Annotated in this window: 61 protein-coding genes (1 of these 61 cut by a window edge); 22 read left to right on the top strand and 39 right to left on the bottom strand. The window is 51.2% G+C overall.

Going from position 1 to position 56,370, the window contains the following annotated elements; all coding sequences use genetic code 11:
* From AC0YOB_RS13020 to AC0YOB_RS12980, 9 genes are all read right to left on the bottom strand, one after another.
* Positions 1-95, bottom strand: the 5' portion of a protein-coding gene (locus AC0YOB_RS13020; RefSeq protein ID WP_475793173.1) for a SpoIIIAH-like family protein. It extends 595 nt beyond the left edge of the window; the window shows 95 of its 690 coding nt (coding positions 1-95); it begins with the start codon at positions 93-95; its stop codon lies beyond the left edge, outside the window.
* Between the two features lie 39 nt (positions 96-134).
* Positions 135-773, bottom strand: a complete 639-nt coding sequence (spoIIIAG, locus tag AC0YOB_RS13015; RefSeq protein WP_475793172.1) for a stage III sporulation protein AG — start codon at positions 771-773, stop codon at positions 135-137.
* A gap of 58 nt (positions 774-831) precedes the next feature.
* Positions 832-1,653: a stage III sporulation protein AF gene (spoIIIAF, locus tag AC0YOB_RS13010; RefSeq protein ID WP_475793171.1), complete on the bottom strand. Its 822-nt coding sequence runs from the start codon at positions 1,651-1,653 to the stop codon at positions 832-834.
* A gap of 60 nt (positions 1,654-1,713) precedes the next feature.
* Complete coding sequence (gene spoIIIAE / locus AC0YOB_RS13005) at positions 1,714-2,964, bottom strand: stage III sporulation protein AE (protein ID WP_475793170.1); 1,251 nt, start codon at positions 2,962-2,964, stop codon at positions 1,714-1,716.
* 3 nt (positions 2,965-2,967) lie between these two features.
* Complete coding sequence (gene spoIIIAD, locus AC0YOB_RS13000) at positions 2,968-3,363, bottom strand: stage III sporulation protein AD (RefSeq protein WP_475786450.1); 396 nt, start codon at positions 3,361-3,363, stop codon at positions 2,968-2,970.
* Between the two features lie 30 nt (positions 3,364-3,393).
* On the bottom strand, positions 3,394-3,597 hold the full coding sequence (gene spoIIIAC / locus AC0YOB_RS12995) for a stage III sporulation protein AC (RefSeq protein ID WP_210041931.1): 204 nt from the start codon (positions 3,595-3,597) through the stop codon (positions 3,394-3,396).
* 16 nt (positions 3,598-3,613) lie between these two features.
* On the bottom strand, positions 3,614-4,132 hold the full coding sequence (spoIIIAB, locus tag AC0YOB_RS12990) for a stage III sporulation protein SpoIIIAB (RefSeq protein ID WP_475793169.1): 519 nt from the start codon (positions 4,130-4,132) through the stop codon (positions 3,614-3,616).
* Complete coding sequence (gene spoIIIAA, locus AC0YOB_RS12985) at positions 4,125-5,135, bottom strand: stage III sporulation protein AA (protein ID WP_475793168.1); 1,011 nt, start codon at positions 5,133-5,135, stop codon at positions 4,125-4,127. The genes spoIIIAB and spoIIIAA overlap by 8 nt, the downstream gene beginning before the upstream one ends.
* 185 nt (positions 5,136-5,320) lie before the next feature.
* The gene (locus tag AC0YOB_RS12980; protein WP_475793557.1) at positions 5,321-5,587 is read right to left on the bottom strand and encodes a YqhV family protein; all 267 of its coding nucleotides are present in this window, start codon (positions 5,585-5,587) and stop codon (positions 5,321-5,323) included.
* Positions 5,588-5,789: 202 nt separating this feature from the next.
* On the opposite strand from AC0YOB_RS12980, the gene comA reads away from it, so the two are divergent.
* From comA to AC0YOB_RS12965, 3 genes are all read left to right on the top strand, one after another.
* On the top strand, positions 5,790-6,650 hold the full coding sequence (gene comA, locus AC0YOB_RS12975) for a phosphosulfolactate synthase (protein WP_210041955.1): 861 nt from the start codon (positions 5,790-5,792) through the stop codon (positions 6,648-6,650).
* 29 nt (positions 6,651-6,679) lie between these two features.
* Positions 6,680-7,390 (top strand): 2-phosphosulfolactate phosphatase, encoded by a 711-nt coding sequence (locus AC0YOB_RS12970; RefSeq protein ID WP_210041963.1) that lies wholly within the window; start codon positions 6,680-6,682, stop codon positions 7,388-7,390.
* A gap of 98 nt (positions 7,391-7,488) precedes the next feature.
* Complete coding sequence (locus tag AC0YOB_RS12965) at positions 7,489-7,950, top strand: DUF441 domain-containing protein (protein WP_210041965.1); 462 nt, start codon at positions 7,489-7,491, stop codon at positions 7,948-7,950.
* A gap of 55 nt (positions 7,951-8,005) precedes the next feature.
* Here AC0YOB_RS12965 and AC0YOB_RS12960 read toward each other — a convergent pair whose 3' ends face one another.
* From AC0YOB_RS12960 to AC0YOB_RS12935, 6 genes are all read right to left on the bottom strand, one after another.
* A complete protein-coding gene (locus AC0YOB_RS12960) occupies positions 8,006-8,500 on the bottom strand; it encodes a CcdC protein domain-containing protein (RefSeq protein WP_210041967.1) in 495 nt (164 codons plus the stop codon).
* Positions 8,501-8,915: 415 nt separating this feature from the next.
* Positions 8,916-10,169, bottom strand: a complete 1,254-nt coding sequence (locus AC0YOB_RS12955; protein WP_475793167.1) for an aspartate kinase — start codon at positions 10,167-10,169, stop codon at positions 8,916-8,918.
* 196 nt (positions 10,170-10,365) lie between these two features.
* On the bottom strand, positions 10,366-10,923 hold the full coding sequence (gene efp, locus AC0YOB_RS12950) for an elongation factor P (RefSeq protein ID WP_475786446.1): 558 nt from the start codon (positions 10,921-10,923) through the stop codon (positions 10,366-10,368).
* 261 nt (positions 10,924-11,184) lie between these two features.
* Complete coding sequence (locus AC0YOB_RS12945; protein WP_475793166.1) at positions 11,185-12,258, bottom strand: M24 family metallopeptidase; 1,074 nt, start codon at positions 12,256-12,258, stop codon at positions 11,185-11,187.
* Positions 12,259-12,337: 79 nt separating this feature from the next.
* Positions 12,338-12,781, bottom strand: coding sequence for a type II 3-dehydroquinate dehydratase (aroQ, locus tag AC0YOB_RS12940; protein ID WP_475793165.1), 444 nt, complete (start codon positions 12,779-12,781; stop codon positions 12,338-12,340).
* Positions 12,782-12,873: 92 nt separating this feature from the next.
* Positions 12,874-13,464, bottom strand: coding sequence for a YqhR family membrane protein (locus AC0YOB_RS12935; RefSeq protein ID WP_475793164.1), 591 nt, complete (start codon positions 13,462-13,464; stop codon positions 12,874-12,876).
* A gap of 210 nt (positions 13,465-13,674) precedes the next feature.
* Between AC0YOB_RS12935 and AC0YOB_RS12930 the strand changes: the two genes are divergently transcribed.
* The gene (locus tag AC0YOB_RS12930) at positions 13,675-14,640 is read left to right on the top strand and encodes a DUF1385 domain-containing protein (RefSeq protein WP_379114559.1); all 966 of its coding nucleotides are present in this window, start codon (positions 13,675-13,677) and stop codon (positions 14,638-14,640) included.
* A 54-nt stretch (positions 14,641-14,694) separates the two neighbouring features.
* Positions 14,695-14,985 carry a hypothetical protein gene (locus tag AC0YOB_RS12925; protein WP_475793163.1) on the top strand — a complete coding sequence of 97 codons (291 nt, stop codon included), beginning with the start codon at positions 14,695-14,697 and terminating at the stop codon, positions 14,983-14,985.
* A 10-nt stretch (positions 14,986-14,995) separates the two neighbouring features.
* Here AC0YOB_RS12925 and AC0YOB_RS12920 read toward each other — a convergent pair whose 3' ends face one another.
* Together AC0YOB_RS12920 and mntR are read right to left on the bottom strand one after the other, a co-directional pair.
* Positions 14,996-15,904, bottom strand: a complete 909-nt coding sequence (locus AC0YOB_RS12920; protein WP_475793162.1) for a patatin-like phospholipase family protein — start codon at positions 15,902-15,904, stop codon at positions 14,996-14,998.
* A 154-nt stretch (positions 15,905-16,058) separates the two neighbouring features.
* Positions 16,059-16,481, bottom strand: a complete 423-nt coding sequence (mntR, locus tag AC0YOB_RS12915; RefSeq protein WP_210041997.1) for a transcriptional regulator MntR — start codon at positions 16,479-16,481, stop codon at positions 16,059-16,061.
* A 185-nt stretch (positions 16,482-16,666) separates the two neighbouring features.
* Here mntR and splB point away from each other — a divergent pair, with 185 nt between their 5' ends.
* Positions 16,667-17,728 (top strand): spore photoproduct lyase, encoded by a 1,062-nt coding sequence (splB, locus tag AC0YOB_RS12910; RefSeq protein ID WP_475793161.1) that lies wholly within the window; start codon positions 16,667-16,669, stop codon positions 17,726-17,728.
* Here the strand turns inward: splB and AC0YOB_RS12905 are convergent.
* The 5 genes from AC0YOB_RS12905 to metG form a co-directional block, all read right to left on the bottom strand.
* Positions 17,725-18,438 (bottom strand): cytochrome c biogenesis CcdA family protein, encoded by a 714-nt coding sequence (locus AC0YOB_RS12905; RefSeq protein WP_210042015.1) that lies wholly within the window; start codon positions 18,436-18,438, stop codon positions 17,725-17,727. The genes splB and AC0YOB_RS12905 overlap by 4 nt on opposite strands.
* Positions 18,439-18,509: 71 nt before the next feature.
* Positions 18,510-19,316 (bottom strand): metal ABC transporter permease, encoded by an 807-nt coding sequence (locus AC0YOB_RS12900; RefSeq protein WP_475768413.1) that lies wholly within the window; start codon positions 19,314-19,316, stop codon positions 18,510-18,512.
* A gap of 4 nt (positions 19,317-19,320) precedes the next feature.
* On the bottom strand, positions 19,321-20,118 hold the full coding sequence (locus AC0YOB_RS12895) for a metal ABC transporter ATP-binding protein (RefSeq protein ID WP_475793160.1): 798 nt from the start codon (positions 20,116-20,118) through the stop codon (positions 19,321-19,323).
* Between the two features lie 84 nt (positions 20,119-20,202).
* On the bottom strand, positions 20,203-21,171 hold the full coding sequence (locus AC0YOB_RS12890) for a metal ABC transporter substrate-binding protein (protein WP_475793159.1): 969 nt from the start codon (positions 21,169-21,171) through the stop codon (positions 20,203-20,205).
* Positions 21,172-21,292: 121 nt separating this feature from the next.
* Positions 21,293-23,326 (bottom strand): methionine--tRNA ligase, encoded by a 2,034-nt coding sequence (gene metG, locus AC0YOB_RS12885; protein WP_475793158.1) that lies wholly within the window; start codon positions 23,324-23,326, stop codon positions 21,293-21,295.
* Between the two features lie 90 nt (positions 23,327-23,416).
* On the opposite strand from metG, the gene AC0YOB_RS12880 reads away from it, so the two are divergent.
* Complete coding sequence (locus AC0YOB_RS12880) at positions 23,417-23,701, top strand: hypothetical protein (RefSeq protein ID WP_475793157.1); 285 nt, start codon at positions 23,417-23,419, stop codon at positions 23,699-23,701.
* Positions 23,702-23,770: 69 nt separating this feature from the next.
* Here the strand turns inward: AC0YOB_RS12880 and yidD are convergent, their stop codons facing one another.
* Positions 23,771-24,049: a membrane protein insertion efficiency factor YidD gene (yidD, locus tag AC0YOB_RS12875; protein WP_475793156.1), complete on the bottom strand. Its 279-nt coding sequence runs from the start codon at positions 24,047-24,049 to the stop codon at positions 23,771-23,773.
* Positions 24,050-24,310: 261 nt separating this feature from the next.
* Between yidD and AC0YOB_RS12870 the strand changes: the two genes are divergently transcribed.
* From AC0YOB_RS12870 to AC0YOB_RS12860, 3 genes are read left to right on the top strand one after another with little or no spacing between them, the layout of a single operon-like run.
* The gene (locus tag AC0YOB_RS12870) at positions 24,311-25,303 is read left to right on the top strand and encodes a Gfo/Idh/MocA family protein (protein WP_475793155.1); all 993 of its coding nucleotides are present in this window, start codon (positions 24,311-24,313) and stop codon (positions 25,301-25,303) included.
* Between the two features lie 41 nt (positions 25,304-25,344).
* The gene (locus tag AC0YOB_RS12865) at positions 25,345-26,316 is read left to right on the top strand and encodes an AraC family transcriptional regulator (protein WP_475786434.1); all 972 of its coding nucleotides are present in this window, start codon (positions 25,345-25,347) and stop codon (positions 26,314-26,316) included.
* Complete coding sequence (locus AC0YOB_RS12860) at positions 26,313-27,395, top strand: Gfo/Idh/MocA family protein (protein WP_210042043.1); 1,083 nt, start codon at positions 26,313-26,315, stop codon at positions 27,393-27,395. Before AC0YOB_RS12865 ends, AC0YOB_RS12860 begins: the two co-directional genes overlap by 4 nt.
* 291 nt (positions 27,396-27,686) lie before the next feature.
* On the opposite strand, the gene AC0YOB_RS12855 is transcribed toward AC0YOB_RS12860, so the two are convergent.
* The 5 genes from AC0YOB_RS12855 to AC0YOB_RS12835 form a co-directional block, all read right to left on the bottom strand.
* Entirely contained in the window at positions 27,687-29,663 is a 1,977-nt protein-coding gene (locus AC0YOB_RS12855) for a stalk domain-containing protein (protein WP_475793154.1), read from the bottom strand.
* Positions 29,664-29,816: 153 nt separating this feature from the next.
* Entirely contained in the window at positions 29,817-30,038 is a 222-nt protein-coding gene (locus AC0YOB_RS12850; protein WP_210042047.1) for a hypothetical protein, read from the bottom strand.
* Between the two features lie 111 nt (positions 30,039-30,149).
* Positions 30,150-31,325: an ABC transporter permease gene (locus AC0YOB_RS12845; RefSeq protein ID WP_475793153.1), complete on the bottom strand. Its 1,176-nt coding sequence runs from the start codon at positions 31,323-31,325 to the stop codon at positions 30,150-30,152.
* Positions 31,318-32,487: an ABC transporter permease gene (locus AC0YOB_RS12840; protein WP_475793152.1), complete on the bottom strand. Its 1,170-nt coding sequence runs from the start codon at positions 32,485-32,487 to the stop codon at positions 31,318-31,320. Before AC0YOB_RS12840 ends, AC0YOB_RS12845 begins: the two co-directional genes overlap by 8 nt.
* 16 nt (positions 32,488-32,503) lie before the next feature.
* Positions 32,504-33,448 carry an ABC transporter ATP-binding protein gene (locus AC0YOB_RS12835; protein ID WP_210042060.1) on the bottom strand — a complete coding sequence of 315 codons (945 nt, stop codon included), beginning with the start codon at positions 33,446-33,448 and terminating at the stop codon, positions 32,504-32,506.
* Positions 33,449-33,628: 180 nt separating this feature from the next.
* Between AC0YOB_RS12835 and AC0YOB_RS12830 the strand changes: the two genes are divergently transcribed.
* From AC0YOB_RS12830 to AC0YOB_RS12820, 3 genes are all read left to right on the top strand, one after another.
* Complete coding sequence (locus AC0YOB_RS12830) at positions 33,629-34,795, top strand: sensor histidine kinase (protein ID WP_475793151.1); 1,167 nt, start codon at positions 33,629-33,631, stop codon at positions 34,793-34,795.
* Positions 34,792-35,457, top strand: a complete 666-nt coding sequence (locus AC0YOB_RS12825; protein ID WP_475793150.1) for a response regulator transcription factor — start codon at positions 34,792-34,794, stop codon at positions 35,455-35,457. Before AC0YOB_RS12830 ends, AC0YOB_RS12825 begins: the two co-directional genes overlap by 4 nt.
* Before the next feature lie 94 nt (positions 35,458-35,551).
* Positions 35,552-36,175 (top strand): YktB family protein, encoded by a 624-nt coding sequence (locus tag AC0YOB_RS12820; protein WP_475793556.1) that lies wholly within the window; start codon positions 35,552-35,554, stop codon positions 36,173-36,175.
* 97 nt (positions 36,176-36,272) lie between these two features.
* Here the strand turns inward: AC0YOB_RS12820 and AC0YOB_RS12815 are convergent, their stop codons facing one another.
* Complete coding sequence (locus tag AC0YOB_RS12815) at positions 36,273-39,278, bottom strand: efflux RND transporter permease subunit (RefSeq protein WP_475793149.1); 3,006 nt, start codon at positions 39,276-39,278, stop codon at positions 36,273-36,275.
* A 463-nt stretch (positions 39,279-39,741) separates the two neighbouring features.
* Here AC0YOB_RS12815 and AC0YOB_RS12810 point away from each other — a divergent pair, with 463 nt between their 5' ends.
* The 3 genes from AC0YOB_RS12810 to AC0YOB_RS12800 all read left to right on the top strand — a co-directional run bounded on the left by AC0YOB_RS12810 (position 39,742) and on the right by AC0YOB_RS12800 (position 42,266).
* Positions 39,742-40,497, top strand: coding sequence for an ABC transporter ATP-binding protein (locus AC0YOB_RS12810; RefSeq protein WP_475793148.1), 756 nt, complete (start codon positions 39,742-39,744; stop codon positions 40,495-40,497).
* Positions 40,494-41,513 carry an ABC transporter permease gene (locus tag AC0YOB_RS12805; protein ID WP_475793147.1) on the top strand — a complete coding sequence of 340 codons (1,020 nt, stop codon included), beginning with the start codon at positions 40,494-40,496 and terminating at the stop codon, positions 41,511-41,513. The genes AC0YOB_RS12810 and AC0YOB_RS12805 overlap by 4 nt, the downstream gene beginning before the upstream one ends.
* A gap of 87 nt (positions 41,514-41,600) precedes the next feature.
* Positions 41,601-42,266 carry a TetR/AcrR family transcriptional regulator gene (locus AC0YOB_RS12800; RefSeq protein ID WP_210042069.1) on the top strand — a complete coding sequence of 222 codons (666 nt, stop codon included), beginning with the start codon at positions 41,601-41,603 and terminating at the stop codon, positions 42,264-42,266.
* A gap of 20 nt (positions 42,267-42,286) precedes the next feature.
* Here the strand turns inward: AC0YOB_RS12800 and AC0YOB_RS12795 are convergent, their stop codons facing one another.
* Together AC0YOB_RS12795 and AC0YOB_RS12790 are read right to left on the bottom strand one after the other, a co-directional pair.
* Complete coding sequence (locus tag AC0YOB_RS12795; RefSeq protein WP_210042071.1) at positions 42,287-43,477, bottom strand: MFS transporter; 1,191 nt, start codon at positions 43,475-43,477, stop codon at positions 42,287-42,289.
* A 21-nt stretch (positions 43,478-43,498) separates the two neighbouring features.
* A complete protein-coding gene (locus tag AC0YOB_RS12790) occupies positions 43,499-44,764 on the bottom strand; it encodes an MFS transporter (RefSeq protein ID WP_475793146.1) in 1,266 nt (421 codons plus the stop codon).
* A gap of 135 nt (positions 44,765-44,899) precedes the next feature.
* On the opposite strand from AC0YOB_RS12790, the gene AC0YOB_RS12785 reads away from it, so the two are divergent.
* Entirely contained in the window at positions 44,900-46,369 is a 1,470-nt protein-coding gene (locus tag AC0YOB_RS12785) for an aminotransferase class I/II-fold pyridoxal phosphate-dependent enzyme (protein WP_475793145.1), read from the top strand.
* Positions 46,370-46,429: 60 nt separating this feature from the next.
* Here AC0YOB_RS12785 and AC0YOB_RS12780 read toward each other — a convergent pair whose 3' ends face one another.
* A complete protein-coding gene (locus AC0YOB_RS12780; protein WP_475793144.1) occupies positions 46,430-47,263 on the bottom strand; it encodes a dienelactone hydrolase family protein in 834 nt (277 codons plus the stop codon).
* A 117-nt stretch (positions 47,264-47,380) separates the two neighbouring features.
* Between AC0YOB_RS12780 and AC0YOB_RS12775 the strand changes: the two genes are divergently transcribed.
* A complete protein-coding gene (locus AC0YOB_RS12775; protein WP_475793143.1) occupies positions 47,381-47,800 on the top strand; it encodes a DUF1885 family protein in 420 nt (139 codons plus the stop codon).
* A gap of 106 nt (positions 47,801-47,906) precedes the next feature.
* On the opposite strand, the gene AC0YOB_RS12770 is transcribed toward AC0YOB_RS12775, so the two are convergent.
* From AC0YOB_RS12770 to AC0YOB_RS12760, 3 genes are all read right to left on the bottom strand, one after another.
* Positions 47,907-48,227 carry a DUF1292 domain-containing protein gene (locus AC0YOB_RS12770; RefSeq protein ID WP_210042088.1) on the bottom strand — a complete coding sequence of 107 codons (321 nt, stop codon included), beginning with the start codon at positions 48,225-48,227 and terminating at the stop codon, positions 47,907-47,909.
* A 111-nt stretch (positions 48,228-48,338) separates the two neighbouring features.
* Positions 48,339-48,911 carry a stalk domain-containing protein gene (locus AC0YOB_RS12765; protein ID WP_475786424.1) on the bottom strand — a complete coding sequence of 191 codons (573 nt, stop codon included), beginning with the start codon at positions 48,909-48,911 and terminating at the stop codon, positions 48,339-48,341.
* A 159-nt stretch (positions 48,912-49,070) separates the two neighbouring features.
* A complete protein-coding gene (locus AC0YOB_RS12760) occupies positions 49,071-49,271 on the bottom strand; it encodes a hypothetical protein (RefSeq protein ID WP_475793142.1) in 201 nt (66 codons plus the stop codon).
* A gap of 176 nt (positions 49,272-49,447) precedes the next feature.
* Between AC0YOB_RS12760 and AC0YOB_RS12755 the strand changes: the two genes are divergently transcribed.
* Positions 49,448-50,221, top strand: a complete 774-nt coding sequence (locus AC0YOB_RS12755) for an MBL fold metallo-hydrolase (RefSeq protein WP_475793141.1) — start codon at positions 49,448-49,450, stop codon at positions 50,219-50,221.
* Positions 50,222-50,230: 9 nt separating this feature from the next.
* Here the strand turns inward: AC0YOB_RS12755 and AC0YOB_RS12750 are convergent, their stop codons facing one another.
* The 3 genes from AC0YOB_RS12750 to AC0YOB_RS12740 all read right to left on the bottom strand — a co-directional run bounded on the left by AC0YOB_RS12750 (position 50,231) and on the right by AC0YOB_RS12740 (position 51,810).
* Positions 50,231-50,488, bottom strand: a complete 258-nt coding sequence (locus AC0YOB_RS12750; protein ID WP_475768097.1) for a DUF3892 domain-containing protein — start codon at positions 50,486-50,488, stop codon at positions 50,231-50,233.
* A gap of 412 nt (positions 50,489-50,900) precedes the next feature.
* The gene (locus AC0YOB_RS12745) at positions 50,901-51,068 is read right to left on the bottom strand and encodes a hypothetical protein (protein ID WP_475793140.1); all 168 of its coding nucleotides are present in this window, start codon (positions 51,066-51,068) and stop codon (positions 50,901-50,903) included.
* 106 nt (positions 51,069-51,174) lie between these two features.
* Complete coding sequence (locus tag AC0YOB_RS12740; protein WP_475793139.1) at positions 51,175-51,810, bottom strand: acyltransferase; 636 nt, start codon at positions 51,808-51,810, stop codon at positions 51,175-51,177.
* 131 nt (positions 51,811-51,941) lie between these two features.
* Between AC0YOB_RS12740 and AC0YOB_RS12735 the strand changes: the two genes are divergently transcribed.
* The 3 genes from AC0YOB_RS12735 to AC0YOB_RS12725 all read left to right on the top strand — a co-directional run bounded on the left by AC0YOB_RS12735 (position 51,942) and on the right by AC0YOB_RS12725 (position 55,025).
* Complete coding sequence (locus AC0YOB_RS12735) at positions 51,942-53,120, top strand: alpha/beta hydrolase family protein (protein ID WP_475793138.1); 1,179 nt, start codon at positions 51,942-51,944, stop codon at positions 53,118-53,120.
* Positions 53,121-53,831: 711 nt separating this feature from the next.
* On the top strand, positions 53,832-53,939 hold the full coding sequence (locus AC0YOB_RS12730; protein ID WP_379114547.1) for a YjcZ family sporulation protein: 108 nt from the start codon (positions 53,832-53,834) through the stop codon (positions 53,937-53,939).
* A 288-nt stretch (positions 53,940-54,227) separates the two neighbouring features.
* Complete coding sequence (locus AC0YOB_RS12725; protein WP_475793137.1) at positions 54,228-55,025, top strand: DUF2935 domain-containing protein; 798 nt, start codon at positions 54,228-54,230, stop codon at positions 55,023-55,025.
* An 807-nt stretch (positions 55,026-55,832) separates the two neighbouring features.
* Here the strand turns inward: AC0YOB_RS12725 and AC0YOB_RS12720 are convergent.
* Positions 55,833-56,009, bottom strand: coding sequence for a hypothetical protein (locus AC0YOB_RS12720; protein WP_210042122.1), 177 nt, complete (start codon positions 56,007-56,009; stop codon positions 55,833-55,835).
* Positions 56,010-56,370: the final 361 nt, after the last annotated feature.

The following is a 56,370-nucleotide window of genomic DNA, read 5'->3' as shown; positions in this document are numbered from 1 at the left end:
GTGTCTACGTCCTCGGTAAACAAGTAATAAGCGGATAAAATCACCATCAAGCTCAGCATTGACACAAGCCATACCGTTTGTCTTTTCGTGTTCATTTAAGAACAGCCTCCCTTAATCGATTGGTTGGAATTCCATTATTGATATTTTCTCGGCACAACCGAAATGCGGCTGACCGGGACGTTGAACCCTTTCTCAACGGCATCCAGGATAAGCCGGCGAACCGTTGCGTTCTCCGCTCCTTTAGCGACAATGAGAACACCCCGTATTTGCGGCTTGATGCGTTTGACTACGAATGGCGTTTGGCCGCCTTCAGCCTCATAAAGCACGACTTGTCCGTCTTTGGTGATGGAGGTCATATGCCGTTTGCCTCCATTCTTATCGCTCTCGTCGGTAATTTGCTGTGTTTCCTTCTCATTTTGCTTGACTACGATCTCTTCCGTCGAATCGATCGTAATCAGAACATCAATCGATCCGACCCCTACGATTTTCTCCAATATATCTTTAAGGCGGTTCTCCAGCGGTTCCTCGATTGATGCGAAGCTTGCCGGATCGCCGGAGCCTTTACCTGAAAATGCTGCCTGATCGGATGATGCCGTCTCATCGGGCACCTGCGTGGAGGGCTCGCTAGGCTGGAAGGACAGAAAGGAATTTACCAGCATCAGCGCGGCTCCGATCCCTCCAATAATGAGCAGCCAGCGCAATGTCCGTACCCGCTTCGGTCCCCCCGGCCCACCGCCAACCATACTCTCGATTCCCTCCAGCCATTTGGCCACTTCGGCTCTCTCCTTTCAAACTGCTTCCAGAACACTTCTGACCGCGTTGTTCCTGTCTCTACTCGTTCCCCCTTGGCAACTCCTGCTTCTGGCGAACCAGAATGGATTGCGAATCTACAGCCCATCCATTCCGAAGCAGCTGCTTGATCGCATCGGCAATGCCTCCGCTTAAAGCCTGATATCCGGCTTCGCCCGGCTGCCCCGGAGCAGCCTGCGAATCTGCCTTGTCCGAATCAAGCTGAACGATCACATCAACGGCAGGGATTTCATCCACCGGTCTCATGCCTTTTCCCGTTTCTGCCGGATTGTCCGGTTTCTGCTCGATAGAGTCGTCTGGTCCGCCAACATTGATTTCTCCTGTCTTCTCCACAGCCGTCGAGCTGTCGGGAATCTCCGAGGTTGATCCGGTTTGATCCGGGAGAGTGACGACAACGGATACAACCCGGGCATCCTGATTGCTTTTGCCAGTGCCGGCTTCCAGCTTCACCATCACTTCAGACGGCGTTATGCCCGTACTCCGGGTAATTTGGGCGCGCATCGCTTCAGCCAGCTGCTTCTCCGTCAATGTGGCGACGGAAGCCTGCTGTTTGATCCTGAGCGCATCTGCGTCACGCTCGATATCCTGAAGCGTCGGCATCCGCAGCTCTCCCTTGGCCGGCTCACTTTTGAACCAGTTCTGCATATTCTGATCCAGCCTTGTGCTGAAATCGCCCTGCAGCAGGTTCAGAATCGGCGTCAAAATCGTAAGCAGTATGATTAATCCGGCAACAAGCCTGACATAACGCTGCATGGTCTGGTTGGGGAGAAGCAGATCGATGAACCCCGCCAACAGCACGACCGCTATAATTTGCTGCAGCCAAGAAGCCAGCCAGGTCAGCATCGTGTTGCCCTCCTTTGCCGGGCGAAAGAGTATTTGTCCGCCTTGTGCCCCTGTGAGCCTCTACCTGATCATTACGGACGCATTGCCCGCGGTCAGAATGATCGTCACGGCGAGAAAAAACATCAGACTCACGGCGGCAAGCGCCGCGAATACATAAATCAGCGTCTTGCCGATGGTTTGCAGACATTCGACGATCGGACTGTCACCCAGGGGCTGCATAACTGCGGCAGACACATTATAGATGAGAGCGAGTGTCAATATTTTGATTGCCGGGAAAGCACAGAGGAAAATGAGAATGATAACCCCGGCAAGACCGATTGCATTTTTGACCAAAAGCGAAGCCGACATCACGGTATCCGCCGCATCGGAGAATGTCCGGCCAATGACGGGAACAAAATTCCCGGTAATAAATTTTGCCGTACGCATCGTAACGCCATCCGTTACCGAGCTGGTTGCCCCCTGTACGGAGATCACCCCCAGGAAGACGGTCAGCATGACGCCCATAAGACCTACACTGAAATTGCGCAGTACATTAGCCAGGTGGGTGACCTTGAATTTCTCCGTCATGGCACTTGCGATCTGCAGCACCGCCGAGAAGAAGAGCAGTGGAAAGACGATGGTATAGATGACAGACCCGACAGCGTGAATCATGAAAATAATGAGCGGATGCAGCACAGAAACGGTCACAATACTTCCCATGGTAGCCAGCAGAGTAAGCAGCAAGGGCACCATCGCCATCATGAATTGAATCATTCCGCCGATAGCGTCTTTGGCATACCCGATGGCCACCGTAAAGCTGTTAACCGCCAGCACGATCATAACCATGTAGGTAATGCTGTATGCCACTTTGCTGACTGTATTGCGTTCAAAGGCGGTTTGCATCGTCTGCAGCAGCATGCTGAATACGGTAAGGATCACGATGGTTACAAGCAGCTTGCCGTTATAAAGAACTTCATGAAACATATACCGCAGCAGACCCGAGAGCACGGTGGACAGCTTAAGGCCTTCCCCGCCCGGTGTGATCATATCCATGAAGCTTGGAACCTTGCGGTCTGGAAAAAAACCTCCATAATCGGTCATCAGCTGGTTCCAGTAATTCTCGACTGCCGACGCATCGATTCCCTGGAGCTGCTCGTCCGCCAGACTCTCATTGATGCCCGCGGCATCGTCATTTGACTGGATTGCCGGATCGGGCGCACCCTGATTATCGGGGACGGTTGCGGCGAGAGCTGCTGCCGGGATCAAGAAAAGCACAACGAGAAGGACAAGCAGGGCTGCGGCTGCCCAGCGGATCAAATGCTGCTTCATCATGCTTCAACTCCCTGCCGGCAGCAAGCCGAGCACCGTCTCAACGATGACGCTAATAATGGGAACGGCCATGACCAGTATCAGAATTTTGCCGGCAAATTCGATTTTTGATGCGACGCTTTCCTGGCCGGCATCCCGCACGATTTGTGCGCCGAACTCCGCAATATACGCGATACCGATAATTTTCAAAATGGTTTTCAGGTAAATGGAAGGGATGCCTGACCGGTCTGCCAGCTGCTCAAGAATTCCAATGACCGCTTCTATTTTGCCGATGACATACAGGAAGATAAACAAGCCGGTGAAGGCGGCGAGCAGGAAAGCAAACATCGGTTTCTGCTCACGAACAACTAAGATCAGCACGGTTGAAATCAGCCCTAGGCCGACGATCTGGATGATTTCCATTTCCGGTTCACCTGCCCTAAATCCCCTTCGTCATTGAAAAAGAAAGATCGTTTTGATTTCCTGAAACAACTCGTCGAGCATCCGGACTACCATAAAAAGCACAACCACAAATCCGATGAGCGTCACCCAATGCGCCATGTCTTCCTTCCCCATCTGTTTCAGCACGGTATGGATCATGGCGATAATAATGCCGATCCCCGCAATTTGAAATATGGCGCTAACATCCATGTTCATTGTTATTGGCACCCCACTAAACGATCAAAATGACGACAAGCGCTGCGATGAGGACGCCAAGGCTCTTCCACATCTTCTCGTAACGCGCCTGGTCATCCCGTGCCGCATCTTCTTCTGCCTTCAGCTGCTGAACGGCAAGACGCATATGCTTGATCTGGTCTTCACGGTCGCTGATGCCAAGCGCCGAACCCAGACGGATCAAAGCCGTCTTCTCGGGAATCCTCATTGCTGTGCCCGGCCAGTGATCGGCGAGCGAGAGCTCCCAACATTCCCGGAAGGTCAGCCCCTCAGGCTGATTGATCCGCTCCTTGACTCCCCGAAATATCGAGGCCCCCGGCTCCGGCAAATGGGCCGCACAGCGTTCGAAGGCATCCGGCAGCGGCGTATAACCGTATCCAATCTCCGTTTCCAGCCGCTGCACCGCCTGTATAAGCTGGCGGATTTGGCGCGGGCGGGCTGCATAGCGGGATGCCTGTATGAACCCGATCATCGTTCCTGCGAAGAGGATCAGCGCTGCGCCAATTAGCTTAACCAAAGGCATCACCTCCCGGAGTGAGGGTCGGTTCGCGGGCGGCCGGCGCTCTCCCGCCGGCCCTGACCGGTACAACCCTGCTCACAGGGGCATTGACGCCGCGGCGAAGCTCCACGCCGATCGCAAATGCTCCCTGCTCCAGCAGTCTGCGGAGTACCGGCCTCCCACGGGCATCCTCCATATCCTTTGCATGAGCGGTAGCAATCACGATCACGCCGGCATGGCTGGCATCGAGAATCGCATCCGCATCCTCCTCACGGCCGATTTCATCCACGATCATCACCTCCGGCGACATGGATCTGAGCATCATCATCATTCCTTCCGCTTTTGGACAAGCATCCATTACATCGGTTCTGGGACCGACGTTAAAGGTCGGCACTCCCCGGACGCAAGCGGCAATCTCCGACCGCTCGTCGATAATGCCAACCTTGCGGGCCGGCCAGCCGGAAGCCAGGGGATGTCCCCAGCCACCGCTGCTTATGGCTCTTGCCAGATCCCGCACAACCGTTGTTTTCCCCTGCTGCGGCGGGGCAATAATGAGAGCCGGGTGAACGGTGCGCCGATTTATATCCAGCATCTTGGGCAGCAGCGACGCGGCTGCGCCAATGACTTCGCGTGCGATTCTGAAATTGAATGCCGATACATCCCGGATGCCCCGTACCGCCCCGCCCTCCAGAATCGTCCGGCCGGCAATGCCGATCCGGTGGCCGCCGGCGACTGTAATATAGCCCCGGCGGAGCTCCTCCTCCATCGCATACAGCGAATGATTCGTTACACGCTCCAGCAGCTTGCGGCACAGCTCCGGAGATGGCTTGTACGCCATCTCAGGCTTGGCAAGCAGCTGGCCGTCTTCGCCGACAAACCAAAACCCTTCCCCTGTACCGATTTCAAGCGGTCGGCCTTCCCGTATCCGCAATTCTTCTATGACGGTTCTCACATGAATCGGAATCCGCTCAAGCACGGCAATCAGTTCCAAGGGCAGCAAATGTGTTACACGATCCAGCATGCAGGCATTCCTCCTCTGGTAATGATTATCGTTTAGCCGCGGCGGTAGTTTCATAGAGCCGTAGTCAGCGTAAGTGACCGAGGTTATTTATATTGACGTGATCAGTGTTAGGTACTAGTTTCAATCTATTCGGACAAGCTGAGTATTATGACTGCCCGCTTGTCCGATTGATGCCGGGAATTCAGCTATTTTTTGAGAATCCCGGTCAGGAGGCAGGCAACGCCTGCCACGATCCAGACGATTTTGCCAAACGAGAGCTTATCCGACATACCAACCAGGCCAACCGTCGTGGTTGTAATTAATATAATCGGCCCTACCAGTGCCAGCGAAGCATTGACTGCCAATGCCTTGTCGATCTGGTTCAAACGAAGCATCCATATGGCTGCGCATATTTCCAGCGTTCCGGACAATACTCTCAGCGATGCCATAGTTAAAACGATTTTATTGAAAATGGGATCTTCACCTCCCGCCTGAAGACTATTGCTTGTTCTAGTAAAGCTTATGCAGGCTTGTCTGCCGTTCATACCGATAATGTAAACTCCTTTGGATGATACTTCCAGCGGGCACACGCCCTTCCCGTACTGCATATATTGCTTTGGTAATGGGCGTTAAGACTATTTTTATTACCTATTTAAAAGTGAGGAGATTTCAGGTATGAGATCAAATTCCCGTCCAGCATGGCCTGCAAGGCTGCAGAATCCCGGCGGCCAGCGCATCACACCCCTTGAGCCGGAAAATAAGCACGACGCGGACCGGACCGTCGGACGCGGGCAAACCATGGTCATTGATAAAGGTCTGGGCCAAAACGGTTTCTCGGATCTATTGGAGACAGCCGGAGCCTATATTACCTGTGTGAAGATCGGTTTTGGAACAGCCCCCCTCTATCCCACCGAACTGCTCCTTGGCAAGATCGAGCTGGCCAAACGGCACGGAATCCTTATTATGCCAGGCGGTACGCTGCTGGAAGCAGCCGTCAGCCAGGAGCTGGTACCGGCGTTCTTCGAAACGATATGCCGCCTCGGCTTTAATGGAGTGGAAGTATCGGATGGAACGATAGAGCTCTCCAGAAGCAGACGTTCGGAATTGATACGCGAGGGTCTGAACCACGGCCTGCAGGTTGTAACCGAGTACGGCAAGAAGCTGAATGGCTCTACGGTCGATATAGCGGAGCTGCAGGCAACAGCCGATGCGGACTGGTACGCAGGCGCTGAGCTCATAACGATTGAAGCGCGGGAGTCCGGTGTGGGAGTAGGCTTATTTGACGAGAATGGCGATTGCAAGGAAGAGGTGCTGCTGGCTGTGGAACGGTCATTCGGAGGCATCAGCCGGATCATGTGGGAAACGCCGCTTAAACAGCAGCAAGCGCTGCTGCTTCGCACATTCGGTCCCGAGGCGCATCTGGGCAATATTCCTCCGCAGGATGCATTGTCACTGGAGACCATGCGCCGGGGATTGCGCTCGGATACTTTCAGCTTCGGCTTGAAAAATGAATTACCGATTCATTATATGATTTAGCCTGACAAGGCAAGGAGGCCGGTACCAGTATGCATGTCCAGGTGATTTCAAGCGTTAATGAAGCGCAGGCGGACCGCTTCACGCATCGAACGGCCATTGTAATCGACGTATTGAGAGCGGCCAGCACCATTGTTGCCGCTCTTCAGGCAGGCGCCTCAGGCATTTATTCCGTGGAAACCGTGCTGGAAGCAAGGGCGCTGCAGCGCCCTTCCGACCTGCTGGCAGGAGAACGCTTTTGCCGTAAAATACCCGGATTTGATCTGGGCAATTCACCGGATGAATTCACATCTGAAGCGGTTATGGGCCGCCGGATTATTTTGACTACAACCAACGGGACGAGAGCGCTGCATAAAGCGGCAAGAGCCGACCATCTATTGGCCGGGTCTCTCCTTAATGCAGCAGCCTGTTCGCGGGCCGCACTGGAGCTTCGGCGCGATATTGTGCTGTTATGCTCCGGGAGCCATGATGAATTCGCGCTTGAGGACGGGTTATGCGCCGGAGCTATCGTAGCGAATCTACAGGCAGGAAGTCCATCCGGTTTGGAAATGGATGATTTCGCAGCCGCCATGCTGAGTCTCTATAACAATGCTTCCGGACGAATTTATGAGACCCTGGCTGCAAGCGCCACCGGAAAGCGGTTGATCAAATTGGGCATGTCGCGCGATGTAAGGCACTGCGCCCAGTTGGACAGCAGTGAAATTATCCCCCGGATGCAAGGTGACATGATTGTAAGAGGTTGAAATAACATAATGGAGGGGCTTGTTCCATACAATGGGAGTATGGACGCCGCGGCCGATGCTTGCGGCGATGCTAACAGGTTAAAGGAGAGCATGCAGGCATGGGCGGGGAAATTATACTGGTTGTCCTGATCATTATCGGATTGATTGGCCGATCTCCAATTATTTCGACGGCAGCGTGCATACTGCTGATTGTAAAGCTCACACATTTCGAGCGGTACCTGCCTACCATCGAGCGGCGGGGTATGGAGCTGGGGCTGCTGTTTCTGACCTTCAGTGTCCTGGTTCCCTTCGCTTCCGAGCGGATTCAATCGAAAGATATTATGGGTGCATTATTATCCTGGCCGGGCATACTTGCGCTGATTGGCGGCGCGGCCGCTACTTATGTCAATGGAAAAGGGCTGGAGATGCTTAAATTCGATCCCCAGCTTATCGTTGGTCTTGTTGTGGGATCCATTATCGGCATTATTTTCATGCGCGGCATACCTGTGGGCCCTCTCATGGCGGCTGGCATAACGGCAATTTTGTTCAAGATCTTCCAATTGATCGCAAACCGCTTTTAAACAAAACGTTTGATTTCTTTGTTCACAGCAGCCCATGAATAAAAGCTTGCTTGCTTTAATTGCCGGAGTAGATGCGGCGGAACTTGATAAAGCTTCCGATGCGCCAAACGCAGACATACACATAAGCCAATACCATTGTCAGAATCGTAAATTCCGTGTAATCAAGACCCTTGAAATATTGAGACAACGCGATACGTATGACTATGACCGCGATAATCACATATTTAAAGTTTTTGTTGCGCCTGGAATAAACGAGTCCATCCTCGCGTTTCTCATAACCCGTGTGGTACAGCATGATGCTGCCAAGCCCCACTCCCAGAAGTCCAGCAAGCAGCAGCTCCCACAGCGCGGGCATCCGGAAGGGATGATCAGGTATATGAGTTAAGGATTGGATCGTGAAGCCGAATACAATGAGCAGCAGAAGAACCGGAAACAGCATGCCGATTCCTCTGTTGCGGATTGGGCGGCCCGTCCCCCGGCTTCGCAGCCAGATCACCAGCAAAATAATAACAGCAGCGAATGCATATCCCGTTAATTCTTGCGTATTCATGAGCAACCCCCTGGTAGTCGTTATTGTGTGAAATGCCAAGCATCCTTATTCCATCACAAAAAACTAACCCACTAACATGAAAAAGGCCGCCAATCGTTCCTTGGCGGCCTTCTTCATGTTTCAAATAAACCGCCAGAGAATAACATCCTGACGGATCCAGCTAAAGTAAACTCCCCTATGAATACCACGTCCCGCGTGTTCTGCAGCGCCCACGTTATTCAGGGACAAAATCCACCAGGCACCCCGGGAGTGCAGGATGGAAGTGTGTCCCGAATGGGACGTAAACGCTCCTCGCACAAAAGACACTAGCACGCGGTTCTCTGTAACGCCAACGTTATCCCATCCGGGTGTCCAGAGGGCCGGCGGCCCTTGGGGTCCCTCCTCAGGAGGGATTTAGGGAGGGATTCAGGGGGCATTAGCGCCTGTCTTGCGGTCCCCCGACAAAAGCCTGTTCCGCTGTGTCCAGTCCATAAGCGGTGTGCAGCGCCCGCACAACATCGTGGACCGGCTCGGCTGCAATGATGCAGGACAAGCGGATTTCCGAGGTGCTGACCAATTTGATGCTGACGCCAAGTTTATAGATCGCCTCGAACATTTTGGCTGCAACGCCGGGATTACTGACCATGCCTGCGCCGACAATCGAGACTTTAACCAGATTCTCCTCCGTTTCGAGCTCGCGGAAAGGCACTTCACCGCGAATGCCCTCTACTACAGCGGTTGCCCGGTCCTTATCGCCCAATCCGACTGTAAAGGAAAAGTCGGCTTTTCCATCCTGGACGCCGCTTTGCACAATAATATCGACATCGATGCCGCTTGAAGCGAGCGCGCCGAATACTTTGGCGAGCACGCCTGGCGTGTCCTCAACGCCTAAAATACTGATTCTGGCTACGTTTTTGTCATATGCGATGCCGCGAACGACAATCCCCTGCTCCATGACCGCTTCTCCTTTCACGCTCGTTCCTTCGTTTTGGGTAAAGCTTGAACGAACAACCAAGCGCACATTATAATTTTTGGCGTATTCCACAGCACGCGGATGCAGGACAGCAGCGCCCAGATTCGCGAGCTCAAGCATTTCATCATACGAAATTTCATCCAGTTTGCGGGCACATTTCACAATCCGCGGGTCCGTTGAGTAAATGCCGTCCACATCGGTAAAAATTTCACAAACATCAGCATTGATCGCAGCTGCCAATGCTACAGCAGTTGTATCAGAGCCGCCGCGTCCGAGAGTTGTAATTTCACCGTCATCGGTCATTCCCTGAAAACCGGCTACAATAACCGCGTTGCCCTGCTCCAGTGCCCTGAACAGCCGGTCAGGCTGGATATCCGTAATACGGGCTTTGCCATGAACGGACTCTGTACGGAAGCCGGCTTGCCAGCCTGTAAAAGACTTTGCGCTGTGACCGAGCTTATGAATCGCCATCGACAAAAGCGCGACGGAAATCTGCTCTCCGGTGGAAAGCAGCATATCCATCTCCCGCGCCGGGGGGCTCTCATTAAGTTTTGTTGCCTGATCTATCAAATCATCCGTCGTATCCCCCATGGCGGAGACTACGACGACCACCTTATGGCCTGCTTCCTTGTAATCGGCAATTCGCCGTGCAACACGCTGCATCCGTTCTGTGGAACCGACGGAGCTGCCGCCGAACTTCATAACTATCAACGACAACGCTTATTCACTCCCAACGTTTTTCTTATCAGCATAATAGCGATGCCTGGGCTTGAAAAACGTTTCCCATCCCGCCAGGCACTAAGAATTATACAAATTAAAATTATATCATAACGAAGCCTTCTTGGGTACAGAAAAACCGCCCCAACCGAAGCGGGACGGCCTTTTTTTTGCATTACATCAGGGGATAAGAGGCTTAAGCGCGGGAAACATACTTTCCTTCGCGCGTATCAATCAGCAGCACATCGCCTTCGTTAATGAACAAGGGAACCTGAAGCGTAAGGCCGGTCTCGACAGTTGCGTTCTTCGTAGCGCCCTGTGCCGTATTGCCCTTGATGCCTGGCTCTGTTTCCACGACCTTCAGATCCACGCTGTTCGGCAGTTGGATGCCAAGGATCTCACCTTGATAGCTGGTGATGTTAACGGTCATGTTTTCCTTGAGGAAATTGATTTCCCATTCGAGCTGCTTCTTCTGAAGCTCAAATTGATCGTACGTTTCGTTATCCATAAAGGAGTATTCATTACCGGAATTATACAAATATTGTACGGCACGATTCTCGATTATAGCGCGGCCGATCGTTTCGCCTGCACGGAAGGTTCTCTCCACGGTATTGCCGTTGCGGAGATTTTTCAATTTGGAGCGGACAAAGGCAGCGCCTTTGCCTGGCTTAACGTGTTGAAAATCAATAACTGTAAAAATATCGCCTTCCACTTCAACGGTAAGACCCGTCTTAAAATCATTAACAGAAATCACTTTTGTTTCCTCCTACGAGTTTTTAGCGTTAACTTCTTGGAATCATCGCTCATTAGAGCTGAAAACTCACTTCGGAAGCATACACTTTGAGTTTTTAGCGTTAACTTCTTGGAATCATCGCTCATTAGAGCCGAAAACTCACTTCGGAAGCATACACTTTGAGTTTTTAGCGTTAACTTCTTGGAATCATCGCTCATTAGAGCTGAAAACTCACTTTTTGAAGCATACACTTTTTGAGTTTATAGCGTTTATGTAAAGCACTCATTCCAAAATCGTAAGCTCCTTCGGAGATGAGGTCAATAACGAATTCCCGGTTTCGGTGATGACAATGTCATCTTCAATCCGAACTCCGCCAAATCCCGGAAGATAGATCCCAGGCTCAACGGTAACCGTCATACCCGGCTGCAGCACGACATTTCCCGTCTTTGACAGCCTTGGCGCTTCATGAATTTCCATTCCCAGCCCATGGCCCGTTCCATGTCCGAAAAAGTCCCCATAACCATATCTGGTTATGACCTCGCGCGCCAGCAAGTCGGCCTCCCGGCCGGTCATGCCCGGTTTGATGCCGGCAAGCGCAGTCAACTGGGCTTCCAGAACAATCGCATAAATCTCCTTATGCTTATCCGTCGGAGTACCGATGACCACAGTTCTGGTCAAATCAGAGCAGTAACCTTTATAATACGCTCCAAAATCAAGCTTGACAAATTCATCCCGTCCAATGATTCGCTCGCTTGCGACGCCGTGCGGAAGTGCCGAACGCTCGCCTGAAGCAACGATGGTGTCAAAGGAAGAAGAAGTCGCCCCTTTGCTTCTCATGAACATTTCCATCTCAAGGGCGATGGAGCGCTCGCTTACACCGGTTTTGATAAAACTCAGGATATGCTTGTACGTATCATCAGCCAATGCAGCCGCCTCAATCATAACGGTGAGCTCAGCCTCATCCTTGATGAGCCGCAAGGCTTCCACTGCTCCTTCGGCCGGAATGAGCTCAATGCTGCCAAGCTGCTGCTTCCAGGACGCATACTCTTTGTAAACGACATGATCTTCCTCAAAGGCAAGATTTCGGATTCCGGCCGATGCGGCAAGTTCCTTGACGGTGTCCAGCATATTCAGCCCATGCTCAACAACTGTGAATGCGGCTGCTTGAAGCGGTGCCTGCGTCATATAACGAAAATCAGTAATCAGCCAGCTGTGCGCCTCTGTTATCAGGAGAACGCCCGCAGAGCCGGTAAACCCGCTCAGATAGCGCCGGTTAGCTGCGCTTGTAATGAGAATACCGTCTGCCTTAAGCCCGGAGAGCTTGCCTCTGATGCCTGCCAATCGATTGTTCGTCATCCATACCACCCTTTCAGATACCGCATGTAAAAATATAACCAGGCCATATTCCGCGTGGTGCTTACCGTGCCTGAACCAGTCAAGCCTGCTGGGTCAAATGATGCACGAGTGCATTTAAGCCCAGAACATAGCTCTGTGAGCCGAATCCGGCGATTTGACCCAGCGCGACAGGCGCAGTGACAGAAACGTGGCGGAACGGCTCGCGTTTGTGAATATTCGACAGGTGAACCTCAACAACAGGAAGTCCAACGGTGCTCAAGGCATCCCTGAGCGCATAGCTGTAATGGGTCAGCGCGCCAGGATTAATAAGGATACCGTCCTCTTGGCCGTATGCTTCGTGAATACGGTCAATCAACGCACCCTCATGATTCGACTGGAAGAACGAGATACCAACACCAAGCGATGCAGCCAATCCTGCAACCATCGATTCGATTTCTGCCAATGTCGTCGTACCGTATACAGCTGGCTCGCGAACGCCGAGCATATTCAGGTTGGGTCCGTTAAGTACTAGAATAGTTGCCATGTTGTTCCTCCCGGCGCATAGATCAATTGCCATTTTACCACAAAGACCCTTGCTTTGAGAAGAGACAGCCCCTCTGCTTTACGATTGTCCTGTCAGGAACCCATTTTCGACAATTTGCCGGTTGCGTTGCTTGGCTCCCGCGAGGCTTCGTCGGTGAATTCAAACGCAATTGTATAGCCTATGAACAAGCCCCAGAGCAGGAATACCGACAGTTCGCTGACCATGCTGTCAACGCCCAGCTTCATGAAGGGAGGCGTCACAAGCAGCCACGGGCCAGCCCAGGCAAACAAGATGCCCCACCACAGCAAGCCGTAGCATAATCCGGCCCATGGCCCTCTTATACGGCCAAGAATGAGCTTGTAAAGCATCGCCGCCGCCATCGAGAATACGATAAAGCAGCCCAGTCCTACGAGCTGACCCCAGCCTGTTTTGAGAAAAGACTGCAGGAAAAAGGGATCCGCCATAAAAGCAGGATTGACTTTGGTAAAATGAAACAAATGTAACATCCATCTGGTCAGTCCCCAAAAAAGTCCGGCGAAAAAACCAAGCATCATACAATACAAAAAGGCATTGGTCCGGTGTTCTCCGTTGTAGTCTCCAGTTCGCTTGCCGTCTTTGTTCCTCTTCTGTGCATCCTCGTTTTTCACTTTGTTTTCCCCGCTGCTTGAATTTTGGTCCGGCATGGTACATCACTCCAGTCTCTCGTTGATCGATGCGGCTTCCAAATGGTAGTATGCGCCGGTTCCAGCTCTGGTAAACGATTGGCATTAATGGGATTTATGGCTGATGTGTGCCACTCGCAATCACAGCCGGAATCAAGTACAATAAGAGCTATAAAGCTCTTCATGAGAAACGGCTAAAACGCCGAAACAAAAAAGGATGGTGATTCGCCCTTGTCGCAAAATTCGCGCAATATATATGGCGGACAAGCCGTTATTGAAGGGGTCATGTTTGCCGGCAGACATGCGAACGTTACGGCAGTGCGCCGTAAGAACAATGAAATTATCTTTTATGAAGTGCCGCGGACCACAAAAACATGGATTCAGAAGCTGAAGAAGATCCCGCTGCTGCGAGGCGTCGTCGCTATTTTGGAATCAAGCGCGAAAGGCTCACAGCATTTGAATTTCTCCATGGAATCCTATGCCGAGGATGAATTGCCTGCTGAGAAAGAGGAGGACAAGGCGCAGAAGGAAGCCAAATCCGAGGAAAAAAGCGGCTGGAGCCTGAGCATGATCGTCGGCGTAGCCGTCGCCGGTATTATTTCCTTCATCGTGGGAAAACTTGTATTCACAGTCGTTCCTGCCGCAGTCGAAGAGTTGATCTTTGGACGTGCGTTCTCGAATATAATAGTACACAACCTGATTGAAGGCGGAATCAAGATCCTGTTCCTGCTCTGTTATCTGTATATTATCTCACTGACTCCCCTTATCAAGCGTTTGTTCCAATATCACGGCGCCGAGCATAAAGTGATAAGCGCTTACGAAGCCGGTGTCGAATTGACTGTGGCCAATGTGCAAAAGTTCACCCGTCTTCATTATCGCTGCGGAAGCAGCTTCATGGTGTTCTCCGTCCTGGTCGGCGTCATCGTGTATTCCTTCTTTCATTGGGATTCCATGTGGGAGCGGATTTATATCAGGGTCCTGCTTCTGCCCGTTGTGCTCGGCTTCTCTTATGAGGCGCTTCGCGTCACCAATTCCATGCGTGAGCTTCCGGTGCTCCGGTACTTGGGTTATCCGGGATTATGGCTGCAAAAGCTGACGACCAAAGAACCCAACGATGATCAGGTAGCGGTTTCCATCGCATCCTTCAACCGGATGCTTGAACTGGACCGTCAAGGCAGTCAGCCTCAGCCTTTATAAGAGGACGCTAAAGAGGTTGTAAAAAAAGTCTCTAGGAAAGAAAGGGTGAAGGTCATGTCCCGAAAAATGAGTCCAATGCTTATCATTATCCTGGCATTAGTCGTTATCGGATTGGTCTCCCAGTCATTCACAAGTCCCATCCAGCTGATTATTCCGATCGCTGTGTTCGGCGTTATTTTCCTGCTTTATAAATTCCCCCCGGGCGGAGCAAGAGCAGCGAAACCGCGGTCCAGAGCCATCCCGCGTCGGGATCAGCAGCAAGGCAAGCCCAGAGCGAAAAAAGCCATGCCGTTCCGCGTTATTGAAGGCGGCAAAGACGATGATAATTTACCGAAGTATCATTAAGCGGACTGCCCTACAAGGCAGCCTGCCTGAAGAAATCGGAAGCCGCATCATAGCCTGAGTTAAACAAGGTGTCGCTTTGCTGCTTCGACAAATGAAATTGCGTTGTGCGAATGCCAAGTGTCGGAATTTTGACGGTGCGCTCAATATTGCTTTTCTTGATATAACGCTCGTCATGCGCCTGCAGCATCGTCTCGAATATGGCTTGAAACATGGAGACCGGACCCCGAATGCGATGGGGTTCGGTTTCATTTTTACCTACCATCTGAAATCCCACGGTCGGAACCGGCTTCTCCTCCCCCCTCTGCTCCGTATCAAAAATCCATAACGGAAAATTACTGAGAAGCCCGCCATCGACGATATAAGCCCATGACGACAAAGAGTTTTCACGCTCCCTCGTTCTGATCCGGATAGGATCGAAGAAATAAGGGATGCCGGTGCTCATCCGTACTGCATCCGCAATGCTCAGCTTCATCGGCTCCTGTCCATAAAATACAATATCCTCAGGCAGTACCAGCAAACGGCCGTTGGAAATATCAGAAGCGACAATGCGCAGCTTGCAGTGCGGCAAATCTCCGAATGTACGGATTCCCTTATTCGCCAGCAGCTCCTCCATCCATCGGGTCAAACCAGCCCCGCTGTAAAATCCGCGATGAATCAGCAGCCGGAGCGTTGGTCCGATTACGCCAATATTATAGAAAAATCCACGCTTCAGAAAAGACCGGAAAGGCGTCTCCTCAAGCAAATCCTTAATCTCTCTGCATGTATAGCCGGCGGCAAGCAGCGACGCAATAATCGCTCCCGATGATGTTCCGGCCAGCCGGTTGAAGCTGATTCCCTGATCGACCGCAGCACAAATCGCGCCGGCCAGCGAAATGCCTTTTACCCCTCCGCCTTCAAAAACGGCATTAATGAGTTTCATAGCTTGCATGCCCCTTCCCATATATGCCTGTTTGCCCCCGAGTCTTTCGAAAAACTGTTGGCTTTTGGAACATATATATGCGGGAAAGGCAAGTCTTAAGGCGCGGCATGCAAAAAGCCGCTCCCTCTGCAGGAAGCGGCTTCATGTTTCTTGGTTACTCGTTGTCCAGATCATTGCGTATTCCGTTAAGTTCTTCCAGCCGGTTGGCATCGCGCTTGAAATATTCCACCAGGGTTTCAATGCAGGTAATGGAATCCCAGCTGAGATGATGCTCGATTCCTTCCACATCCTTGTAAATATTCTCTTCCTGTACTCCGATAATCGTCAAAAAAGATTCCAGCAGCTGATGGCGGTCCATCAGCCGCTTGCCCATTTTCTTCCCTTTGTTGGTCAGAACTAGTCCGCGATATTTCTCATATATGAGATAATTATCTTTATCGAGCTTTTGAATCATTTTTGTAACCGAGGAAGGATGCACTTCCAGTCCTTCCGCTATGTCCGAGACACGGGCATACCCTTTTTCATCGATAAGCTTGTAAATACGCTCCAAATAATCCTCCATACTGGGAGTCGGCATCAAAAAGAACCTCCATTCACCATCGTCCCGTACAGACAACGGCTGCCTGTCCGTTACTCTTAGTATCATACACCGCTCAGCCTGCCTGCCGCAACCTGTAACGGTGAACTTTCCATGTTTGTTGTCAGTCAAGCATGTGCAAACTAGGCTTGTTCATTCCCGTCCAAAGGAGGTTTATAAATCCTGTGCCTGTATCAACGACTGATCGTCCGGACAGCCTTCATTCTTCATTTGTGCCCGAGCTGGTTTATTTTGAGCCCTCCGCGCTGGACTACCCCAAGGGCAAACGCATTATGGAGTGGGTAGAGGCAGCCGGAATTCCCTACCGCATGACGACCTCGCATAACCGGATAACCAATCTGCCCGGCGAAAGCGAGCTGGAGCAGTATAAAATTGCTAAAAGAACCTTGGTCGTAGGCATCCGAAAAACGCTTAAATTCGACCAGTCCAAGCCTTCAGCCGAGTATGCCATACCGATTGCCACCGGCTGCATGGGACACTGCCACTACTGTTATTTGCAGACAACGCTCGGGTCCAAGCCCTATATTCGCGTGTACGTGAATATGGATGAAATTATGCAGGCGGCAAAAGGATATATTGATGAGCGCGCCCCGGAGAACACCCGCTTCGAGGCTGCCTGCACTTCCGATCCTGTGGGGCTTGAACCGATCACCGGAAGCCTTCGGGAGCTGATCGAGTTCATGGCTGATGAAGAATACGGCCGGCTGCGCTTCGTAACAAAGTTCCATTATGTCGACTCCCTGCTTGACGCCCGCCACAACGGCCATACACGGATCCGGTTCAGCGTGAACAGCAAATATGTCATCAAGCATTTTGAACCCGCGACATCGCGTTTTGAACAGCGTATAGAGGCCGCAGGCAAGATAGCACGGGCGGGATATCCGCTGGGCTTCATAATCGCCCCCATTATCTGGTATGAAGGCTGGCAGGAAGGATATGCGGAACTGCTGAGCTCGCTTGCGGCAGCTCTGCCCAAGGATGCTTCTGCGGGACTTACCTTTGAGATGATTCAGCACCGTTTCACCAAGACAGCCAAAAATGTGATTGAGCGGCGTTATCCCAAAACCAAGCTGGAAATGGATATCGACAAGCGCAAATATAAATGGGGCCGCTGGGGTCAAGGCAAATATGTTTACCCCGATGAACAGGCAAATGCGCTCCGCATGTTTATCTCGGAGCGCATTTTTGAACATTTTCCCGATGCCACTATTGATTATTTCACCTAGAACTTGAGCCAGTCCGGCGTTATGCCGTTCAGATAGATGGTAATTTTGGTCATCTGGTCGGTAAACAGCAGCAGTCCCATCAACAGCATGACCGATCCGCCAATCTTCATCATAATGCCGGAATAACGGACAATGATGCGTGTAGAGCCGATGAAAAAAGCCAGAACGAAGAATGGAATCGCAAAACCCAGGGCGTAAGCGGTCGTTAATTCAAACCAGGTGCCGGGCTCGGACGCGGCAAGCAGCAAAATGCTTGCCAGGATCGGGCCTGTGCAGGGCGACCAGCCTGCCGAAAAGCCGATTCCGAATATAAAAGAGGCCAAATAATTGGATTTGCCCAGCTTCATATTCATCTTCCGTTCCTTCAGGAGCACCTTCGGCTGAATAATGCCAATCAGGAACAAGCCCATAAGTATAATAAGCACTGCCGATAATTGACGGATCAGCGTCTGGTATTCGGAGAACAAATCGGCAAATGCATTCGTGCCATAGCCAAGCGTGTAGTAAACGACCGAAAAACCCAGTATAAAAAACAGCGTGTGGGTCATCGTCCGGATGCGCACTTCCCTGCCGGGACGCTCGCTGCGCAAATCGCTTACCGATACACCCGTTATGTAAGACAAGTAGGAAGGATAGAGCGGCAGGCAGCAGGGGGAGATGAACGATGCAATACCTGCGCCGAATGCGGCCCACATGGTAACTTCAGACATGAAATTAGCCCTCTCTTAAATAAAAATGTGTGTATGCCCAAGGCTTTTACAGTGTCAGTATCTTATTTAAGTTATGCTGCAGTAGACCTGCCTTTGAACGTTAAAAGCAGCAGCAGCACCGCAATCAGCAGCAGCACGATAGTGCCTCCAGGCGCCAAATTCCAGACTCCCGCGATCAGCAGCCCGCCAATGACAGCCAGCTCCGCAATTACCACAACAGCGATGACCGACTGCCTGAAGCTGCGGGCTATAACAAGACTACAGGCCGCGGGAATGGTAAGCAGCGCCGACACCAGCAGTGCGCCGACAATTTTAATCGAAACGCTGATCACCAGCGCCGTCAGTATGCTGATCATAAAGTTAAAATATCGGGTTGGCAGACCGCTGACCGCTGCGGCATCCTCATCGAAGGTTAGCAGAAACAGCTCCTTGAAATGAATGCGGACAGCCACAAGTACGATAACTGTAACGACTCCAATTAACACCAGATCAATCGTATCGAGGGTGTAAATGCTTCCGAACAAGTATCCGCTGACACTGACATTGAAGCCTTTGCCCAGCGTAAACAGCAAGGATGCCAGCGCCACGCCGCCCGACATAATAATCGCTATGGACAGCTCCGCATAGGTTTTATACGCCTTGCGCAGCTTCTCGATGGCGAAGGTTGCTGCCAGCGCGAAGACAAGGCCGACGCCAATCGGATAAACGCCTATCAGAAAACCAAGCGCCACACCGGCAATCGATACATGGGCCAATGTATCGCCAATCATGGCCAGACGTCGAAGCACAAGGAACAGTCCCATCAGAGGCGCCGTGACTCCAATCAGTACGCCTCCGACCAATGCCCGCATAAAAAACTCGCTTGTTACAATATCCAACAACCTAAACGCCCACTTTCCCTCTCTCCATCGAATCACGCAGGCCCTTTAAGCTGTGGGTCAAATTCGTTTCCCCGCAATTTTCCAGCTCATGGGAATGCTTCACATAGAATTTCAACTTTCCGCACTCGCCCTTGGGCTCCTGACCCAGATAAGACCGTATCATCTCCATATCATGTGAAACCATCAGGAAAGTAATGTTATGATGCTGATGCATATGCTTGATCAGATGAAAAAAATCCTGCTGCGTCTCGGAGTCGATGCCCACCGTAGGCTCGTCCAGAATGAGCAGCGCCGGATTATTGATCAGAGCTCTTGCCAGAAATGCCCGCTGCTGCTGGCCGCCTGACAGCTGACCGATCCGTTTGGCCGCTAAATCCTCTATATTCATGGCGTGCAGCGCTTCATCGCATTTGATTTGATCGGCTTTGCTTACCTTGCGGAACAGTCTGCTGCCGCTGTAAAGGCCCGATAACACCACTTCACGGACCGTCGCCGGAAAAAGCGGGTTAAAGGAATTTTTCTGCGGCACATAGCCTACCCGGCTCCAGTCCTTGAACTCCTTGACCGGTTGCCCAAACAGCTTGATAGAGCCGCTGCCCGGCTTCAGCAGTCCGACTATCATCCGCAGCAGCGTTGTCTTGCCCGCCCCATTGGAGCCGATCAGGCCTACAAAATCCCGCTCCTGGACGCCAAAGCTTACATCCTCCAGCACAGGCTTGTTCTCATAGGAAAACGAGATATTCGACAGTTCAATCACATTCTGATGGCAAAAGTTCGGTTTACCCTGTTCCAATTGCATTTTAATCACTCCCCAATACCGCCTAATGCCGCCTTCCGATCCGGAAAATATCCAGTCATCCCGCTGCGGGGTAAGCTCCTTCTACTATTGTAATGCTTGCAGAAGATTTTGCAAATTAAGCTCCATTAGCGAGAAATAGTCATCGCCCTTCTTCTCCTGCTCCGGCGTAAGGCCCTCCAACGGGTTCAGCACCATCGTTTCGGCATCCGCTTCTCTCGCCAGCGTCCGGGCAAGCTCATCGGAAACAAGCTCTTCAAAGAAGATATATTTGATCCCGTGCTCCTTGACAAATTTCGAAATTCTCAGCAAATCCTGCGCTTTGGGCTCCGCATCCGGCGACAGGCCCATAACGGCCACCTGATTCAGACCATAATCGCGCGCCAGATACCCGAATGCCTGATGAGAAACCACGATATCCTTGTTTGCCGCGGCAGCCAGCTTCTCTGCATATTCATGGTCAAGCGCCGAGAGTTTATCCGTAAGGGACGCATAATTTCCCTCGTACTTCTGAGCATGGCTCGGGTCCGCTTCCACGAGGTGATCGCGAACGGTTCCCGCCATCAGGATCATCGATTTGGGACTAACCCATGTATGAGGATCGAATCCGCCTTCATGGTCGTCATGGGCTTCTTCCTCTCCCGCATGCTGACCATCCGCTGCTGTCTCCGCCGGTATCAGCTTAATGTCCCGGCTCGCAGCCACCGTAACCAGCTTGCTGTCTTTGGACAGCCCTTTGAGAAAATCATCCACCCAGCCTTCAAGTCCCGCTCCGTTATAAAAGAACAGCTGCGCTTTGGATACCGTATCCAGATCCCGGCTCTTCGGGCTCCACTCATGCGGTTCGACACCGGCAGGGATCATATTAATGACATTGGCTTCTTCGCCGCCGATCTCCTTGGCCAGAAAATAAAGCGGATAAAAGCTGGTGACAATATTGACCTTATCTGCCACCAGCTTGCTTCCCGATCCGGTGCAGCCCGTTAATAAGAAGACGATTGCCGCGGTCAACAGCAAAATATGGCTTCTATAATAGTATGATCCTATCCGTATCATTTCCAGACACCCCAAGCCTAATATTCGTAAACATTACTGATAGATTATATAGACGAAGATACAGGGCTGTCAATGACAAACCGCCTGGCGCGAGCTGCACCAGGCGGTTTGCTGTTCATCGTTATTTCACAATTGAGCCATTCTTCATATTGTCCGGCACAGTCGCAAGCGTCAGCTCGTCGCCGTGCGAAGCGGCCAGGATCATGCCCTGCGACATTTCGCCGCGCAGCTTGACCGGCTTCAAATTGGTGACGCAAATCACTTTGCGGCCAACCATCTGCTCCGGCGTATAAAATTTCGCAATGCCCGAGACGACCTGCCGCTGCTCATACCCGAGATCCAGCTGCAGCTTCAGCAGCTTGTCGGCATTCTTCACCGGCTCTGCCGCGATGACCTCCGCCACGCGCAGCTCCACTCTGGCGAACTCGTCAATGGCAATTTCCTCCTTGGGCTCAGGAGCCTCCGGCTGCTCTGGCGCACCTGCCGCTGACGATTGGCTGCCGCCGCTGCCCGCCTGCGCCGGGGCATCCGGCCCCTGCGACGCTGCTTCAACTGCAGCCGGGGCTGTCCCGCCGTTCATCGCCGCAGCGATGAACGCCGTTTCTTCTGCCGCATCCAGGCGCGGGAAGATCGGTCCCGCCTTCCGGACTCTCGTCCCCCCTGGCAGCAGTCCAAACTGTCTTGTGCTGTCCCATTCCGTGAGCATTCCGTCCTCTATGCCCAGTTGGCGGCGAATCTCGATCGGCGCGTTCGTCAGAAACGGCTGCAGCAGGATGGAGATGATGCGCAGCGATTCCGCAAGATGATGCATAACCGAGGCGAGCTCGCTGCGTTTATCCGGGTTCTTGGCCAGGGCCCACGGCTGGGTTTCATCAATATATTTGTTCGTCCGGCTGACAAACTGCCAGATAGACGAGAGCGCCACGGAGAACTCCATCCGCTCAATGGTTGCTTCCACCTGATCGACGGTCGCAGCCGCCAGGTCTGATAATGAAGCGTCATAATCGGTGACATTCCCTTCATAGCCGGGGATTTCACCGTCAAAATATTTCTCGATCATCGCTACAGTCCGGTTCAGCAGATTCCCAAGGTCATTGGCCAGATCAAAATTGATCCGTTCCACAAATCCTTCCGGCGTAAAGGTCCCATCAGCGCCAAACGGCACTTCGCGAAGCAGGTAATAACGAAGCGCATCAAGACCGTAACGGTCGATCAGCGTGACGGGATCCACGACGTTGCCTTTGGATTTGGACATTTTGCCATCCTTCATGAGCAGCCAGCCGTGGGCAAATACCTTCTTGGGCAGCGGGAGATCCAGCGCCATCAGAATAATCGGCCAATAGATCGTATGGAAGCGTACGATCTCCTTGCTCATCAGATGCACATCTGCCGGCCAATATTTCTCGAATTTGCTGGAATCCGGTGTCAGGTAGCCCAGAGCGGTAACATAATTGAGCAAAGCGTCAATCCAGACATAAATGACATGCTTGGGATTTCCTTTGACCTTGATGCCCCAATCATAGGTTGTACGGGATACGGCCAGATCCTCAAGACCCGGCTTGATAAAGTTATTGATCATCTCGTTCTTGCGCGATTCCGGCTGAATGAAATCCGGATTTGCTTCATAATACGCAAGCAGTCTGTCCACATAATTGCTCATTTTGAAGAAATAGCTCTCTTCCTTGACCAGCTCCACCGGCCTGCCGCAGTCCGGACATTTGCCGTCAACCAGCTGGCGCTCCAAAAAGAAGGATTCGCATGGGGTACAGTACCAGCCTTCATACATGCCCTTGTAGATATCCCCCTGCTTCAGAAGCTTGTCGAAGACTTCTTCCACTACCACTTTATGCCGCTCATCCGTGGTCCGGATGAAATCGTCATTGGAGATGTCGAGCTTCTTCCACAAATCCTTGATCGTCACCACAATGTCGTCAACAAACTGCTGCGGGCTCTTGCCCTTCTCCTGCGCTTTGCGCTCAATCTTCTGTCCGTGCTCATCCGTTCCGGTCAAGTACCATACATCATACCCGCGCAGCCTTTTGTAACGGGCTATTGCATCGCCTGCTACTGTGGTGTAGGCATGGCCGATATGGAGCTTGTCGCTCGGATAATAAATCGGCGTTGTGATATAAAACGTTTTGTTTGCTTCGCTCATCTGAATGACCTCCTTGTAAATCTGCTTCATCTCTTACCGCACTGCCGATGAATCTGTAGCCTGAAAAACACAAAAAAAGCCTCATCCTCTATGGGACGAAAGCTTGTCGCTCACGCGGTACCACCCAAATTCCTTTCCCCGAAGCAGACCGGGAAAAGCTTCATTAGCGCCGTCCATTCATGGACAGGCGTCTTCGGGCCGATAACGCTGCCGATGCGCCGCCCCCTTGCCGCAGCTGACTTTAAGCTGGCGGTTCGAAAGCAGATTCTCCCGGACCATTTTCTGCAGGATGCGCCTTGCCGGCTTCCACCTGTTCCGGCTCTCTGTGAAGGGCATGCACTGCGTACTTATCCGTTCATTGAATATCTGATTTGATGGCTGTTGAACAAGTTGATTTTTTGAACCATGAATTCATTCATATACAGCAATTTCTCTTGAATCAAACTATACCGAATCCGGCTTGCGGATGTCAATAGCGCCGGGTACGCGCAGGGCTTCAAGCTCTTCTCTCGTTGGCGGAACATGGTCAATGCCGCCTGGATGAAACGGATGGCAGCGGCAAATGCGCTTGGCCGCAAGCCAGCTGCCGCGCAAGGGACCGTGCTTCTCGATCGCCTGAAGCGCATATTCCGAGCAGGTCGGGTAAAATCGGCAGGTGGGCGGCTTTAGCGGAGAAATAAACTTGCGGTAGGCTACGATCGGTGCTTTTATGACTCTGCGCATAGGCTTGCTCCTCCTTATTTTATCCCAACGTTATTCTTCCATAATGACGGAAAAAGGGCTTTGCGTCAATTCAGACAGAGCCTTCCGGTGATGATTATGATCAAATGTCGTAATTTTGCAGTCCAATTGTCACCTAAACACATTTTAGACCGTTTTCATTTGTGTTAGTGTAGCGTTGTGTCGCATAATTAGAGGATGAAAAACTAAGAATAGACGACACAGCATCTGGAATCAGATGCATATATGAGGAGGAATTAGACGATGATCCGCGTTGCTATGCTCAGCTATTGGCATGTACATGCCTGGGATTACACCAAACAAGTGCAAGAAAATCCGGGTACCGAAATCGTTGCAGTCTGGGACGAGATTCCAAGCCGCGGCCAGGAGAACGCCGACAAGCTCGGTGTTCCATTTGTCGCTGATTTGGATGAGATATTGGCAAGAGCCGATGTTGATGCGGTTGTTGTCGATACACCGACGAACATCCATCGTGACGTAATGGTGAAAGCGGCCCGTGCCGGCAAACATATTTTCACCGAGAAGGTCATTGCTCCTACATTAAAGGAAGTAAACGAAATCATCGCAGCGGTTAAAGAAGCCGGCGTGAAGTTGACCGTGTCCCTGCCGCGCCTGAATGACGGCTACACATTGGCCGCACAAGAGGTTCTTGCCAAAGGACTGCTCGGCGAACTGACCCAGGCCCGTGTCCGCCTATCCCATAACGGCGCTACCGCCGATTGGCTTCCACAGCACTTCTACAACCTTGAGCAATGCGGCGGCGGCGCTCTGATCGACCTTGGCTGCCACCCGATGTACCTTGTCCGCCTGTTCCTTGGGCTGCCGCAGAGCGTAAACGCAACGTTCGGTTATGTTTCCGGCAAAGAAGTAGAAGACAATGCAGTGGCAACGCTGCGTTACGAGAACGGGGCAGTCGGCATCGTCGAAGCCGGCTTCGTCAACAGCCATTCGCCTTTCTCCGTGGAAATTCACGGAACTGAAGGCACCCTGCTTTATGGGTCGCCGGATGAAGTTGTCCGTGTCCGCAGCAACAAGCTTAACAGGGACGAATGGGTGACCATCGAAATGCCAGCTAGACGTACGGCTGCATTTGACCAATGGGTGGAGCATATTCAAAATGATACGATCGCCGAAGAAAACATCGGTCTGGCTATCGATCTTACCAAATTGATGGAAGCTGCCAACCTCTCGGAAGCCCAGAAGCGTCAAGTAAAGCTCTCCGAACTGGCTAACTGATTGATCCGCGTTTGAAGTTCAGGGAAAGGACTGGTGATGGAATGGCAAAGCCGTTTGCTTACGCGCTGATGGCCGAGAAAATGGATGCGATCGACCGGCTGGATATTCAGTTCCGCTGGGGCGGATACGGCTTTCGCGTCCATCGCTGTCATTTGACCTCCTTTCCGGCAGGCAAAATCATCCGCTTCCACAAGCATTCGGAATATGAATTTCACTTCATACCCCGCGGAAAAGGGACGGTTGTTCTGGAAGACGGCTCCTTTCCCGTACATGAAGGCCAATTCTATCTCACAGGTCCGAATGTGATGCATCAGCAGGAGGCCGACCAAAGAGAAGCGATGGATGAGCTGTGCCTGCATATCGACATCGTGCCTCTTGAAGACGGAGAAGACGCGCAGTGGGGCGAACGGTGGGAGCGGCATGAGGCCCGGATGTGCATTCACGCTCTGGACGCCCTGCCTCTGGCTCCCCTGACCGATCAATACAATGCCATGGCATGGTTTCTGACCGCCTACAGAGCCTGGCATGAAGGGCAGCCCGGCGCTTACTCCACCATCAAGCAGGCGGTTATCCAGATCCTGCTGCGCGCTTCCCGCCTGTCATCAGAACCTACGGTGACCTTCGAGCCGCCCAGCCGCAATATGAATGAGCACCGGTTCAAGATTGCCACGCAGTTTATTCATGACAATTACGCCTCCCCTCTTACGCTGCAGGAGGTCGCGGAACGCATCCCCATCAGCGGCCGCCAGCTGCAGCGGATTTTTCGGGAGCAAGGCGCGGAATCGTTCAGCGCTTATCTGGAGAACTACAGGCTGAACCAGATCTGTTCGGCAATTATGGAGGGTGCAAGCCCTATCGACCAAATTGCCTTGGAGCATGGCTTTGCCAGCGGCAATTATCTCTACTATGTGTTCAAGAAAAGATTCGGAATGACACCCAAGCAGTTCAGGACCCATCAAGCGGCTGTCGATGCGTCGAGGCCGGAAAACAAAGGAGATCGGAACCACTTATGATTAAAACCGTTCGAATCGGCATTATCGGCAGCGGCGGCATCGCTCACGCCCACGTCAGTCAATACAAGAAGCTGCCCGATGTGGAAATTGTCGCGGTTGCAGATGTTGTGCCAGGCAAAGCGCAGCAATTCATCGATTCGCTTTCCCTCGAGAATGCGCAGCCTTTTGAAGACCACCGCAAGCTGCTTGAATTGGACCTGGACGGCGTCAGCATCTGTACACCTAACGTCTCGCATCATCTGACAACTGTGGATGCACTGCGCGCCGGCAAGCAGGTGCTGCTGGAGAAACCAATGTCTGTTACCTTGAGTGAAGCTGTGGATATGGTCCAGGCTGCGCGGGAATCCGGCAGCATGCTGACCATCGGCTTCCAGCCGCGCTATGACCCCAATATGAAGCTGGTTCAGGATATTGTGCAATCCGGCAAGCTTGGAAAAGTCTATTATGTGGAAACCGGCGGCGGACGCCGCAGAGGAATGCCAGGCGGAACGTTCATCCGCAAGGATCTGGCAGGAGCCGGGGCGATGGCCGATATCGGGTGTTATTCGCTGGATATGGCTCTGAATGCGATGGGCTATCCGCGTCCATTGACGGTATCCGCTTATACATCCAATCATTTCGGCACCAATCCTCTGTATCATAAGGAGGCTGACCGCTTCCAGGTTGAGGATTTTGGCGTTGCCATGGTCCGCTTCGAGAACGATCTGGTGCTGCAGTTCAAGATTTCCTGGGCGATGCATATGGACTCGCTGGGTTCGACTCTGTTTCTGGGGACGGACGCCGGCCTGAAGGTCGAGCCCTTCGGAACCGGAAACTGGTCCGGTGTATGGGACGGCAAGGTTGGCAGCATGACGATGTTCCATGATTTCATGGGTCAGCAGACCTCCACTCCCGTACCGGTGATCGAGCATTCCAAAGAGCTGTTCTTCGAGAAAGTACGCGATTTCGTCGATGCGGTCCGCGAAGGTCTGCCCGCCCCGATTCCCGGCGAACAGATCCTGATCCAGCAGGCTATTATTGACGGCGTGCTCCGCTCTGCCGAGTTGAAGCGCGAAGTGTCCATTGAGCTTCCTTACTGATCACTTAGCTTGATACATGTGAATACGTGAAATAACAAGGCCTGCCCCCCTTGCAGATTCATTCTGCTTGCGGGAGCAGGCTTTGTTTGCGGGAGCAGGCCTTGTTTGCGGGAGCAGGCCTTGTTTGCGGGAGCAGGCCTTGTTTGCGGGAGCAGGCCTTGTTTGCGGGAGCAGGCCTTGTTTGCGGGAGCAGGCCTTGCTTGCGGGAGCAGGCCTTGTTTGCTATAAAGAAGGAGGCGCCCATCTCGGGCGCCTCCTTCTTTTGCAGCTATTTAATACTTTCTCAATTATCTAAAAGCGCTTGGCAGGCAGTGGCAGAAACAGCATGGCGATAGGCAGATTGCTTCCTGCCGCAATTGTGAATACAATTTCAACCGATTCGGCGGAATCGCCTGTTCGGTACAGCACAGCTGCGTCTCCGTTGCCCCTTAGAGCGCCGGTGTTCGTTGCCTGAACGACCTGACCATTGACAATGAAGGCGCCGGTATACATGCCGCCCCGGGGGTTAAGCGCGATCAGGGTATGAGGAGCCACATGCTGCAGCCTCATTTTGTACAGAACGCCGAAGTTCCCGGTATTGAGCTCGAGCTGTCCCGTAACCTCGTCAATTCCATCCGTATAGGAGTCCATCGTACGGTCGCCGAGCATAATGCGCTCCGGCACCTCGCCCAATGTATCGGACATTTCAATAGCCCGGTTTGCTTTGTTGAAGGTACCGCGGACATGAACATCGTTGCGCTCCATAATACTCAGGTTTGGCATCTCTTGAATCGGGTCTTTGCCGGAAGCCACGACCACTACGCGGTAGGTCAGCTCTTTGTCCGCATACAAGTCCGCGTAAGCAGTAAAGACATCGCTTTGCTTCAAGGCGACCTTGGATATTTCCGGAAGCAGAGTAACGGATTGACCCGGCTTGATCGTGGTAGTCGTCGGCGCCGGGTTGGCGACCAATGAATTCATATAACGCAGAACCGCCATCTTCCCGGACCGATCCACGTGCGGATCCGGCCCGCCAATACCAACCGACCCTGTATTTACGGTAACCGATGAGTTGTTATTATTGGTCGCCACAAGATAAATCTTGACTGGATGTCCGATACTGTTCACATTATGGAACATGAAGCGAACCTGCCCCGTCAATTGCGATACATAGGCAATACCTTCATTCAGAAGAATTTCGGGACTGTTGCTTCTTACAAACTGGGATCCCTCATCCTGAATTTTGTAAGGCAGTGCAGGAAAATTCAGCACCGAGCTGCCGTCAATGGGAATCATATCGCCAACTTTTTTGAACAGCTTATTATATTCATCCTGCGTATAAAGCACTTCACTCGTGACGTTGACCGTTTGCGTGATGGAATTGGTCAGTCCTTTGGAGTCTTCCACTTCCAGTGTGACGGTCTTTGGTCCCGCCTCGAAAAACACTTCACTGTTGCCGGTCCAGGTTCTACGGACGATATCATTGTTATCATCTGTGCTCAGGTCCGTATAATTAACCTTCTCGCCGATCCGGTACTCCGGCTTCTCCGTTGTGAAGTTTGCGACCGGAGGCATATTCTGCGGTTTAACCTCAATCGTGACCGAGTAAGGATCACTCCACAAGCCGTTCACATCCTGAACCTGCCTTGTAATTGTGTAGGAACCGGCAGTTGGGAAAACATCCATTCTTCCGGTGTAATAGTCCTGCACGTAGGGCTGGCCGCTCGGGTTGGTAGATTTGTCGATATAGTTCACTGTCGTCTCCCCGGCGATGATTTCGCCCGGCTCGACGGCAAAATCCGCCGTAGGCTGCTTGAGCACATTCCAGGAAAGCGTAATTTGCTTGCCGCTTAAGACCAATGTGCTCTCAGCAAGATTCGACCATGTCCGGACCGGAACCATCAGGGAACCGTTCAGGATATAGGGAGCAATCGCAATCTTGACAGGCAGGCCGTCACCATAGACAATGGTGCTGCCGATTTTGAAGATAAGATCATGGTAATCGTTAGCGGCCGTAATTTCTTTGGTAGCCGCGTTATAAGAGACCTTGTAACCGTAAAGCGCGGAGATGGAGCTCAGCGCGATGAATGTTGTACCATTTTGCAAAGTAACCGGCTGCACCGAGTTCATGGTGACGCCATTATGGACCATTACCTTGCTGTTCATTTGCAGAATGAGCTGATCAGACATTTCTCCTGCAGCCGACACGGTTGAATTGGAAACGTTCGCAAACGGCATGATCAGGAAAGATAAAATTAACAGCCATTTTAATGATTTAAACGATTTCATTCTCTATCTCCTTCAATTCTCTGAATTATGTCAGCCCCTTCGCCAGATTCACCCCAAGCAAAAGGCCACCAGCAAGCTTTCATGACATGTTTAACGCTACGTGTCAGGTAAAAGTTGCGTGAGAATTGTAAACAGACAAGAATTGGACACAATCTAGCCATTCACTTTCATGTTCATTACAAAGCTGAAGGCCATCCCGATAAACGCCAGCACCGTTAGTACAGCCCATATGGAACGGTTGCGCAGAGCTCCGCGAATGCGCTGCTCGGCCTTCTCCTGGCGCGCCAGGGTAACGGAACGGTGACTGAATAAAAGCAGGATCAAAAAAGCCACAAATAACATATTGACCACAAACCAAATCTGCTGCCACATCATAACGCATATCTCTCCCTTTTCAACACACGTTTCGAATGTAACGTATTCACAGCGGGAAAGCAACCGGGAGGAGCGGTGAAATAATGGCTATTCCGGGAATTTGGGATCTTTTCAGGCAGCACTCCGGCTGGGCTGCAGAATATAGGCGCCGAAAGCGAGCAGCACAGCAGCGAACAGCAGCATAATGCCAAGCGGAAGCAGCGTATCTGTAAGTGTACTGCCGAACGCCATACGGCTAAGCGCCTCCATCGCCCATTTCTGCGGTATGAAATTGGCCAGCTTCTGCATGAAGTCCGGCATTATGCTGATCGGCCAGAAGCATCCTCCCAGCATGCAGGTTGGCGTAACGACAAGATTGTTAAGCTGCGAGAGCTGATCCGTGTTCCGCACAAGACCGGCGACGGCGGTTGCGAGTCCTACAGTGGCAAGCAGAAAACATTCCAGGATGATGAGATGAGGAAAGAACCCGATTCCGTAATCGTATCCGATTATAAACCGACTGGCTGCCAGTACGATAACAAGCTGAATCGTACCGACAAGCATGCTGCCGATGAAATTGCCGAGCGCGATTTCGTAGCCGCGCAGAGGAGCTGCAAACATGCGCGCCATCGTTCTTTTCTCGCGGTCCTCCATAACGACCTGTACGGATTGGTTGATCGCGAGCATCATAAACATGAGCATAATGCCATTAATAAGCACATTAAAGGGCACGCTGTGCTTCCCTTCGGCTGATTTCAACGGTTCTATCCCGATATGATGATTGTCCCGTTCGCCCAGCAGGCGCTCCAGCACCGGTGCTTTCGATCCTTCCCCGGCCAATGCGGCCGCTTGTGTGAATGCTGCTAGTTGTGCTGCCTCTGCGGACAGCTTCTGCTCAATGGCGGCATTCCATGGCTGGACCTCTTTGCGCAGCAGCCTCACCTGCGGCCGTCCGCCTTCTTGAAGCTTCGAGGAAAAATCAGCGGGAATATATATGCCCAGGTCCGCTTTCCCCTCCTTGACAGCATTGTTAAGCTCATTCTCGCTTTTCCATTCGCCGGAGATCACGTTGAGCGATTGTTCACTTTCTGCAGATGAGCTGCGGGCAGCTTGAACGAGAACATCGCCAAGCGGACCGCTGTCGGCATTCCAAACCGCAACTGCATGCTCGCTATCCTGATGGGAAGACCCGAAGATACCGACAATTCCGGAAAGAACTACCGCCGGAAGCAATACAAGAGAGATAAAGCCTTTGCGGTGACCGATCGTTCTGCGAATCATCGAACCGGCAATAATCAGACTATGCATCCAAGCTCACCACTTTCTTCATTCGTAATAAGGCAATCGTCATCAGAACTGCGGCAATAGCCGCAAGAATCCCGACACCCTTCCAGACGAGCATCCCCGCTTCGCCGTCCATTAACCGGCCTATGGTGACAACAGCCCAATGATTAATCGTGAAGCTGCCGATTCTCTTAATCCCCTCACCCAGGTCCGCAATCATTCCTCCGCTCAGGAAGGTCATCAGTACCGCCAGAGTTGAAAATATCGATTGGGTCGCCCTCTTGGTCTTTACAATGGAAGCGATAATGAGACTGAGTCCGACTGCGCAGGCCGAGGTAAGCAGACAGACAACCGCCAATTGACCGAGCCGGCCCCCCCAGTCGACACCGTACACCACCCAGGAGAACAAAATAATAATGGCCGCTTGAATGGCCGCAAATATTATAATTGAAGTCAACCTGCCCGCAAGGATCAGCCCCCAGCGCTGAGGCAACGAATACAGGCGGCCAAGCGTCCCGCTTTCCTTCTCATCCAGCAGAGAAAGGGCGGCGGACATTCCGGAGTACAGCAAAAACATGATCAGATAGGTGCCCGCATAATATTGAATCGCTGATACTTTACCATATTCAGAGCCACCGCCTCCCACCAGCTCGGCCGTTACAACCGATTGATCGTGACGGAAAGATTCTGCGGCGGCATGATTCTTTGAAGCCCCGCCATACCCGGTCATAACAATGCCAATGGTTTGAGCGGTTTGGATCGAACCCAGAAAACGGTTCAGAATGGATTCTGCCACCTGATTTTCCAAATCATCGGGCCCAGGGTAGCTCTTCCACTGCGCGTTCCCTCCGGACTGCACAAGCCCGGAGAAATTGGCCGGAATCTCGATCCCGTAATCGGCCCCGCCACCCCTTACCCGATTGAGGAGATCTTCTTCCGAATCCGCAGAGTCGAAGATGGCGTATCCGGAGAGCGCCGGGTCCCCGGTAAAGGTTTGCAGCGCGGCGTTCATTTCACCTTTATCCGTATTGTATATCACAATTTTGACAGGTTTCATTTCACCGCTTAAAGCACTTCCCAGCAGGAAGATAAGCAGCAAGGGCAAAACAAGCATGATAACGACAACGGATTTGTTCCGGATATAACGCAGGAAACCGTAGTATGCGGTATGGAACCAGATTTTCATTTCCTTCCCTCCCTTCTTATGAGCGGTCCCGGAGCGAACGGCCTGTGAGCTGCAGAAACAGCGTCTCCAGATCCGGCTCAATCCGGGTCAATTTACTCAGTCCAATCCCATGCTTATGCAAAATAAACAGCAGATCCTGCAGCGCCGTCGCGGACTCCTCAAGCACAACCTGGAGTGTACGCGGCTGGGTTTCCTCGGCTGATTTGATGCGGGGATGCCGGGCGATTTCTGCCATGGCTTCCTCTGTTATCCGGTCCACTTCCAGAATCAGCTGTTCGTCCTGGCCCATCTGCCTGCGCAGCTCTTCCTTTGTTCCCGATACGATAAGCCGGCCCCGGTCCATAATGCCGACTCTTGTGCTGATGGCTTCGACCTCTTCCATGTAATGGCTCGTATAAATAATGGTAGAACCCAGTTTATTGAGGGTACGGACCGACTCCAGAATATGATTGCGGGACTGGGGATCGATCCCCACTGTCGGCTCATCCATAATAATCAGCTTCGGACGGTGCATAATGGCGCAGGCGATATTGAGTCTTCGCTTCATCCCGCCCGAGAATGTGCCCGGCTTGGCTTTGGCCTTATCCTGAAGCCCGACAAACTCAAGAGCTTCGGCTACCCTCTCCCGCAGCAGCTTGCCTCCCAGACCGTACAATCTGGCAAAAAAGGTTACATTCTCGGCAGCTGTCAGAGAATCGTAGATCGCCAGATCCTGCGGTACAAGTCCGATCCGCCGTTTGACTTCCAGCGGGGCCTTCCGGACAGAGTAGCCTTCAACCGTAATATCTCCGCCGTCAACGGACAGAAGTCCCGACAGCATATGGATCGACGTACTTTTGCCGGCGCCGTTGGGGCCAAGCAGCCCGAAGATTTCACCTTCATGAATGGCAAGCGACAAATGGTTGACAGAAAGCGTCGTATCATATTTCTTAACGACTTCCTTAAAATGGACTAAGCTCATCGTGTATCCCCTCTCCATTATTCCTCATAGCTTTATTGTAAAGGCTGCTGGCTCAAGGCGCAGGTCAATAAAGTCATGAAACCAAGATGACGAAAGTCATTTTCTTCCGTTCGCCCTGCCTGATTGTGGCAAACCTTATGCTATAATGAAAGAACTGAATACGCCGGAGGCGCTTGTCGAATGTCGCAGCTGCTGCAATGGTTAAGATATTTGTTGCTCTTTGTTCCCGCAATCGTAACCTTGTTGACCGTGCAGGTCGAATCCCCGAGCTGGTTCACCCTATATGTGCTGCTGGGCCTCTTGATTCTGAGAGTCGGGGAGCTCTACCCTGAGGCCGCTAAATGGATGATGGCTGCCGAGCTCATCGGGTTCAGCTTGCTTGCATACGAGACGCAGGGTCTTATGTTCATGCTTCTGTACTCCAGCTTAATCGCTGTTTTTGTCAAATTCCGCTCGCCTCAGGCAATGTCCTTTGCCGTTGTGCTTGGTGCGGCGCTGCTCGGTATATGCATGCAGCACCGGCCGCTCGAACTTATCTGGACGGCATTGATATTGTGGTTTGCAATAGCTGCCGTTCTCCATACCGCCAGCAGAATGGCCGATAAGCGGCAGTATGTGGAATCGCTTTATAACGAGCTCAACCGCAGTCACGAGGAGCTGGAGCAGGCGCGCAGACGCCTGGAGGAATATGGCGCCCAAATCGGACAATATGCGCAGTCCGAGGAACGCAGCCGGATCGCTACGGATATCCACGATGATCTGGGACATCGCCTGATCCGTCAGAAAATGATGATGGAGGCGGCCTTGCAAGTATATGAAAAGCAGCCGGAACGGGCGTATACGCTGTTTGGGCAAATCCGCGATCAGATGGAAGACAGCATGGAGCGGATGCGGCGGACCGTCCGCCGCCTGTCTCCCGCTGATTCCCGGGATACACGGCAATACGCACTGGATCAGCTAATCGCCGATGCGGGCAGAGAGCTGGGAATAACCGTGACCTTTACCGTAGAGGGTCAGCCGCAGCCGATGTATCCCAGCATGGAATATGTACTTTTCCGCAACGCCCAGGAGGCCATAACGAATGCTGTGCGGCATGGCGCGGCGAGAACCGTGAATGTCAATCTGGATTACAGGCGGCATGAGATCGCATTGACGGTTGCTAATGACGGCTTCCTGCCTGAGGAACCGATCACGCAGGGGCTTGGTTTTAGGGGTATGAAGGAGCGTATCGTGATGCTTGGCGGCAGCCTCGACATCTCGACAGCTCCTGCTTTTGCCATAACGACCATACTCCCTCTCTCAGGCGCCGTTCGTCAAACCCTAACAACACGGAGGGATTATCCTTGATAAAAGTGTTAATCGTCGATGACGATCCATTTATCCGCGAAAGCCTGCAGGTGATTCTTGATCTTGATCCCGAGCTCACTGTTGCCGGTACCTGTCCGGATGGCCATGCTGCCTTCCAGTATGCAGGCGAACATCCCGTTGACGTTGTGTTGATGGACATCCGGATGCCCGTCTGCGACGGCGTGGAGGGGACGCGCAAGCTGAAATCGCTGCCGCTTCCTCCCGCGGTGCTTATCCTGACCACCTTTGACGATGATCAATATATTATTGAGGCGCTGCGAAGCGGCGCCAATGGGTATTTGCTGAAAAATGTGCCGCCAAGCCGGATCGTTTCCAGCATCAAGACCGTTCATGAAGGCTCCCTGCTGGTGCATCCCGACATCGCCCGCAAGCTTGCCGGTCTTGTCGGCACCGGATCGCTGCCCTCCCCGCAAGCTTCGGAAGAAGCGGAGGCTCTCCGCCAGAAGCAGCTCGCAGACATGGGTCTGACACCAGCTGAGCGGCATGTCGTGCAGCTCATCGCGGAGGGAAAATCCAACAAGGAAATAGCGGCCGTATTGTTTTTTAGCGAGGGTACCGTCAAAAATTATATTTCCGTTATTCTCGGCAAGCTGGAGCTGCGCGATCGCACGCAGATTGCAATATTTTACTTGAAGATGTAACGTGGTAGGGGCAGCAGGTTAAGCCGTGGCCCGTCTTACGGTTACAGTTGAAGCATAAAGAAAGGGACGATGAATCGTGACAGAGCAGCAGATTATGACCTTTGACGGCTTTACAGCCGAAGATTTTGACGTATTCGAAATTCCGGGACTGGAAGCCCGCATGGAGGCGCTAATCGAGCATGTCAGGCCCAAGCTCCATCAGCTCGGCGAACGCCTCTCCCCCGTATTAAGCGGGCTGTGCGGCGAGACGATCTACCCTCATGTGGCCAAGCATGCCAGACGAACCATTAACCCGCCCATTGATACATGGGTCGCTTTTGCAGCGAACAAGCGCGGCTACAAGGCCCATCCCCATTTTCAAATCGGCCTGTTCAACTCCCATATGTTCGTGCAGTTTGCGATTATTTATGAATCCGACAATAAATCGGTTTTTGCGGAACATGCGCTCAAGCAGCTCGACGATATTATGAAGCATATCCCCGCCGAGTATGTCTGGTCGGGCGATCATATGATTCCCGGAGGCGACAAGCAGGGAGAGCTCGGACGGGACGGCCTGATCAAGCTGCTGGAGCGGGTGCGGACGGTTAAAGCATCCGAGGCGCTGTGCGGCATTATCATCGATCGTGAAGATCCTTTGCTGAGGGATGGCGAAGCCTTCATCGAAAAAACCATTGAGACCTTCAAGACCGTCCTGCCGCTGTACAAAATGGCGCTTTAACTTGAGCGTATCGCCATAGAACAATGACAAAACCCCCAAATCACGTTTAGCTGTGATTTGGGGGTTCGTGCTTGTGCCCGTTTTATAGACGTATTGATTATGCTGCCTGCCGGGCCTCTGCGCCAACACGCTGGCGCTTCGATTTGCGGAAGAAAAACAATTCATAAATGCACGGAACAATGATGAGCGTCAGCAGCGTCGCAGCCGCCAAGCCGCCGATAACCACGATCGCGAGACTCTGGGAGACGATGCTTCCGCTCTCCGATGAGCCGAATACGAGCGGCAGCATCGCGGAAATCGTTGCGATTGCGGTCATGATGATCGGGCGCATCCGCGTAGCCGCCGCTTCGATAAGCGCCTCGCGAATGGTCATCCGCTCTTCATTCTGCTTCACGCGGTCAATCAGTACGATGGCATTGGTAACGACAATGCCGATCAGCATCAGCACTCCGAACATGGCTGTGAAATCCGGCGTCACATTGGCGACCAGCAGCCCGACGACCGCTCCGATTGCCGCCAGAGGCAGCGAGCACATGATGGCGAGCGGCGCACGCAGGGTTTTGAACGTTATGACCATGATCAGATAAACAATTCCGATGGCAATCATCATAATAATGCCCAGATCCACGAAGTCGTCGGATTGATCCGCGGATGCGCCGCCGACCGTGAACTTCACGTTATCCGGCGCTTTCAGCGCATTCAACTTATCGGTGATCGTTTTACCGACGACAGACAGCTGAGCCGGTTCAACATCAGCCGTCACCCGGATGTACAGCTTGCCGTCCTTATGGTAGAACACGCTGGACTGCTCGCTCTTCGTCAGCTCCGCTACCGACGACACCGCAGCAGGTCCTTGAGCGGTCATGATCGTCAGCTTGCTCAAATCCGTTTGTGATTTGGGATCGACCGCCGGCTGCAGGATCACATTGGTTTGGCGGTTTTCGATCATCACTGTCCCGAGCGGTATCGGATTGAGCAGCCCTTGAAGCTGCGAAGCGATCTCCTGTCCTTTGGCTTTGGCCGGATCAAGCTTGAAGGTATAAACCGATTTCTTCTCTTCTTCATTGGACTTGACTTTAACGACGTCTTTGACCGGTTTAATCGCCGCCATAACCTGCCCGGCCCCTTCGGCAATCAATGCCGGATCTTCGCCGGTAATGTCCACCAGAATCTGCGTGGAGCTTCCGCCGCTCATAAAGTCGGAAGCACCCGCGGTCATTTCCGCTCCCTTATACTCGGGCCGCAAGCTCTTGAGATCCTCAATCAGCTTCTCGGCATCTGCGCCTTCCTTCATATCGACCAGATAAGTGACCAGCGTCGGCGAGGAAACACTGCCGTATTGGGCATTCTCCGCGCTGTTTCCGTTGGACATCATGACCCAGTCAATGTCGCTGCGGTCATTCATATAGGCTTCCAGCTTGCGGCCAGCCGTAATGACTTGATCATGCGGCGTTTCGCTTGGATATTCCAGCGTTACATTAACGTTCGCCGCGTTCGAGGAATCGATGGCTCCCTTGGGCATCGACATATAGGCGGCCACTGAGCCGACCAGGAGCACGACCGCGATGAGCAGCGGCACCCATTTATGCTGCAGATTCCAGGCCAGGAAGCCGGAGAATCGCTCCGAGCCCTCATGCTCCTTCATCTTCGTGCCGCGCAGAAGCACGGCGCTAAGCAGCGGCACTACCGTCAAGGCCACGAGAAGCGAAGCCAGGAGCGAGTACGCTACCGTGAGTGCAAACGGCAGCAGGAAGCTTTGAAGCGACCCGCGCAGTAATCCCATCGGCAGGAAAACGGCTACCGTGACGAGGGTGGAGGATGTAATGGCCGTTGCGACTTCCTTGGTGGCATCGGTAATCAAGCTAACCGAGAAATTTTCTTTTTGTATGCGCCTGTATATATTCTCGATGACTACAATACTGTCATCCACCAGGCGTCCCACAGCCACGGCCACGCCGCCAAGGGTAATAATATTAAGGGTTACGCCCGACAGGCTGAGCAAATACAGCGTGATGCCGAGCGACAGCGGGATCGATACGATCGTCACGAGGGTAGCGCGAAAATTCCTCATGAACAGCAGAATCACAATTGTAGCGAATAATGCTCCGAGCAGCACCTCGCGCATCATCGAGTTGACCGAGTGGACGACCTGCTCTGAGGTGCTTAGCAGCACTTTTGCATCAATCCCCTGCATCTCGTTGTTCAGGCGCTCGGTTGTGGCTGCGATCTCATCACCGACCTTAACCGCATTGGCATTGGCTGTTTTGGAGATGGTGAGCGTCAGCACATCTTTGCCGTCGACGCTTGTGATGCTGTCCTGCTGATTCGCCATTTTCACCTCGGCCACATCGCCAAGGGTGACGCCTTCCGCTACAGGAAGCTTGCGCAAGGTTTCCAGATCATTGATGCTGGCTTCAACATTAATATTGCCGGATGCGCCGTCAATCGTTTTCTCTCCGACCGACGAAGCAGCGCCACGTCCTTCAAGAACGCCCATCAGAGCTTGAAACGGAATGCCTTTCTCCGTCAGCTTCGCATTGACCGGCACAATGGACACGCTTGGTGTGGATTTGCCCCCAAGCGATACCTGGCCGGCGCCATCGATCTTCTTGTATTCATTGATAATATCCTTCTCCGCCTGATCCCGCCGGGCATCAGTCATGGCGCCATCGAAGCCGATTGTCACCCAGGATATGGGGATCATCGAGGTGTTGAACTGAACCACGAACGGCCTGCCTACCCGCTCCGGAAGCTGAACAGCGGCAACTGCCTGCTCTACCTCGGTTTTGGATTCCTTCATATCCGTCTTGGAATCAAAGGACAAATCGATTTTTGAATACCCGTTTCCGGATGAGGAGGTCATACCGCTTTTTCCCTTGATGAACTGCAAGGCATCCTCAAGCTTTCCGGTAACCTGCGTTTCCATTGATTTGGCGTCGTAACCCGGCCCGATCGCCGCGATCGATACCATGGGATTGTCCGCCTCCGGCAGAAATTCCATCGGCAGCCGATAATAGCTCACCACCCCCATCACTAGAGCCATAAGCACGACAAGCTTCATCGCCGCTTTGTTGTTAAACGCCCATTTCGTTATCCACTGCATCCTTCCTAAACCCCTCTCAAAGTTACGGTTCACTTTTCATAAACTCCTTGCTAAAGCTTACTGGATGAAGGCTTAGCCCAAAAACGTCTAAAGGCCAGTTTTTTCCCCCGCCTGAAGGCTGAACTGCTGTACGGCCCAAGGTGGATCATAGCCCCTAAAAATTTACATGATTCATACACAGATTTAATAGAGCGCTGATGTTGACGGTCTACAATAAATAAAGTCATAAGCAAGGAGGTGAATAATAGATGTATTATGAAGAGGATCGTGTACCGTTCGATGAGCCGGATCAAGTGACCGAGGAGAAAACGAAAGAAAATAAGGACGACAAAGAAGCCATTGTCTAACGGACAGTGCTTTTTTTATTTCTTTCAATAAGAGTGATTACTCACTTTACAAAATCATCAAACGAGAGGTATGATGAATGTGAGTAATCACTCATTTCATTGAAGGAGAGTGTCTTATGACAGTTGAATCCTCTTCCCTTTCCGGCGGCGTGCCTGCAGTGGAGCTGAGCCATGTTTTTCGCCGCTTCGGCAAAAGAACTGTGCTTGACGGCATTACAATGACCGTTGAACCCGGCGAGCTGTTCGGCCTGCTCGGCCCGTCAGGCTCCGGCAAGACGACCCTTGTGAAGCTCATTACCGGCATTGACAAAGCAGACGAAGGCTCCGTAAGGATGCTCGGGCAGCCGATGCCCCGGCTGTCCATGCTGCAGCGCTTCGGCTACATGGCGCAGTCCGATGCGCTTTATAATGAGCTGACCGCCAGGGAAAATCTCGTCTTCTTCGCGTCGCTGTATGGCCTTCGCGGCACTCACAGGAACAACCGCATTCGGGAAGCGATGACAATCGTCAATCTTCTCGATGATTTGAACAAACCGGTTGCCGCCTATTCCGGCGGGATGAAGCGGCGTTTGTCGCTCGCGATTTCGCTGCTTCACGAGCCTGAGCTGCTCGTTCTCGATGAACCGACTGTCGGCATCGATCCCGTGCTGCGGCAGTCCATTTGGCGGGAGCTTACCGCTATGCGGGGGCGCGGGACCACGATTATTCTGACCACCCATGTCATGGATGAAGCCGAGAAATGCGACCGTCTCGCTCTTATCCGTGACGGGAAGCTGACTGCAGTGGATACGCCTGAAGCCATCAAAGGCAGAACGGGAAGCCAAACTATTGAGCAGGCCTTCATAGCTCTTGGCGGAGGTGCGAAGCCATGAAGATACGCGCACTTGCCATTCGGATTATCCGCCAATTTCTGCGGGATAAACGCACGCTGGCCCTGCTGTTCGTTGCGCCGCTGCTTATTCTGGTGCTGATGAAGCTGGTCTTTAACGGCCAGACTGTCCAGCCCCAGCTCGGAACGCTGCATATCCCCCAGCAGCTTGCTGCACAGCTTGCGGCTGCGGATGCCCATGTAACCGTTTATGAGGATATGGCATCCGCCGAGTCAGCGCTGGAAGATGGCGAGCTCGATGCCATTCTGGATTGGCAGGAAGGCAAGCCTTCCCTGCGCCTGGAGGGAAGCGATCCTTCCGAGAGCCGGACGGTGCTTTTCCTGCTGCAGCAAGCGGTCCAGACTGCGGACCCTTCACTGCAACCGGCAGTTTCCTATCTGCATGGCAGATCTGATATGTCCTCCTTCGATTCTTTCGGACCCGTGCTGATCGGCTTCTTCTCCTTCTTCTTTGTTTTTCTGCTGGCCGGTGTATCCTTCCTGCGGGAGAGAACAAGCGGCACCCTGGAAAGGCTGCTTGCCACGCCGATCCGCCGTTCCGAAATTGTCATCGGCTATTTGGCCGGATTCGGATTATTCACTTTGCTCCAAGCGGCCCTCATCGCCTGGTTCGCCATCGATGTGCTGGGACTGTATATGGACGGTTCCATCTGGCTTGTGCTGCTGATGAATCTGCTGCTGTCGCTGACGGCCCTGACACTCGGCATCCTGTTATCCTCCTTTGCCGGGAGCGAGTTCCAGATTATTCAGTTTATACCGCTCGTTATTGTGCCGCAGGTGTTCTTCTCCGGCCTGTTCAATCTGGATGCCATGGCTCCCTGGCTGCAAAAGCTGAGCTATATCATGCCGCTCTATTACGGTGCGGACGCGATGCGCGGAATTATGATCCGCGGTGCAGGCTGGTCCGATATTCAGCTTGATGTGTACGTGCTGCTTGGCTTCTCCATTTTGTTTGTCCTGCTGAACGTTCAGGCGCTGCGCAAGCACCGGGCCATTTAACAAACCTGTCCTGCTGTGATATGATCGGACTTGATCATGGAACAGCTGTTCCGACTTCATTTCTGGCTTTGAGGAGTTGTCCGTACGATGAAAGAGACGATGGAGCAATGGTTTGCGGAGCTGGAGAAAAGCGAGGCTGAAGCGGTAAAAATGACCGAGAAGCAGTCCAAAATCCTGCAGGCAGCCATTGAGGTTTTTGCCGAGAAAGGCTTCGCGGCGGCTTCCACGAATGAGATTGCGCAGCGTGCCGGTGTTGCAGAGGGTACGATTTTTCGCCATTACAAGACCAAAAAGGATCTGCTTCTGTCCATTGTCGCTCCGGTTATGACGAAGCTCATCGCCCCTTTTGTGCTGCGCGACTTCAATAAGGTGCTCGATGTGGATTATGACCGGTATGAGCTATTCCTGCGCGCAGTGATCGCCAACCGGATCGAGTTTCTGCGCAACCATATGAATGTGTTCAAAATATTGATTCAGGAAATTCCGTTCCACCCCGAGCTTCAAGAGCAATTCCGCAAAAATATATTGAGCAAGGTACTCGAGCGGATGAATCTGATCGTGGACAAATTCAAATCCAGGGGGCAACTGATGGAAATCCCCAACTTAACGGTGATTCGTCTGACGATGTCCGCGATTATCGGGTACGTCATCACGAGGGCTTATAATGAAAACCGTGAGGATGCGGGCTGGGACGACGAGTTTGAGCGCGAAGAAACCATTTCGTTTATCATTCGGGGATTGAGCATAAAATAAAACAAAGACGCTCCTCCGGCCTATACCGGGGGAGCGTCTTTTGCTGGAACATTCTTGGGCTGGGCCATCCGGAACCGCAGCAGAAGCAGCAGTGCCGCGAGAGACAGGAGTCCTCCTGCCAAATAAGGCAGCTTCAGATCAACCGTGAACAGGAAAGCGCCGAATAATGGCCCGATAATCCGGCCCAGGCTGTCCATGGAGGAGCTAAGCCCTGACGCGACACCTTGTCCGACTGTTGTCTTCTGTGTAATCAGCGAGGTTACGCAGGGGCGGATCAACGCGTTGCCGATGCCGAAGATGGCCAGATAGACCGTTGCCGACACCAGGGAATGCGACGTGATCAGCAGCAGAAAGCCGACTGCGGAAATCACCAGACCCGCGGCAATATATTTGGGCTCTTCCCCTTTGCGGATCCGTCTGCGGACCACACCGCCCTGGATGAGCGCCCCGACCAGACCGCATACCAGGAACATAATGCCGACCTGCAGCGGCGTGACATTAAAGCGTTCCATGCCGAAAAGCTGCAGAGTCGCCTCAAGTCCCGCAAGCGACAGAGAAACGAGCAGGGCGAGCAGATACAAATATTTCACCGATCCCGTGAAGGCGCTCCAGCGGGAAGGCTTATGTTCGCCGGCAAGAAGCCGCAGATCGGGCGTCAAGGATTCCGGCAGCTTGGTCACCGCGAGCATGAACGTCACCAGAGAAAGACCCGCCGCTGCAAAAAACGGCGTATTATCCGAAACCAGGCTGAGAAGCCCACCCACGCCAGGTCCAATTGTAAATCCAAGGCCGATGGACATGCCCACAAGCCCCATGCCGCGTGTCCGTTGATCCGGAGGCGTAATATCGGCAACATACGCGACAATAACGGATGTCACCGCTCCGGAGAAGATTCCACCGAGCACCCGGGAAGCATACATAAGCGGCAGGCTGCCGTCCGCGATTCCGAATACGAGGAAGCTGGCCGCGAAGCCCAATACGCCAATCAGAATGACCGGTCGTCTGCCGATACGGTCGGACATGCCTCCCCAAAGAGGAGATACAAGGAACGACACGGCCGAATAGACTGACAGCATCATGCCCGTGTGGAACTCGACCGACTCGGGGCTGGTTTCCTTGACCAGCTCAGGCAGGACAGGAATAATAATGCCAAAGCCGATGAACGTTGTGATAAGCATAAGCATGACGATTAAGAGTCGTTTGTCCTTCATTCATTAATTCCCTCCACATCATCATCGTACCACAACTTCTGAGCGTCTTGTTATGAACAAATGAAGAACAAAAAGCAGCAGCATCACGATCCCGCTCAGTAAAAATGGAGAATGCGGACCCAGCTTATCCCACAGCTTCCCGGACATAATGCTGCCGAACACCATCCCCAGGCCTTCGATGGTGAGGAAGAAGCCCCAAACCGCGCCGCGCTCCGATTTTGGTATGGCCTGCGCAATGAGCGTATTCCAGGCTGGAATAATAAAGGCATAGCCCGCCCCCACAAAGGCCACGATAATCAAAACAAGAGGAAGCATCCGTGTATATCCGAGAGTGGGCAGCGAGATCGCCGCCGTTATAAATCCGACATGCAAAAACCATTTGGTCCCGAAGCGGTCGACCCACTTGCCGACCGGAATCAGCCCCAGCACGGTTACAGCCCCGCCTGCGATGAGGTACAGGCTGTACTGCTGCGGGGTCAGATGCAGCACGGTCCGGGCATACAGCGTCAGGATCGGGGTGAGCAGCCCCAGCGCAAAATTTTGCATAAACATGGCGGGATACAGCAGCTTGCTTGCATGCAGGGAACTGCGCACCTTGGCGAGGTAACGTCTTGTTCTTTCCGCCATGCCCAGCGATTGCTTCTCCTTTAATTCCGCTGTTGCCTCTGGAGCGGTCCTTCCTTCAATTTCATGCGATTTGCGTCTGCCCGGCAGGAACAGTGCGACGACGACGACGACGCTCATCATCCCGATCAGCAGCCTGAAGGCGGGATGAAACGAATGCGCGATGAAGAAATTGATGACAATCGGCCCGCAGCCAACACCAGTCAGCCATGCCATGTATACCACGCTCATAATCGTTCCGCTTGCTTCATTTCCGGCTACAGCCGTTGCTCCGGTTATTACACAGGGCCACAGCGGGGACGTTCCGATGCCAAGCAGCAGGCAGGCCAATATAATCCAGAATACATGGCCGCTGGACAAAGATATAATAGCGACAGAGATGAAGGTCAGCAATACGCCAAACAGCATTACATAACGATAGCCGATTCGATCGATGATCCAGCCCAGAGGACTTCGGAATGCATTGTCTCCTATGTATTGCAGGGCCAGCGCCCAACCGACCGCATAGACTGACAAGCCCAGAACCGTACCCATATAGACGGGCAGGATCGACACCAGCAGTGCGCCCTTCACGAATTCGACAAGGTACATGATAATAAGCAGCTGAACGACAAACGGCGATTTGAGCACCTTTTTGCCCGCCCATGATTTCGCGATTTCCATGGTGTTTCCCCTTTCCGGCTGCAGCAGTCCATTACGCTTTCGGATTTCCCGAAAAACATGCTTGCAATCCCCCCTGTTTTTGCTATACTCAACCTTGTTTGTACGATACCTGACGAAAGGGTGGAATGAAAGTACATGAATCATACTCGGACACCGCTGTTCAGCGCACTGCGCAGCCATGCGGCTCAAAACCCTGTTCAATTCCACATTCCCGGACATAAAAAGGGCCTTGGAAGCGATCCCGAATTCCGGGCATTTATTGGCGATAATGCGTTATCCATCGACCTTATAAATATTGCGCCGCTTGATGATCTGCATCAGCCGACCGGAGTTATTGAAGAAGCGCAAATTCTCGCTGCCGATGCTTTCGGAGCCGATTATACCTTTTTTTCGGTACAAGGAACAAGCGGCGCCATTATGACGATGATTTTATCCGTCTGCGCCCCTGGCGACAAAATCATCGTGCCGCGAAATGTGCACAAATCGATTATGTCAGCCATCATATTTGCCGGCGCACGGCCCGTATTTATCTCTCCTGCCCGTGATGCGAACCTCGGGATCGACCACGGGATTACGACAAGCGCGGTCAAACGGGCGCTTGAGCGCCATCCGGATTCCAAAGCGGTACTCGTTATTAACCCGACTTATTACGGCATATGCGCAGATCTTCAGGAAATTGTCGAGCTCGTCCACCGCTATGACATTCCTGTGCTGGTCGATGAAGCGCATGGCGTCCTGATTCATTTTAATGAGAAGCTCCCGATGTCGGCTATGCAGGCAGGCGCGGATATGGCGGCGACAAGCGTGCATAAGCTGGGCGGCTCCATGACCCAGAGCTCCGTGCTGAATGTGCGCAAGGGCAGGATCAATCCGCAGCGGGTTCAGACCATAATCAGTATGCTGACAACCACATCAACTTCCTATATTCTGCTCGCTTCCCTGGACACATCAAGACGCCATCTGGCGCTCAATGGCCATGAGATTGCCGAGAAGGCGGTCGGTCTGGCTCAGTTCGCGCGCGAAGAGATCAACCGCATGGATGGGCTGTACTGCTTAGGCAACGAAATTCTTGGCGGAGAAGCGACCTTCGACTACGATCCGACCAAGCTGACCATTCACGTCAGGCATCTGGGCATTACCGGTTATGAAACAGAGAACTGGCTGCGCGAGCATTATAACCTTGAAGTTGAATTAAGCGATATGTATAACATCCTTGCCCTTGTAACGCCAGGAGATACACAGGAATCGATCGATATCCTGATAACTGCTCTTCGGGATCTGGCTCAATCTCATTATCAGCTGAACGAAGCCAAGGAGCTGGTAGTCAAAATACCTGAGATTCCCCAGCTCTCGCTTACTCCGCGCGATGCGTTCTATGCGCAGACGGAAGTGATCCCGTTCAAGGAATCGGCAGGGCGTATTATTGCCGAATTTATCTATGTTTATCCGCCAGGCATTCCAATTCTGCTCCCGGGCGAGGTCATCTCCCAGCCTAATATTGACTATATTATCGATCACGTCGAGGTTGGACTGCCTGTCAAGGGACCGGAGGATCGCAGCATCGAATTCGTGAAGGTAATTGTCGAGGAAACCGCGATTTCATAGTCCAGACTCAAAAGACCGCTTCCCCGGCGTCATCGTCGATGGGAAGCGGTCTTTATTGATTCAGGCTTGAATGGAATCCGTCAGCACCTGCTGCAAAAATTGAAGCGTTCTTCCATAAGCGTCCCTCGCTGCATCCACATGATAAGAAGGACGGGTATCATTGAAAAAAGCATGCTGGGCTCCGTCATAGATATGATATTCGAACGCCACGCCGGCTTTCTCTGCAGCTTCCGCGAATTCCGGTACGGCGCTTGTAATCCGATTATCCAATTCGCCGTAAAAACCGGTGACTGGACACTGAATTTCAGGAATACTCTCCGGGGGAGGCGCACTTCCATAGAAGATAACTGCTCCCCGAAGCTCCGGATCAAGCGCTGCCAGCCGGCCAGACAATGTGCCTCCCAGGCAGAACCCCATGGAAGCTACCCCTCTTCCATACGAATACTCATACGTATCCCTCAGCCATGCGGAGGTAGCTGCGACCTGGCGGATGAAATCCGGAAGCATGCCGCCTGTGTTAAAAACTTTGCCCAGCGTGCTCTCTATCTGATCGCGTTTTTGTACCGGCAGACTGGCCAGCGCAGCTTGACGCTGCTCCGGGTCGGCCCACTGGGCAGGCTTAATCGTGTTGTGAAACAGCTTGGCTTCATCGATTCGATCCTGCTCGAAGCCTGCCTGTCTGAACCCGTCCTTGCTGAACAAATCCGGCGCAAATGCCACATAACCGGCCTTGGCGATACGCCGCGTCACATCCTGGATATGCCCGTCGACTCCCCATATTTCCTGCAGCACAATGACAGACGGGAGCGGTTCCCGCACATCCGCCATCCTTGCCACATAACCGCTGTATTCCCCGTTTTCACCGTATCTGATCCATTCCGTTTCGACGCTCATAACTGAAATCCTCCTCTTCATTCAAAAGAGATACTTCCCATGATCGCAAACAGTCCTCTATGCAATATTGTCATTCTCAAACCCTAATGCTATGATATTGAAGGGGGTGGGCAAACAATGAGTCAGAGCGCTTACATTAAATTTGTAGACGGTTCCATTGTACAGCAGTTGAGCCTTGATGAAGTGAAAGAACATCTCGCACGTTATCAGGAACAAACCGCTCTAACAGGTCAGCAGCTGGGCTGGGACTACTCCGAAGCAGCATTCCCTTACACGGTTGAGACAAAACCCGGCGAGGAGCAGCGTTGGTTCTATTTGAAAGGTACAAATCCGTTATATTATTATATTTTATTCGGTGTCGGATCGCAAAATCAAGGTGAACGCGAAATCCACTATGTCCAGGTGGTCCTTCCGGAAGGTGCTACACATGGCGACAAAGCCAAGGGCAATGAGCTGTGCAAATATTTGGCCAAGCATCTGAAAGCGGAATTAATGATGTTCAACGGCCGCACCATCTATTATAATCCGCGCAAATAGCTTCAAGATATACATAGCCAGACTGGGCGTGCAGCCCCATGGTACAGCTAAAACTCCGGCAGCCTATGGTGGGTTACCGGAGTTTTAATGGTGCTATTATGATGTCTTAAGCCTCAGGCTCATTCTCGCGTTCGGCAATTTCCTCATAAATGCGCGTCACGCGATCCCATTCGGCATCATCTTCAATTCCAACGAGAAAAGCTTCTCCATTCTCTTCTTCAATTCGGAAAATCACGCCATCAGCTTCAGGATCGTTGCGGTCCAGAAGCACAGCATATACTTGCTCTTCAGACTCGAAGGTATAGACCATGACCATTTCACGTTCTTTGCCTTCTTCATCCGTCACAAGAAAGACATGCTCTTCGTGGTCGTGATCGCAGTCTTCTCCATGTACATGTTCGCCGTTATTATGTTCATGCTCGCTCATTGGATACCCTCATTTCAATTCATGATACCTTTCCTTCGTATCGTAACATGGATGACAAGTTATGGTCAAACAAAAACGCCCCTGCTCAAGAGAAGCAAAGGCGCTGTTCCATTATGGGTTTTTGGCAGTAATTGTCTTTTCTGATAGGAGATTCCACTCGTCATTGCCGTCGGTTTTCATGAAAAATCTGATCGTATATTTGCCTGCTGTATCGAAGGAATAATTAACATCCTCTGTCCGATACCAGAAATTATCTTTGTCGATAGATTTGTTCTCCGATTGAATGATTTTCTCGGTTCCGCTTGGATCAAATATCGATACCTTCACAGCGGTTCCCGTGGTGAGCAAATTATCGATCTGTGCAAATACCTTGAAAGTAATTCGATTGCCCTTTACCACATTGCCGAAAATGGTGTTGTCCTGCTGAAATAGAAACATGTGGACGTTAGGCTTGTACACGGTAACCTTCTTTGCTCCTTCGTCCCAAATAACGAGCGCTTGAAGCGTGTTGGCTATCTGGCGAACGGATATGAATGATTTGCCGTCCATAAACATTCCAGCGTCATCCAACTCAGAACCGTTCACGATTACCCGTACCTTCTGTGCTGCCGAATCGGCAAACAGCATGGTACCGCCCCACAATGACATCACCAGCAGCAAGATGAGAAGCTTTCTAAACTTCATGACATAAACCTCCATCACTTTGTCTGGATGTATGGTTATACTCACCAATTCGTCCAAAGTTGCGCCAATTCCAAAAATTTTTCAGGTAAGATTTCGGTAAGCTTATAGTTATACACTAATGAAAGATTCCCCGGGAAATAAACCCAGGGAAATCATTCCTTAAACATATGCTCTGGTTAAAATGCAGGGTACGCCTTTACCGACCGCACCAGGGGTTTTCATGGCCGCCCAATAGCGCAATCCGCGCGCGCAGGGTGTTTTGCATACTGCGCATGTATCAGAAAGAACAAGCTTCATTACAGTTTGTTTTTTGTCGGAAGCCGATGGCGTTTTCTTTTTGGCAACTTTGCTTTTTGACATGACTGCTGCACCTGCCTTCACAGTAGCGATTCCTTCATCGTTATCATATGAAGATCGGTACAGGCGCGTATCGGCTCTTATCCCTGTTTGGCGGAAATATAAAACAATGGCACTCTTTCCATTTGCAATCAGAGATGATAAATTTGTAAGTATTGAATGGTAGGGGGAAGCGGCGGTTGAATGTACAAATGCTTGGAACGGGCAGCGCATTTGCCAAAAAATATTACAACACGAATGCGCTGATTTACTGTGAAGACCACACCGTCATGCTGGACTGCGGAATTACAGCCCCGCTCTCCTTACATCAGTTGGGCAAAACCTTTAATGATATCGATGCACTGATGATCAGCCATATTCATGCGGATCATATCGGAGGGATGGAAGAGTTTGCGCTGCAAATGAAATTTATTTTCAAGCGCAAGCCTGCTTTGTTTATTATGGAGACGCTTATAGACACACTTTGGGAAACCTCTCTCCAGGGCGGTTTGAACCAGGATGAGTTCAAATCACTGGACGATTACTTTGAGGTGCATCTTCTAAAAGAAAATAGAATTATTCAGCTTCTCTCCGGATTTAACGTGAAGGCGATCCGTACCAGCCATATTCCAGGCAAGCTCAGCTATTCCTTTCTTATTAATGAGACGTTTTTTTATTCGGCGGATATGAGGTTTGATCCTGGGCTGCTTGATACTCTTGTCCAGCAAGGCTGCACGACCATTTTCCATGACTGCCAGTTCACCTCTCCGGGTGCGGTCCATACAACGCTCGACGAACTCAAGACGCTGCCCGATTACATTCAAAAGCTCATCATGCTGATGCATTACGACGATAACAGGGTCAACTACAAAGGTCAGACCGGCACCATGACCTTTGTGGAGCACATCATCTTTATTCCTTCTAAACGCAGCAAAAAAAGCCCGCCAATAGCGGGCTTTTCCGTTTATTTATAGAGGCTCTGTTCAGAACGTTGGCAGATTATCGAGATTATTGGTCGGATCGCCATCGGCATCTCCGCGAATATACAGACCACCATCTCTTCCTTTAAAGACATTGACGCCTGCAAGCTGCCCTGTTTGCGCTTCTTGCAAGGCTTGTGCGTAATCGAGTACACGACCTGAGGAAGTCTTGAATGCCTGAAGATCTCCATCACCGTTCTTTTGTACCGCTACCAGTGACTCCCGGCCTGATTGGCCGAATCCTTGTTCATTCTCATTCATCGTTTTGCCTCCTTATGCATGCATGTCATTGTCTGCAAGTCTAGCTTGTCCGTCTTAAGAGCATATTATTCATCTCTTAAGCGACCGCCGCCTTTGCCCACATGCTTCTCCTCTGTCAAGCCTGGCTTCTTGTTTTCTGGATCACGTTTTAAGCCGTAAACATCTCCGAATATAGAGCGGCTTAGAGGATATACATCAGTGGATATGCTTTGGAGATGCCCGTCCTCGTAGGTCATAGCCGGCTCCACATTGCTTTTCACACAGCCTGTGCACAGACATAAGCATGCTGCAGCAGCTGCGCAGATTAATTTTTTCAATCCAAAACCAGCCCCTTGGCATCTGTTGTTTTCTATGGGACTAGTATGTCCAATAGCCAAAAAATCAAACAACAGACCTCTCAGCGGCGGTATATCTATCGTTTAGGCCATGCGTCCTTGGGGAGCTTCCTCCTCCACACAAAAGGCTCGTCATAGTCGAAAGTATCATGAATCACCATTTTTGCCGTGAGCACGATTACAATACCGCATATCCCAAATAAACCGATCAGCCAGACAACCAGTTCGGCAGCTTCCTTGATCATATAACCCGCCCCTTTCTCCAAGCCAAACGCCTATGAAGTAACGATATGCGCTCATCGGGCTGAATAGTCGTGCGAGGAGACGGCAGCAGCGATTAATTTTCAGAAATTAGTCAACAAATCCTGTCATATTAATCAGTTCATGATACATCTTGTCCTTCTTGTCTTCCGTTATATGTCCTCTTAGCGTAAAGTCTTCCTCATAGACGCGGGACTGCTTATGCAGCCGCCGCATCTTTTCTTCAAATTCTGCTACAGTCAAAATGACCTTGGCCGGGTTGCCCGCCGCCACGCTTCTCTCGGGAATTGACTTTGTCACAACGCTGCCTGCCGCTACAATAGAGCCCCGACCGACTGTGATCCCTGGCATGATAACCGCCCGAGCGCCGATAAACACATCGTCTTCAATTCTGACACTGCCGACTTTTGTATAACCAATCAGCGGCTTTGTACTTGCATCATGTGCTAATATGTAAGCTTGGGGAGCAATTGTAACATTATTGCCAATACGGATCAGCCAACAATGCGAATAGTCAAAGGTAACCCCAGGTTGTATGCTGCAGTTCTTTCCAATTCTCATGCCTAATTTGATGTAGTCCTCCAGCCAAATCTCCTCCAAAAAGTACTTTCGGGTTCTTACTTTCATGAAGGTAATCATTTTCTTTACCAATGTGGTTTCACCTCTTCCAAGAGGAATGGGCTCTTCATAATGAATGATTTGTTCTTTAATACGAACATTATACAATGATCTTTCATTATCCACAATATGGAAATCGAAAATGTAATACTCCTTTTATTGCAAAAATCATGATTACATGCAAAGATGGGACATCAGAATTATTTCGTTATTAAGAACAATATGGAGGATGATTATAGATGTCAGGTAATAAACTAAAAGTGCTTATCCTGCTGTCAGCGGCCATCACATTCAGCGGAGCTGTTACCCTGCCTTCCCTTTCAGAGGGAAACAAAATTGTATTCGCTGAAAACAATAAAATAGAAGCCAAATCAGTGTCGGATCATGTTGTGCTTCATTCATTCCGTTACCCTAGCACAATTGATAAAATCAACAATCTCTATGCTCATTACGCTTATGATTCTTCGAAGAAAAACCTCCCCATCGTCGTCCTCATGCATGGCTACACACAAGATTCAACTTCCATGACAGACTGGATTATGAAGGACATGGCGAACTACGGCTTCTTTGCCGTTGCCGTAGGGATGCGTGGTCGGGATCAGGCGGAAGGAACTATGGATGTGAATGGACGAGAGCTGTACGATATTATAGATGCAATAGAATATGTTAAGAAAAACTTCTCCACTTATGTGGATCCTGCCAATATCAATGTGTCCGGCTACTCAGGTGGGGGCGGTAATGCTTTTGGCCTTGCTGCCAAATTTCCCGATACCTTTAATGTGCTGGTATCTCATTTTGGCTTGGCCGACTACGGATATGACAAGAATAACAGCTGGTGGGCAACCTCGAAAACACGGCAAGCGAGTATAAAGCAGTATTTAGGCGATACGCCTCAAAGCAACAAGGCCAAATACTATTCTCGGGCGCATCAATACGGCGTTGGTGAAAATCTGCAAGGCGGATTCTTATATATGTTCCACGATGCAGAAGACAATAATGTTCAGCCTGTTCAATCCAAAATGGTCAAGGAACAGATGGATCTCCATAAACACAGCAATTACTCGTTCAACCTGAGTAAAAAAGGCGATGCCATCCGTTGGCTGCATGCCAGTCCTGACCAGGATCAACAGGTAAGATTGTCCCGTGATATTTGGGGGCAGGCCGTTCTAACCAAAAAGTATCCGCAGTGGACGATTGCCGAGAAAGGGAAGGTTCTGGTGCAGGGATATATTATAACCAAACGGTTTTCAATCTGGTTAGACGACGGTACTGAAGAAGTGGCTGATATCGCATACGACGCGTCCAGTGGCACTTATATTGTAAAACCACTGACTGGCTTGATGAAGGTCAGCATTACCCAGGGGACGAAAACAATATCTAAAACCATTTATAAGATGATGACATTGGTTGTGAAGTGATAGGATCCTGCACTAAATCCTCCCGGGCGGGAGGATTTTTTACTGCCTTGCTTTTTTTCTTCCGGGCAGCAAAAGCTCTGTAGTTGTCTTAAGTTGTATGTCCACCACTATACTGAACTTGCACCAGTCATCTCGCTCGTCAATGCCAATCATTTGCCTCCTCTTGTGTTTAAACTCATGACTCTCCGGCCATCTTGTTGCAGCAGCCAGGCTGTGAATTGGTCTTCGTAAATATGCCAGTTTGTCCAAGCAATGATTCTTATATCACATATAATGAATTATCTCTTCTGAAGAGGAGGTGTAGCCCATGTGTAAAAAGACCTGGCACCCTAAAGTAATTAAGGTTGTGCTCAAGCCCGGACAAAAAGCAATTATTATTTGCAAGAAACACAAGAAAAACAAGAAGCATTATTGCTAATGCTTCACCCATTCAGGAGCATCTTGTTTTGCAAGATGCTCCGCTTTTTCTTGTACCGTCGGGTAGATTTACTTGTTATGCTTGGACGTTCATACGAAGAAATCTCCTATCGGTCCGCATGATGCTCCAGGCACATATGTTCAGTTTGAAGGCTGCTGCAGGCTGCCAGAATAGGAGGGAATAGCCGAACTCATGGGCTATTCAAATTGATTAAATTGCTCGGATACATATACCCAATCACACTATAATTGACTTGCATAATTTACAGTACCCTACAAAAGGAGGTGCTTTGAATGTCAGGTCTTGTTGGTGGTGCTTTCACAAACACTGGAGTGATCCTAGTACTTTTCATTTTATTGGTGATCATCGCTTGTAGCTGTGGAGGCTTCGGAAGATACTAAACGAATAAGACCACTGTAGCCGATAGGCACTATTCCGGAATGCATTAAACCTCCCTGCTCAACCCTAAAGGCGCCGCCAGCCTTTAGGGTATTTCCTGTTCAATCATATAAAATGGCATAATCATAGTCACCAGCTTCGTGTGACGGCCGGTCCGGCAAACGGATGGCTTATATCCGCAAGCTGAAGAATAACAGTTTGGTCATTAGATTTGAACATTTCTATCCATTGACATAAAGATTCCGCCTCCTCTCATACAGTAAAGATAAAACTCCAGAGGAGGTATTGCTTTGTCAGATCAGTTTGTAGCACGTTCATTAGATGAAGTACGCTTTTGGTCTCGTATAATGAAAGAGCACTCCTTATTTTTGAGATTGGGATTCCGATGTGAAGATACTCAGTTGATTAATGAAGCCAATCATTTCTATACCGTGTTTGAAGCGATCGAGAATAGATCCAATGCATTTACAGCGGGAACAGATCCCAGTGTGATAAAAAGATTTAATGAAGAAGTCCATGCTGCAGTAACATATATATGGGCCTTCAAGAGAAAAGTGCTTGGTTTAATACTGACTTGCCAGCTTCCCGGTGCTAACAATTTCCCCTTGTTGGTTGATCATGTAAGCAGAGAAGCAAATTATTTTAGAAATCGCTTAGCGGAATTAAATTTAGGAAGATTAGAACCACTGCCTGACGCCATAATTGACGAGAATGTATTCTTTCTAAGAATAATGGCTGAACATGCCAAATTCATCAGTCACCTGCTTGATCCTTCTGAACGGAAGCTAGTTGAACAGGCGAATAACTTCAGTCAAGAATTCGATCAATTGCTTTTTCAAGCAAAGGATTTGGAATACATGCGTCCCCAATCACAAACAGTTCCGCTCCTGGACCAATTTCTTGATCAGAATAAGGTGTCCGTTAAAGCACTTCGTGACTTTAAGAAAACGGCTCGAGATTTAATCGAAGCCTGTCGAATTAAGAGCATTATTCATCCACTATTAGCCGATCATGTATTCCGTGAAGCAGAACACTTTCTGGTCATAATTGATATGTTTGAAAGCAGCCTGAAGGGCAAGCATGCCTAACGTCACCATTTTACAATAATCCTTGGAATGGCAACATTATTTAGCATTCTGCTCCCCCCATGTCACTGCTCATGTTCGTCAATATTCAAGCAATGGTTCAGACTATATTCGGCCCATTCTGTGTTATCTAGTGTTTTGTCCTCGGATTTCCCATATTTTCTCGCCTGATAGGATCTTTCATCCCCACTTTGGCCTAATGATGAGTCCTTTCAAGCTTATGCCTCCATGTGGTTTATCTCTCTCGGACAATCATTGGGTCAATGCCATTCCGTAACAATCATCCAAGCATGCCGACTCAAGCATGCATAACTTACAGAGTACTCCAAACGGCAAGGAGGTGCTCTTGAATGGGTTGTGAAGGCGAAGTTGGCGGTGTCGGCACTGGTAGAGGAATCGGATTTATCCTCGTACTCTTTATCTTGCTGGTCATTATCGCTTGCGGTTGTGGCAGATTGTAATTGTGGTAGATTCGGTTATTAATTAAGCTTCGGAGTGTATCCCAACAACTACATTTACAAAGCACTCTGACTGACCCGCTCTGCGGGTCTTTTTCTATTTCTCTTAAAACTGTATCAGCTGCCGGACGGCCTCCGTTCGGCGCTTTCCATATGTTGCGGGCCTAGCTCGACGATGGTATAAATCCTTGCTCGTTCCGTATCCTGCAGAACAAATGATCAAATACCCTTTTTCGAAGAATGTAGGGAATGTCAAGAATTCCGGAGCGCAGTTGATCGAGAAAATAGAAGTAAACAGCAAATAGAGCAGGTAAGGGGCGATCCCCTCCTGCTCTATTTTCATTTCCGATTCTTAGGCGGACCAAATTTTTTCGATTGACGATAGTGTATCTGCAAGATACTTCTCGTATAGTTTCATCCCCAGGTCATCGCCAGTTTTTTCATAATGTTCTATCCATTTGAGCAAATCATTCGCCCGGCCCTCCAAGGCTACTTTAACTTGTAGCTTTTCAGTTGATGTAAATCCCATCGTTAATCATCACCTCCCGTTTCGCCTGTCTAGGCTGGTGTTAAATTTTGTATGGCATAGTATATGCAAAAACACATTACCTAGTTATTAATTCCAAATAACCCGATGAGCATCTTCAGTCGGGTTAATCATGATACACGATCCCCTTTACCCCTTCGCATAATACAGACGATCTGGCATTTACCTGCTTCGCTGCCGTCGATTAATTGCAAATGGCTTTCAGAGTCGGGCAGGAGCAGTAACCTGAAATTTAAACATCGGCCGGGCATAAAAAAGCCACTCTCATTCGAGTGACCCCTTTATACGTATTAAGGCGGTATATTAAACCCACTCCTATAGCAACGGACATACCACGTACGTA

It is taken from the genome of Paenibacillus sp. JT31N17 (genome assembly GCF_056269255.1).
This window is presented reverse-complemented; position numbering and strand designations above follow the sequence as displayed.

Coding starts and splice junctions, on each gene's coding strand:
- AC0YOB_RS12880 (WP_475793157.1), top strand. CDS start 23,417: ATGGGACGAAAGCTTGTCGCTCACGCGGTACCACCCAAATTCCTTTCC.
- AC0YOB_RS12925 (WP_475793163.1), top strand. CDS start 14,695: ATGTCCCGAAAAATGAGTCCAATGCTTATCATTATCCTGGCATTAGTC.
- AC0YOB_RS12830 (WP_475793151.1), top strand. CDS start 33,629: ATGTCGCAGCTGCTGCAATGGTTAAGATATTTGTTGCTCTTTGTTCCC.
- AC0YOB_RS12750 (WP_475768097.1), bottom strand. CDS start 50,488: ATGAATGAGAATGAACAAGGATTCGGCCAATCAGGCCGGGAGTCACTG.
- metG (WP_475793158.1), bottom strand. CDS start 23,326: ATGAGCGAAGCAAACAAAACGTTTTATATCACAACGCCGATTTATTAT.
- AC0YOB_RS12805 (WP_475793147.1), top strand. CDS start 40,494: ATGAAGATACGCGCACTTGCCATTCGGATTATCCGCCAATTTCTGCGG.
- AC0YOB_RS12905 (WP_210042015.1), bottom strand. CDS start 18,438: ATGTCTGAAGTTACCATGTGGGCCGCATTCGGCGCAGGTATTGCATCG.
- AC0YOB_RS12835 (WP_210042060.1), bottom strand. CDS start 33,448: ATGAGCTTAGTCCATTTTAAGGAAGTCGTTAAGAAATATGATACGACG.
- AC0YOB_RS12970 (WP_210041963.1), top strand. CDS start 6,680: ATGCATGTCCAGGTGATTTCAAGCGTTAATGAAGCGCAGGCGGACCGC.
- AC0YOB_RS12845 (WP_475793153.1), bottom strand. CDS start 31,325: ATGCATAGTCTGATTATTGCCGGTTCGATGATTCGCAGAACGATCGGT.
- AC0YOB_RS12745 (WP_475793140.1), bottom strand. CDS start 51,068: ATGATCAAGGAAGCTGCCGAACTGGTTGTCTGGCTGATCGGTTTATTT.
- AC0YOB_RS12765 (WP_475786424.1), bottom strand. CDS start 48,911: ATGAAGTTTAGAAAGCTTCTCATCTTGCTGCTGGTGATGTCATTGTGG.
- AC0YOB_RS12840 (WP_475793152.1), bottom strand. CDS start 32,487: ATGAAAATCTGGTTCCATACCGCATACTACGGTTTCCTGCGTTATATC.
- yidD (WP_475793156.1), bottom strand. CDS start 24,049: ATGCGCAGAGTCATAAAAGCACCGATCGTAGCCTACCGCAAGTTTATT.
- AC0YOB_RS12795 (WP_210042071.1), bottom strand. CDS start 43,477: ATGAAGGACAAACGACTCTTAATCGTCATGCTTATGCTTATCACAACG.
- AC0YOB_RS12960 (WP_210041967.1), bottom strand. CDS start 8,500: ATGAATACGCAAGAATTAACGGGATATGCATTCGCTGCTGTTATTATT.
- AC0YOB_RS12720 (WP_210042122.1), bottom strand. CDS start 56,009: ATGGGATTTACATCAACTGAAAAGCTACAAGTTAAAGTAGCCTTGGAG.
- spoIIIAC (WP_210041931.1), bottom strand. CDS start 3,597: ATGAACATGGATGTTAGCGCCATATTTCAAATTGCGGGGATCGGCATT.
- spoIIIAF (WP_475793171.1), bottom strand. CDS start 1,653: ATGCTGACCTGGCTGGCTTCTTGGCTGCAGCAAATTATAGCGGTCGTG.
- AC0YOB_RS12965 (WP_210041965.1), top strand. CDS start 7,489: ATGGGCGGGGAAATTATACTGGTTGTCCTGATCATTATCGGATTGATT.
- comA (WP_210041955.1), top strand. CDS start 5,790: ATGAGATCAAATTCCCGTCCAGCATGGCCTGCAAGGCTGCAGAATCCC.
- AC0YOB_RS12945 (WP_475793166.1), bottom strand. CDS start 12,258: ATGACGAACAATCGATTGGCAGGCATCAGAGGCAAGCTCTCCGGGCTT.
- AC0YOB_RS12935 (WP_475793164.1), bottom strand. CDS start 13,464: ATGCCGGACCAAAATTCAAGCAGCGGGGAAAACAAAGTGAAAAACGAG.
- mntR (WP_210041997.1), bottom strand. CDS start 16,481: ATGCCGACTCCCAGTATGGAGGATTATTTGGAGCGTATTTACAAGCTT.
- AC0YOB_RS12855 (WP_475793154.1), bottom strand. CDS start 29,663: ATGAAATCGTTTAAATCATTAAAATGGCTGTTAATTTTATCTTTCCTG.
- AC0YOB_RS12760 (WP_475793142.1), bottom strand. CDS start 49,271: ATGTCAAAAAGCAAAGTTGCCAAAAAGAAAACGCCATCGGCTTCCGAC.
- AC0YOB_RS12920 (WP_475793162.1), bottom strand. CDS start 15,904: ATGAAACTCATTAATGCCGTTTTTGAAGGCGGAGGGGTAAAAGGCATT.
- AC0YOB_RS12730 (WP_379114547.1), top strand. CDS start 53,832: ATGTCAGGTCTTGTTGGTGGTGCTTTCACAAACACTGGAGTGATCCTA.
- AC0YOB_RS12890 (WP_475793159.1), bottom strand. CDS start 21,171: ATGATACGGATAGGATCATACTATTATAGAAGCCATATTTTGCTGTTG.
- AC0YOB_RS12865 (WP_475786434.1), top strand. CDS start 25,345: ATGGCAAAGCCGTTTGCTTACGCGCTGATGGCCGAGAAAATGGATGCG.
- AC0YOB_RS12790 (WP_475793146.1), bottom strand. CDS start 44,764: ATGGAAATCGCGAAATCATGGGCGGGCAAAAAGGTGCTCAAATCGCCG.
- AC0YOB_RS12850 (WP_210042047.1), bottom strand. CDS start 30,038: ATGATGTGGCAGCAGATTTGGTTTGTGGTCAATATGTTATTTGTGGCT.
- spoIIIAE (WP_475793170.1), bottom strand. CDS start 2,964: ATGATGAAGCAGCATTTGATCCGCTGGGCAGCCGCAGCCCTGCTTGTC.
- AC0YOB_RS12870 (WP_475793155.1), top strand. CDS start 24,311: ATGATCCGCGTTGCTATGCTCAGCTATTGGCATGTACATGCCTGGGAT.
- AC0YOB_RS12800 (WP_210042069.1), top strand. CDS start 41,601: ATGAAAGAGACGATGGAGCAATGGTTTGCGGAGCTGGAGAAAAGCGAG.
- AC0YOB_RS12775 (WP_475793143.1), top strand. CDS start 47,381: ATGAGTCAGAGCGCTTACATTAAATTTGTAGACGGTTCCATTGTACAG.
- spoIIIAA (WP_475793168.1), bottom strand. CDS start 5,135: ATGCTGGATCGTGTAACACATTTGCTGCCCTTGGAACTGATTGCCGTG.
- AC0YOB_RS12770 (WP_210042088.1), bottom strand. CDS start 48,227: ATGAGCGAGCATGAACATAATAACGGCGAACATGTACATGGAGAAGAC.
- AC0YOB_RS12895 (WP_475793160.1), bottom strand. CDS start 20,118: ATGCAATTGGAACAGGGTAAACCGAACTTTTGCCATCAGAATGTGATT.
- spoIIIAD (WP_475786450.1), bottom strand. CDS start 3,363: ATGGAAATCATCCAGATCGTCGGCCTAGGGCTGATTTCAACCGTGCTG.
- aroQ (WP_475793165.1), bottom strand. CDS start 12,781: ATGGCAACTATTCTAGTACTTAACGGACCCAACCTGAATATGCTCGGC.
- AC0YOB_RS12780 (WP_475793144.1), bottom strand. CDS start 47,263: ATGAGCGTCGAAACGGAATGGATCAGATACGGTGAAAACGGGGAATAC.
- AC0YOB_RS12820 (WP_475793556.1), top strand. CDS start 35,552: ATGACCTTTGACGGCTTTACAGCCGAAGATTTTGACGTATTCGAAATT.
- AC0YOB_RS12785 (WP_475793145.1), top strand. CDS start 44,900: ATGAATCATACTCGGACACCGCTGTTCAGCGCACTGCGCAGCCATGCG.
- AC0YOB_RS12815 (WP_475793149.1), bottom strand. CDS start 39,278: ATGCAGTGGATAACGAAATGGGCGTTTAACAACAAAGCGGCGATGAAG.
- AC0YOB_RS12860 (WP_210042043.1), top strand. CDS start 26,313: ATGATTAAAACCGTTCGAATCGGCATTATCGGCAGCGGCGGCATCGCT.
- AC0YOB_RS12735 (WP_475793138.1), top strand. CDS start 51,942: ATGTCAGGTAATAAACTAAAAGTGCTTATCCTGCTGTCAGCGGCCATC.
- AC0YOB_RS12810 (WP_475793148.1), top strand. CDS start 39,742: ATGACAGTTGAATCCTCTTCCCTTTCCGGCGGCGTGCCTGCAGTGGAG.